The 53,974-nt window shown below is 64.1% G+C and carries 60 protein-coding genes and 2 pseudogenes (1 of these 62 cut by a window edge); 35 read left to right on the forward strand and 27 right to left on the reverse strand.

Going from position 1 to position 53,974, the window contains the following annotated elements:
• Positions 1-503: the beginning of an argininosuccinate synthase gene (locus RFM68_RS22680; protein WP_320235246.1), read on the reverse strand. 718 nt of this gene lie to the left of the window's left edge; 503 of the gene's 1,221 nt are visible here — the first part of the coding sequence; the start codon lies at positions 501-503; the stop codon falls past the left edge of the window.
• 179 nt (positions 504-682) lie between these two features.
• Between RFM68_RS22680 and RFM68_RS22685 the strand changes: the two are divergent.
• Positions 683-1,325, forward strand: a pseudogene (locus RFM68_RS22685) (LysE family translocator).
• 3 nt (positions 1,326-1,328) lie between these two features.
• Here the strand turns inward: RFM68_RS22685 and RFM68_RS22690 are convergent.
• The 3 genes from RFM68_RS22690 to RFM68_RS22700 form a co-directional block, all read right to left on the reverse strand.
• Positions 1,329-1,796, reverse strand: coding sequence for a hypothetical protein (locus RFM68_RS22690; protein ID WP_320235247.1), 468 nt, complete (start codon positions 1,794-1,796; stop codon positions 1,329-1,331).
• Complete coding sequence (gene rlmN / locus RFM68_RS22695; protein ID WP_320235248.1) at positions 1,793-3,025, reverse strand: dual-specificity RNA methyltransferase RlmN; 1,233 nt, start codon at positions 3,023-3,025, stop codon at positions 1,793-1,795. The genes RFM68_RS22690 and rlmN overlap by 4 nt, the downstream gene beginning before the upstream one ends.
• Positions 3,026-3,298: 273 nt before the next feature.
• Positions 3,299-4,729 carry a DHA2 family efflux MFS transporter permease subunit gene (locus RFM68_RS22700; protein ID WP_320235249.1) on the reverse strand — a complete coding sequence of 477 codons (1,431 nt, stop codon included), beginning with the start codon at positions 4,727-4,729 and terminating at the stop codon, positions 3,299-3,301.
• Between the two features lie 363 nt (positions 4,730-5,092).
• On the opposite strand from RFM68_RS22700, the gene RFM68_RS22705 reads away from it, so the two are divergent.
• On the forward strand, positions 5,093-5,242 hold the full coding sequence (locus tag RFM68_RS22705; RefSeq protein ID WP_320235250.1) for a hypothetical protein: 150 nt from the start codon (positions 5,093-5,095) through the stop codon (positions 5,240-5,242).
• 232 nt (positions 5,243-5,474) lie between these two features.
• Complete coding sequence (locus RFM68_RS22710; protein WP_320235251.1) at positions 5,475-6,827, forward strand: chloride channel protein; 1,353 nt, start codon at positions 5,475-5,477, stop codon at positions 6,825-6,827.
• Here RFM68_RS22710 and RFM68_RS22715 read toward each other — a convergent pair.
• The 8 genes from RFM68_RS22715 to RFM68_RS22750 all read right to left on the reverse strand — a co-directional run bounded on the left by RFM68_RS22715 (position 6,817) and on the right by RFM68_RS22750 (position 11,699).
• Positions 6,817-7,602, reverse strand: coding sequence for a DUF4336 domain-containing protein (locus RFM68_RS22715; protein ID WP_320235252.1), 786 nt, complete (start codon positions 7,600-7,602; stop codon positions 6,817-6,819). The genes RFM68_RS22710 and RFM68_RS22715 overlap by 11 nt on opposite strands.
• 33 nt (positions 7,603-7,635) lie before the next feature.
• Positions 7,636-8,184 carry a hypothetical protein gene (locus tag RFM68_RS22720; RefSeq protein WP_320235253.1) on the reverse strand — a complete coding sequence of 183 codons (549 nt, stop codon included), beginning with the start codon at positions 8,182-8,184 and terminating at the stop codon, positions 7,636-7,638.
• A gap of 140 nt (positions 8,185-8,324) precedes the next feature.
• Positions 8,325-8,534: a hypothetical protein gene (locus RFM68_RS22725; protein ID WP_320235254.1), complete on the reverse strand. Its 210-nt coding sequence runs from the start codon at positions 8,532-8,534 to the stop codon at positions 8,325-8,327.
• Between the two features lie 162 nt (positions 8,535-8,696).
• Complete coding sequence (locus RFM68_RS22730) at positions 8,697-9,482, reverse strand: anti-sigma factor family protein (RefSeq protein WP_320235318.1); 786 nt, start codon at positions 9,480-9,482, stop codon at positions 8,697-8,699.
• Positions 9,469-10,002 (reverse strand): sigma-70 family RNA polymerase sigma factor, encoded by a 534-nt coding sequence (locus RFM68_RS22735; protein ID WP_320235255.1) that lies wholly within the window; start codon positions 10,000-10,002, stop codon positions 9,469-9,471. The genes RFM68_RS22730 and RFM68_RS22735 overlap by 14 nt, the downstream gene beginning before the upstream one ends.
• A 487-nt stretch (positions 10,003-10,489) precedes the next feature.
• Complete coding sequence (locus RFM68_RS22740) at positions 10,490-10,996, reverse strand: invasion associated locus B family protein (protein ID WP_112100983.1); 507 nt, start codon at positions 10,994-10,996, stop codon at positions 10,490-10,492.
• A 68-nt stretch (positions 10,997-11,064) separates the two neighbouring features.
• Positions 11,065-11,289 (reverse strand): hypothetical protein, encoded by a 225-nt coding sequence (locus RFM68_RS22745; protein WP_320235256.1) that lies wholly within the window; start codon positions 11,287-11,289, stop codon positions 11,065-11,067.
• A gap of 47 nt (positions 11,290-11,336) precedes the next feature.
• On the reverse strand, positions 11,337-11,699 hold the full coding sequence (locus RFM68_RS22750; protein ID WP_320235257.1) for a YkvA family protein: 363 nt from the start codon (positions 11,697-11,699) through the stop codon (positions 11,337-11,339).
• A 136-nt stretch (positions 11,700-11,835) separates the two neighbouring features.
• On the opposite strand from RFM68_RS22750, the gene RFM68_RS22755 reads away from it, so the two are divergent.
• Entirely contained in the window at positions 11,836-12,108 is a 273-nt protein-coding gene (locus RFM68_RS22755; RefSeq protein ID WP_320235258.1) for a hypothetical protein, read from the forward strand.
• Positions 12,109-12,126: 18 nt separating this feature from the next.
• Here the strand turns inward: RFM68_RS22755 and RFM68_RS22760 are convergent, their stop codons facing one another.
• Entirely contained in the window at positions 12,127-12,420 is a 294-nt protein-coding gene (locus RFM68_RS22760) for a 4a-hydroxytetrahydrobiopterin dehydratase (RefSeq protein ID WP_320235259.1), read from the reverse strand.
• 50 nt (positions 12,421-12,470) lie between these two features.
• On the opposite strand from RFM68_RS22760, the gene RFM68_RS22765 reads away from it, so the two are divergent.
• Positions 12,471-12,986, forward strand: coding sequence for a low molecular weight protein-tyrosine-phosphatase (locus RFM68_RS22765; protein WP_320235260.1), 516 nt, complete (start codon positions 12,471-12,473; stop codon positions 12,984-12,986).
• Here RFM68_RS22765 and thpR read toward each other — a convergent pair.
• Both thpR and RFM68_RS22775 read right to left on the reverse strand, forming a co-directional pair.
• A complete protein-coding gene (thpR, locus tag RFM68_RS22770) occupies positions 12,890-13,486 on the reverse strand; it encodes an RNA 2',3'-cyclic phosphodiesterase (RefSeq protein WP_320235261.1) in 597 nt (198 codons plus the stop codon). The two genes, RFM68_RS22765 and thpR, sit on opposite strands and share 97 nt — an antisense overlap.
• 119 nt (positions 13,487-13,605) lie before the next feature.
• Positions 13,606-14,268, reverse strand: a complete 663-nt coding sequence (locus tag RFM68_RS22775) for an arylesterase (protein WP_320235262.1) — start codon at positions 14,266-14,268, stop codon at positions 13,606-13,608.
• A gap of 81 nt (positions 14,269-14,349) precedes the next feature.
• On the opposite strand from RFM68_RS22775, the gene RFM68_RS22780 reads away from it, so the two are divergent.
• The 4 genes from RFM68_RS22780 to RFM68_RS22795 all read left to right on the forward strand — a co-directional run bounded on the left by RFM68_RS22780 (position 14,350) and on the right by RFM68_RS22795 (position 19,250).
• Positions 14,350-15,048, forward strand: coding sequence for an ABC transporter ATP-binding protein (locus RFM68_RS22780; protein WP_320235263.1), 699 nt, complete (start codon positions 14,350-14,352; stop codon positions 15,046-15,048).
• Entirely contained in the window at positions 15,048-17,588 is a 2,541-nt protein-coding gene (locus RFM68_RS22785; protein ID WP_320235264.1) for an ABC transporter permease, read from the forward strand. The genes RFM68_RS22780 and RFM68_RS22785 overlap by 1 nt, the downstream gene beginning before the upstream one ends.
• Before the next feature lie 229 nt (positions 17,589-17,817).
• Positions 17,818-18,558: a Bax inhibitor-1/YccA family protein gene (locus tag RFM68_RS22790; protein WP_320235265.1), complete on the forward strand. Its 741-nt coding sequence runs from the start codon at positions 17,818-17,820 to the stop codon at positions 18,556-18,558.
• A 116-nt stretch (positions 18,559-18,674) separates the two neighbouring features.
• Entirely contained in the window at positions 18,675-19,250 is a 576-nt protein-coding gene (locus RFM68_RS22795; RefSeq protein WP_320235266.1) for a GNAT family N-acetyltransferase, read from the forward strand.
• A gap of 122 nt (positions 19,251-19,372) precedes the next feature.
• Here RFM68_RS22795 and RFM68_RS22800 read toward each other — a convergent pair whose 3' ends face one another.
• Positions 19,373-19,759 (reverse strand): DUF2794 domain-containing protein, encoded by a 387-nt coding sequence (locus tag RFM68_RS22800; protein ID WP_320235267.1) that lies wholly within the window; start codon positions 19,757-19,759, stop codon positions 19,373-19,375.
• A gap of 409 nt (positions 19,760-20,168) precedes the next feature.
• Positions 20,169-20,972, reverse strand: coding sequence for a DUF1223 domain-containing protein (locus tag RFM68_RS22805; protein ID WP_320235268.1), 804 nt, complete (start codon positions 20,970-20,972; stop codon positions 20,169-20,171).
• Between the two features lie 184 nt (positions 20,973-21,156).
• Here RFM68_RS22805 and RFM68_RS22810 point away from each other — a divergent pair.
• Positions 21,157-21,833 (forward strand): annotated as a pseudogene (locus tag RFM68_RS22810) (ceramidase domain-containing protein).
• Between the two features lie 155 nt (positions 21,834-21,988).
• On the opposite strand, the gene acnA reads toward RFM68_RS22810, so the two are convergent.
• A complete protein-coding gene (gene acnA / locus RFM68_RS22815) occupies positions 21,989-24,679 on the reverse strand; it encodes an aconitate hydratase AcnA (RefSeq protein ID WP_320235269.1) in 2,691 nt (896 codons plus the stop codon).
• 285 nt (positions 24,680-24,964) lie between these two features.
• Between acnA and ccmA the strand changes: the two genes are divergently transcribed.
• The 5 genes from ccmA to RFM68_RS22840 all read left to right on the forward strand — a co-directional run bounded on the left by ccmA (position 24,965) and on the right by RFM68_RS22840 (position 27,649).
• Positions 24,965-25,567: a heme ABC exporter ATP-binding protein CcmA gene (ccmA, locus tag RFM68_RS22820; protein WP_320235270.1), complete on the forward strand. Its 603-nt coding sequence runs from the start codon at positions 24,965-24,967 to the stop codon at positions 25,565-25,567.
• Between the two features lie 208 nt (positions 25,568-25,775).
• Positions 25,776-26,441, forward strand: a complete 666-nt coding sequence (gene ccmB, locus RFM68_RS22825) for a heme exporter protein CcmB (protein WP_320235271.1) — start codon at positions 25,776-25,778, stop codon at positions 26,439-26,441.
• Positions 26,441-26,824 carry an Imm50 family immunity protein gene (locus RFM68_RS22830; protein WP_320235272.1) on the forward strand — a complete coding sequence of 128 codons (384 nt, stop codon included), beginning with the start codon at positions 26,441-26,443 and terminating at the stop codon, positions 26,822-26,824. The genes ccmB and RFM68_RS22830 overlap by 1 nt, the downstream gene beginning before the upstream one ends.
• Before the next feature lie 82 nt (positions 26,825-26,906).
• Positions 26,907-27,074: a heme exporter protein CcmD gene (gene ccmD, locus RFM68_RS22835; protein ID WP_320235273.1), complete on the forward strand. Its 168-nt coding sequence runs from the start codon at positions 26,907-26,909 to the stop codon at positions 27,072-27,074.
• Positions 27,071-27,649, forward strand: coding sequence for a DsbE family thiol:disulfide interchange protein (locus RFM68_RS22840; protein WP_320235274.1), 579 nt, complete (start codon positions 27,071-27,073; stop codon positions 27,647-27,649). The genes ccmD and RFM68_RS22840 overlap by 4 nt, the downstream gene beginning before the upstream one ends.
• Positions 27,650-27,737: 88 nt before the next feature.
• On the opposite strand, the gene RFM68_RS22845 is transcribed toward RFM68_RS22840, so the two are convergent.
• A complete protein-coding gene (locus RFM68_RS22845) occupies positions 27,738-27,902 on the reverse strand; it encodes a hypothetical protein (RefSeq protein WP_320235275.1) in 165 nt (54 codons plus the stop codon).
• Positions 27,903-28,194: 292 nt separating this feature from the next.
• On the opposite strand from RFM68_RS22845, the gene RFM68_RS22850 reads away from it, so the two are divergent.
• Both RFM68_RS22850 and RFM68_RS22855 read left to right on the forward strand, forming a co-directional pair.
• Positions 28,195-29,115, forward strand: coding sequence for an SMP-30/gluconolactonase/LRE family protein (locus tag RFM68_RS22850; RefSeq protein ID WP_320235276.1), 921 nt, complete (start codon positions 28,195-28,197; stop codon positions 29,113-29,115).
• A gap of 241 nt (positions 29,116-29,356) precedes the next feature.
• Entirely contained in the window at positions 29,357-29,563 is a 207-nt protein-coding gene (locus RFM68_RS22855; protein WP_149791579.1) for a tautomerase family protein, read from the forward strand.
• A 198-nt stretch (positions 29,564-29,761) separates the two neighbouring features.
• Here the strand turns inward: RFM68_RS22855 and RFM68_RS22860 are convergent, their stop codons facing one another.
• The 8 genes from RFM68_RS22860 to RFM68_RS22895 all read right to left on the reverse strand — a co-directional run bounded on the left by RFM68_RS22860 (position 29,762) and on the right by RFM68_RS22895 (position 37,349).
• A complete protein-coding gene (locus tag RFM68_RS22860; RefSeq protein WP_320235277.1) occupies positions 29,762-30,295 on the reverse strand; it encodes an NADPH-dependent FMN reductase in 534 nt (177 codons plus the stop codon).
• A gap of 55 nt (positions 30,296-30,350) precedes the next feature.
• Positions 30,351-30,971 carry a pyridoxamine 5'-phosphate oxidase family protein gene (locus RFM68_RS22865; protein WP_320235278.1) on the reverse strand — a complete coding sequence of 207 codons (621 nt, stop codon included), beginning with the start codon at positions 30,969-30,971 and terminating at the stop codon, positions 30,351-30,353.
• A 117-nt stretch (positions 30,972-31,088) separates the two neighbouring features.
• A complete protein-coding gene (locus RFM68_RS22870) occupies positions 31,089-31,745 on the reverse strand; it encodes a septation protein A (RefSeq protein ID WP_320235279.1) in 657 nt (218 codons plus the stop codon).
• Between the two features lie 62 nt (positions 31,746-31,807).
• Entirely contained in the window at positions 31,808-33,637 is a 1,830-nt protein-coding gene (ftsY, locus tag RFM68_RS22875; RefSeq protein ID WP_320235280.1) for a signal recognition particle-docking protein FtsY, read from the reverse strand.
• Positions 33,638-33,650: 13 nt separating this feature from the next.
• Positions 33,651-34,964 (reverse strand): tRNA (N(6)-L-threonylcarbamoyladenosine(37)-C(2))-methylthiotransferase MtaB, encoded by a 1,314-nt coding sequence (gene mtaB, locus RFM68_RS22880; RefSeq protein ID WP_320235281.1) that lies wholly within the window; start codon positions 34,962-34,964, stop codon positions 33,651-33,653.
• Entirely contained in the window at positions 34,964-35,848 is an 885-nt protein-coding gene (dapF, locus tag RFM68_RS22885; RefSeq protein ID WP_320235282.1) for a diaminopimelate epimerase, read from the reverse strand. Before dapF ends, mtaB begins: the two co-directional genes overlap by 1 nt.
• Positions 35,849-36,117: 269 nt before the next feature.
• A complete protein-coding gene (locus tag RFM68_RS22890; protein WP_320235283.1) occupies positions 36,118-36,279 on the reverse strand; it encodes a DUF1328 domain-containing protein in 162 nt (53 codons plus the stop codon).
• Between the two features lie 62 nt (positions 36,280-36,341).
• Entirely contained in the window at positions 36,342-37,349 is a 1,008-nt protein-coding gene (locus RFM68_RS22895; protein WP_320235284.1) for an MBL fold metallo-hydrolase, read from the reverse strand.
• Between the two features lie 126 nt (positions 37,350-37,475).
• Between RFM68_RS22895 and RFM68_RS22900 the strand changes: the two genes are divergently transcribed.
• The 18 genes from RFM68_RS22900 (at position 37,476) to lpdA (ending at position 53,752) form a co-directional block, all read left to right on the forward strand.
• Positions 37,476-37,913 (forward strand): VOC family protein, encoded by a 438-nt coding sequence (locus RFM68_RS22900; protein ID WP_320235285.1) that lies wholly within the window; start codon positions 37,476-37,478, stop codon positions 37,911-37,913.
• Between the two features lie 210 nt (positions 37,914-38,123).
• On the forward strand, positions 38,124-38,669 hold the full coding sequence (locus tag RFM68_RS22905) for a protease inhibitor Inh/omp19 family protein (protein ID WP_320235319.1): 546 nt from the start codon (positions 38,124-38,126) through the stop codon (positions 38,667-38,669).
• A gap of 72 nt (positions 38,670-38,741) precedes the next feature.
• Positions 38,742-39,944, forward strand: coding sequence for a cell division protein ZapE (gene zapE / locus RFM68_RS22910; protein ID WP_320235286.1), 1,203 nt, complete (start codon positions 38,742-38,744; stop codon positions 39,942-39,944).
• Positions 39,945-40,275: 331 nt separating this feature from the next.
• Positions 40,276-41,244, forward strand: a complete 969-nt coding sequence (gene mdh, locus RFM68_RS22915; protein WP_320235287.1) for a malate dehydrogenase — start codon at positions 40,276-40,278, stop codon at positions 41,242-41,244.
• A gap of 41 nt (positions 41,245-41,285) precedes the next feature.
• Positions 41,286-42,479 carry an ADP-forming succinate--CoA ligase subunit beta gene (gene sucC, locus RFM68_RS22920; RefSeq protein ID WP_320235288.1) on the forward strand — a complete coding sequence of 398 codons (1,194 nt, stop codon included), beginning with the start codon at positions 41,286-41,288 and terminating at the stop codon, positions 42,477-42,479.
• Positions 42,480-42,483: 4 nt separating this feature from the next.
• Positions 42,484-42,855: a cupin domain-containing protein gene (locus tag RFM68_RS22925; protein ID WP_320235289.1), complete on the forward strand. Its 372-nt coding sequence runs from the start codon at positions 42,484-42,486 to the stop codon at positions 42,853-42,855.
• 55 nt (positions 42,856-42,910) lie between these two features.
• Entirely contained in the window at positions 42,911-43,141 is a 231-nt protein-coding gene (locus tag RFM68_RS22930) for a hypothetical protein (RefSeq protein ID WP_320235290.1), read from the forward strand.
• Positions 43,131-43,550: a PIN domain-containing protein gene (locus RFM68_RS22935; protein WP_320235291.1), complete on the forward strand. Its 420-nt coding sequence runs from the start codon at positions 43,131-43,133 to the stop codon at positions 43,548-43,550. The genes RFM68_RS22930 and RFM68_RS22935 overlap by 11 nt, the downstream gene beginning before the upstream one ends.
• 3 nt (positions 43,551-43,553) lie before the next feature.
• Positions 43,554-44,051: a DUF1579 family protein gene (locus RFM68_RS22940; protein WP_320235292.1), complete on the forward strand. Its 498-nt coding sequence runs from the start codon at positions 43,554-43,556 to the stop codon at positions 44,049-44,051.
• 77 nt (positions 44,052-44,128) lie between these two features.
• Positions 44,129-44,434, forward strand: coding sequence for a hypothetical protein (locus RFM68_RS22945; protein WP_320235293.1), 306 nt, complete (start codon positions 44,129-44,131; stop codon positions 44,432-44,434).
• Entirely contained in the window at positions 44,361-44,777 is a 417-nt protein-coding gene (locus RFM68_RS22950; RefSeq protein ID WP_320235294.1) for a PIN domain-containing protein, read from the forward strand. Before RFM68_RS22945 ends, RFM68_RS22950 begins: the two co-directional genes overlap by 74 nt.
• Before the next feature lie 27 nt (positions 44,778-44,804).
• A complete protein-coding gene (gene sucD, locus RFM68_RS22955) occupies positions 44,805-45,707 on the forward strand; it encodes a succinate--CoA ligase subunit alpha (RefSeq protein ID WP_320235295.1) in 903 nt (300 codons plus the stop codon).
• A 134-nt stretch (positions 45,708-45,841) separates the two neighbouring features.
• Positions 45,842-48,829 (forward strand): 2-oxoglutarate dehydrogenase E1 component, encoded by a 2,988-nt coding sequence (locus RFM68_RS22960; RefSeq protein ID WP_320235296.1) that lies wholly within the window; start codon positions 45,842-45,844, stop codon positions 48,827-48,829.
• 67 nt (positions 48,830-48,896) lie between these two features.
• Positions 48,897-50,180 carry a 2-oxoglutarate dehydrogenase complex dihydrolipoyllysine-residue succinyltransferase gene (odhB, locus tag RFM68_RS22965; RefSeq protein WP_320235297.1) on the forward strand — a complete coding sequence of 428 codons (1,284 nt, stop codon included), beginning with the start codon at positions 48,897-48,899 and terminating at the stop codon, positions 50,178-50,180.
• A gap of 16 nt (positions 50,181-50,196) precedes the next feature.
• Entirely contained in the window at positions 50,197-50,970 is a 774-nt protein-coding gene (locus RFM68_RS22970) for a DUF4241 domain-containing protein (RefSeq protein WP_320235298.1), read from the forward strand.
• The gene (locus tag RFM68_RS22975) at positions 50,970-51,482 is read left to right on the forward strand and encodes a hypothetical protein (protein WP_320235299.1); all 513 of its coding nucleotides are present in this window, start codon (positions 50,970-50,972) and stop codon (positions 51,480-51,482) included. The genes RFM68_RS22970 and RFM68_RS22975 overlap by 1 nt, the downstream gene beginning before the upstream one ends.
• Positions 51,479-52,234, forward strand: a complete 756-nt coding sequence (locus tag RFM68_RS22980) for an SDR family oxidoreductase (protein ID WP_320235300.1) — start codon at positions 51,479-51,481, stop codon at positions 52,232-52,234. The genes RFM68_RS22975 and RFM68_RS22980 overlap by 4 nt, the downstream gene beginning before the upstream one ends.
• Before the next feature lie 111 nt (positions 52,235-52,345).
• On the forward strand, positions 52,346-53,752 hold the full coding sequence (gene lpdA, locus RFM68_RS22985; RefSeq protein ID WP_320235301.1) for a dihydrolipoyl dehydrogenase: 1,407 nt from the start codon (positions 52,346-52,348) through the stop codon (positions 53,750-53,752).
• Positions 53,753-53,974: the final 222 nt, after the last annotated feature.

Here is a 53,974-nt window from a genome sequence, read left to right on the forward strand (position 1 = left end):
TGGTGCTGTTCGGCGAAGTTGATCAGATCGGTGCGCGACTTGAACGACCAGTCGCGCCAGGGCGCGATGACCTTGATGTCGGGGTTGAGCGCGTAAGCCGAAAGCTCGAAACGCACCTGGTCGTTGCCCTTGCCGGTGGCGCCATGCGCGATGGCGTCGGCGCCCGTCTCCCTGGCGATCTCGACCAGATGCTTGGAGATCAGCGGCCGGGCGATCGAGGTGCCGAGCAGATAGGTGCCTTCATAGACGGTGTTGGCACGGAACATCGGGAAGACGAAGTCGGCGACGAATTCCTCGCGCACGTCGACGATGCGGATGTCCTTGATGCCCATCATCTCGGCCTTCTTGCGCGCCGGCTCCAATTCGCCGCCCTGGCCGAGGTCAGCCGTGAAGGTGACGACTTCGGCACCGAGCTCGGTCTGCAACCATTTCAGGATGATGGAGGTGTCGAGGCCGCCGGAATAGGCGAGCACGACTTTCTTGACGTTTTTGATCTTGGACATGTTTGGCGGTTCCGCAGGTAAAAGGTTCGGGGGGCGAGTATCACGCGGTTTCCGGGCGGCGCAAGAGATGAACAGGCGCGTGCTCGCGGTACAGGCTGGGCCAGATGTTTGCCCGGGCAGAGGCTGGCGAAGGAAAAAACGCCGCGCTACAGGAAGCGCGATCCATTCCGAGGCGGCCAATGTCCTTCGTTCCCGACACCACCACCCTTATCCAGTTCGCCCTTGCCACCGTCATCCTGGCGATCACGCCGGGAACCGGACATGACGCTGTTTGTCTCGCGCACGCTGAGCCAAGGCCGCGCCACCGGTTTCGCCTCGATGGCGGGGGCGCTGTGCGGCACGCTGATCCATACCACGCTGGTGGTGGTCGGCATCTCGGCGCTGATCGTCGCTTCGCCGATGGCCTTCTTCGTGTTGAAGATTTTTGGCGCCGGTTATCTGGTGTTCCTGGCCTTTCAGGCCGTGACGAAAGGCTCGGCCTTCTCGCCGGAGAAGAGGACGGGACCGCAGGTCTCTTTGTTCCGCAGCTGGGCGGCCGGGCTCGGCGTCAACCTGCTCAACCCCAAGATCATCCTGTTCTTCATGACATTCCTGCCGCAATTCGTCTCCGCGCACGATCCCAACGCATCGGGCAAGCTGTTCTTCCTCGGCATGATGTTCGTGGTGCTGGCGATCCCGGTGACGGTGCCGATGGTGCTGGCGGCGGAAAAGTTTTCGGCGGCGATGAAGGCAAGCCCGCGCGTGACGCGCGTGGTCGACTATCTGTTTGCCGGCGTGTTCTCGGCCTTCGCGCTCAAGATCCTGACGGCGCAGGCTAAATAGCGCTCAGGCTTCCAGGTCGGGCAGCGCCTCGCGGCGCCAGCTTCCGGCCCAGCGCCCGGAAAAGAGCCAATAGGAGATGCCGCCGACCATGCCGGAGCCGATCACGGCCAGCCTGGCGTTGGTCTCGGTGACGTCGAAATTGATATCGGCGTTTTGGTGGACGAGGCCGAGGAAGATGCCGGCCACGACGGCGCCGGCCAGCGCGTAGAACAGCCAGTCGCGGCGGCCGAGCACTTCGGCAATCAAGATCGCGACAGCCGCCGGCATGAAGGCGAAATAGGCGACGAACAGCGCCACGAAAGGCACCGAGAAATAGAGTGAGGCGGTCGCCGTCGGCTCCGGATCGGCGGGCGTGTAACCCAAATGCGCCAGGAACAGGATGTTGAGGAAGGCGCTCGCCGCCAGCGAGGCGACGACATAACCGACCATGATGACGGCGAAGCGGATGAGATAGGCGATAAGGCGTCTCACGCCTCGCCGTGCCCCGCGATCATCATGGCCTCGAGCGCCAGCCGGTCGACCTTGCGCATGCGTTCCGATTCCGACTTGAGCTGGCCGCAGGCGGCGAGGATGTCGCGGCCGCGCGGCGTGCGGATCGGCGAGGCGTAGCCGGCATTGTTGATGTAGTCGGCGAACTTCTCGATCGTCTCCCAGTCCGAGCACTGGTAGTTGGTGCCGGGCCAGGGATTGAACGGGATCAGGTTGATCTTGGCGGGAATGCCCTTCAAGAGCTTGACCAGCGCCTTGGCGTCCTCGAGAGAATCGTTGACGTCCTTCAGCATCACATATTCGAAGGTGATGCGTTTGGCATTGGAGAGACCCGGATAAGCCTTGCAGGCGGCGATCAGGTCCTTCAGCGGGAACTTCTTGTTGATCGGCACAAGCAGGTCGCGCAGATCGTCATTGGTGGCGTGCAGCGAGATGGCCAGCATGACGCCGATCTCCTCGCCAGTGCGGAAGATCTCGGGCACGACGCCCGAGGTCGACAGCGTGATGCGACGCTTCGACAGGGACAGGCCGTCGCCGTCGGATGCGATCAGCAGCGCCTTCTTCACCGCCTCGAAATTGTAGAGCGGCTCGCCCATGCCCATCATGACAATGTTGGAGATTTTTCTGCCCTCGGCCGGCACGATGGCGCCGTCCGGCGTGTCGCGGTCGGGGAAATCGCCGAGCCGGTCGCGCGCGGTCAGCAGCTGCGCCAGGATTTCTTCGGCCGTCAGGTTGCGCACCAGCTTCTGCGTGCCGGTGTGGCAGAAGGAGCAGGTCAGCGTGCAGCCGACCTGCGAGGAGATGCATAGCGTGCCGCGGCCTTCCTCGGGGATGTAGACGGTCTCGATCTCGACCGGGCGGCCGGCGCCGCGCGGCGGGAAGCGGAACAGCCATTTGCGCGTGCCGTCGGCGGAGATCTGCTCCTCGACGATTTCGGGCCGCGCGACGGTGAAGTGCTTGTCGAGCTCGGCCCGCAAATCCTTGGAGATGTTGAACATATGCGCGAAGTCGGAAACGCCGCGTACATACATCCAATGCCAGAGCTGCTGGACGCGCATCCTGGCCTGGCGCTCCGGCACGATGCCGGCCTCGACGAGGGCGGTGCCGAGCTCGGCGCGGGTCAGGCCGATCAGCGAGGGCTTCTCGGCTTGCATTGTGCGGCGCAAGGCGTCACGGGCGCCTTCGGCGGTAAGATCAAGCGAAACGGTCATGGTGGCGCCAATATAAGCGATTTGCGGCCGATTTCAGCATCTGCCGGAGAAGAAGCGCGGCGCATAGCACAGCTTGCCGGCGGAGTCATGCGGCTGGGCTTTCCTTCTCCCCTTGTGGGAGAAGGTGGCCGAGCGAAGCTCGGTCGGATGAGGGGTGTTCCAGCGGAGTGAGACGCCGGCGTTCCCTGGAACACCCCTCAACCGTCTCGGCGCTACGCGCCGAACCACCTTCTCCCACAAGGGGAGAAGGGGAAGACGCGGACCGGCACAGCCTTACTCCTGAGTATCCGTCCGCCGGCGATGGCCGCTGACCTGCGCGCCGTCTTCCGGGTGCAGGAACAAGAATCCCGGAATGGGAAGCAGCGGGATCATCGCCGTCAGCAGGAAGGCCCAATGGAACTGGTCCGCCGTCGGCGCATGCACCTGGCCTGAGACGAGGCCGAGCACCATGGCGGCGATCGAGACGCCGAGCGACACGCTGAGCTGCTGCAGGACGCCGCCGAGGCTGGTGGCGCGGCTGAGCTTTTCCGCCGGCAGGTCGGCATAGGACAGCGTGTTGGAGGACATGAACTGCGCCGAGCGGACGATGCCGAAGCAAAAGACGTAAAGGCCGATCACCCAATGCGGGGTGTCGGCATCGAGCAGGGCAAAGCCCGCCACGGCAACAGAGCCGACCACAGCGCTGCCGGTCAGCACGACCTTGAAGCCGAAGCGCTGCAACAGCGACGCCAGCAGCGGCCGCATCAGCAAGGCGCCGAAGCTGCCGACGAAAGTCAGCGAGCCGGAGGTGACCGGGCTCATGCCGAAGCCGACCTGCAGCATCAGCGGCAGCAGGAACGGCGCGCCGTTGAGGCCGATGCGGCACAGGCCGCCAGCCAGCGTGCCGACCCAGAAGGAGCGAAACCGGAACAGCGTCAGATCCACTGCGGGCGCCGCGACGCGGTGCGCATAACGGCCAAAGGCAAGCAGCAGCAGGATCGAGGCGGCCAGCACCAGCAGGGTCGCCAGCGATGAAATGATCGGCCTGCCGATATTCTCCAGGCCGAACTGCAACAATGCGGCGCCCGCTCCCACCATCAGGAAGCCGGCGAAGTCGAAAGGCCGCACTTCGTCGCCATGGAAATCGTCGACGAAGCGCAAGGCGGCGAAAATGCCGAGCAGGCCAAACGGCACATTGACGTAAAAAATCCAGCGCCAGGATGCGTAAGTGGTCAGGAGGCCGCCGAGCAGCGGCCCGATGACAGGGCCGACGATCGCCGGCAAGGTCATGTAGGTCATGGCGGTGATCAGGCCGCTGCGCGGAAAGGAGCGCAGCAGAATCAACCGACCGACCGGCGTCATCATGGCGCCGCCCAGTCCCTGCAAGGCGCGCATGGCCAGAAGCATGCCGACGCTGTCCGCAACGCCGCACAGGACCGAGCCCAGGGTGAAGGTGAAGAGCGCCAGCGCGAAGATCTTTCGCGCGCCGAACCTGTCGGCGAACCAGCCGCTGACCGGAATGAACACCGCCAGGGTCAGGATGTAGGTCGTTATCGCCAGATTGAGCCGGACCGGCGTCGTGTCGAGGCTCTGCGCGATGGAGGGAATAGCGGTGGTGAGGATGGTGGAGTCGAGCTGCTCCATCAGAAAGGCGATGGCGACGATTGACGGGATGATCAGCCGCAGGCGCGGGTCACGCTCGGTCGCAAAGAGAGGCTGTTCCAATTGTCCTGCGATTCTGTGCATGCTGGCGGTTGTGATGACCCGCGTGAACGGCACGTCAGACGTGCTGCCGACGCCGTCTTATGCCGATTAGAGCGTTTCACCGTTTCGCGGAAACGGCGAACCGCTCCATCTCTTTGTTTTGACGCAATTCCGAACGGAAAACCGCTCACGCTTTTCCTGGAATTGCTTTAGGAGGAAGCGGCCGCCAATTCTACTGGACCGGAGGTCAACAAATTTTGACCCCTGCCTGCCTTCAGGGGGTCGAACTCGACCGGCCGCCGCTGCTGCCGCGGGAAAATCGATCACATATTCGTGTTGGCGTAACCAATCGAAGCTCATCGGCGAACCTGAAAGGGGGTGACCATGCCCCGCAAGATGAGCGCCGACATGATGAAGATGGCCAAGCCGATCAAGCATTGCATGATGATGATCACCGACGCCAAGGGTAAGGCCTATATGGTCGATACGTCGACCAAGAAGGCCCAGGCCGAATGTGAAAAAATGGCGATGTAGGCTCGAACCTCGCTCGCTTGACATCCCGCCGGCACCAGAGCCGGCGGGCAATCCGAGTTAATCCGCGCGCTCTCGCGGTCTTGATCGACCCTCAGCCTGTGCTAGAGCGTTTCACCATTTCACGGAAACGGCGAACCGCTCTATCGCTTTGTTCTGACGCAATTCCGGACGGAAAACCGCTCACACTTTTCCTGGAATTGCTCTAGGGCTGGGTTCCATCACGAGGGCGGACATGGCCGGCATATCCCGAAAAAACCGTATGCTGCGGCGCTCGCAGGCGATGTGGGTGTCGCGGCGCGTCTGGCAGCCGCGTCTCGTCTTCTGGGCCGGCGCCATCTCGATCGGCCTGATCAGCGTCCTGTTCGCATTGCTCGCCGACCAGGCGCAGGCCTTGTTCCACATCATCACCGGCAATGACGGCGGCTGGCGCTTTTATCTGCCGCTGGTCATGACGCCGCTCGGTTTCGTGCTTTGCGCCTGGCTGGCGCATTCCTTCTTCCCGGGATCGCAAGGCAGCGGCATTCCGCAGGCGATCGCGGCGCGGCATCTGCGCGACGAGGACGACCGCAGCCACATCCTGTCGCTGCGGCTGGTGGTGGGCAAGATCGCGCTCACCATCATCGGCCTCGCCTGCGGCGCCTCGATCGGCCGGGAGGGCCCGACGGTGCAGGTCGGCGCTTCCGTGATGCTGCAGGCGGCGCGCTGGGGCGGCATGGCGCAGGCGCGCGGCCTGATCCTGGCTGGCTCGGCCGCCGGCATCGCCGCCGCCTTCAACACGCCGCTTGCCGGCATCGTCTTTGCCATCGAGGAAATGGGCCGCGCCTACGAATCGCGCACCAACGGGCTGGTGCTGACGGCGGTGATCCTGGCCGGCCTCGCCTCGCTGGGTCTGCTTGGCAACTACACCTATTTCGGCGTCGCCAAGGACACGGTCGCCTTTGCCAGCGACTGGCCGCTGGTGCTGGCCTGCGGCGTCATCGGCGGCGGTGTCGGCGCGCTGTTTTCGCTGCTTGCGCTGAAAGCCATGCGGCGCATCCGGCGCTGGAACGCGCTGCAGCCGCTGCCGCGCACGCTGGTCGTGGCGGCTGTCTGCGGGCTGGCCGTGGCCGCGATCGGCATCGCGTCGGGAGGATCGACCTTCGGCACCGGCTACACGCAGGCGCGCGGCGCGATCGAAGGCGCGCCGCTGCCGGCCTTCTTCTTCGTGGAGAAATTCGCGGCCGGCCTGCTGTCGATGGTGTCCGGCATTCCAGGCGGTATCTTCGCGCCGTCGCTGGCGGTGGGCGCCGGCGTCGGCAGCACGCTCGGCCTGGTCTTCGGCACAGCCGCCGGAACGGCGGCGCTGCTCGGCATGGCCGGCTATTTCGCCGGCGTCGTGCAGGCGCCGATGACGGCCTTCGTCATCATCCTCGAAATGACCGGCAACCACGACAATGTGATCGCGTTGATGTGCGCGTCGATGCTGGGCTACGGCACGGCGCGGCTGATCTCCCATGAGCCGCTCTACCATGCGCTGTCGCGCGTCTTCATCGCCGAGGCGATCCGCCGGCGGCGGGCCGAGACGGGCGAAGCCGTCAAGGCGTAGCGGCTTGGACAATGATCGTCACAACACACCGAAACGCCCGCCTGAGTTCGGCGGTGCCGTCTTTCTCGTACCATCGGCCATGCGCAATTATGATGCGTTCCGGCTGCCAGGCGAGCATCTGTTGAACCGCCAGCCGCAAAGCTCCGCGGCGGCGAAAGAAGCTCAATCGCATGTCGATCGGCGCCTTGCCATCCGGATCGGCAGCGCCGGCAAGTCTGACGAGGAGCCTCAGAAACCAGCTGTGGATGCGTTTCGGCTCGAAGTTCTCGATCAAATCCGTGAGGATCAGCGTTTGCGAGGCGCGGTGAAACAGAACGGCCTCGGTAAGGGCATCGCCGCGCACGACCAGCAGGTCGACCTCGGCGGGCCACGGCGAGCCGCGCCCTACCAGCAGCCGGTCCACCGCAATCGAACGCTTGGCCCGTTTTTGCAAACCGCGCACGGCTAGAACTTCGGCGTTGGGCATGACGGCCTTCCAGTCGGGAAGCCACCAATAGTGAAGGGAGTTAGGAGCAACCAGGAAGCGGACCGGCCCCAACAGTTCGATCGCCGACCGCAGCGCGGGCGTAAGCGCCACGGGTGAGTGGAGGATCAAGTCGCCGTTGCCGAGCCGCAGGACCGTCATGCGGGTGCTGAAAGGAAACTCCAGCGGTCCGACGCCGAAGCCTATCCGTGGCCCATCCACGATCCAGAGATCGCGAGCGACGGGCTTAAGGACATTGATCGGCTCGTATAGATCCAGACTGGTCCTGTCTGCAGGATGTTCGTGGGGCATGGCTACTCGGCAACAACTCGAAGCGCGATCCGGTCAGCCGAAACGATCCGGCGCCTCCGAGCCATATGGCGCGCTTTCGCTGGTAGGGAAGCGCGCGGCTGCACGCATCGCCAGCCAATCGCGAAGCGCGATGCGGATCACGTCCGCGCGTCCGAGCTTCATCTGCGTCGCGATCGTCGACAGGGCCATTTCGGTGGCCGGGTCAAAAAACATGGACGCAGAATCGCGTAGCATCGCCGCGGCGCGAAAATCGGCGAGCCGCGCGTCCTCGGCCGGGCCGGCTTCCGCTTCGGCCGGCTCGCTGTTCGCAGCCGCTGGTTTTTCCGGGCCGCCGGCGGTGTCGTAGTCCCGGATCGCGACGAGGCTGTCGCCTTTGATCGTAGCCAGGACGAGGCGCGCGCCCTGCGGATAGTATCTGGGCAAGGCAGCGGCCTGATCGGCGAGGATGGCGCCGTTCCATCCACAGAGTTCGCCGCCGAGCAGCCAGTTCTGCTGCTCGCCATTCGTCATCACGGCGATGTATTCTCCATCGCAGGGATAGCCGATAAGTGCGATTTCCTCATAATCTTCCAATCTACGCATAGCAATCGCCCAAGTCCCTGGCTGGATACCGGCTCCGAGGTCGGAGTCGAGCTTCATCTCCTTCGCGCGAAAACGGCCCGGCATTGCCCAAGCCGAGATGCCGGGCCGTTGGGAAGCGCCCGCGCGAAGCGCTTCCCAAGTCACCTGGGGCCGGTGACCTGCGACAGCGCCTCGTTCGCGCAGGCGATCAGCGGGACGGTCGAATTCCGCAGCCGTGCTTGCGACAGCCACAATTGGCGGTGCTCCTGTGACAGCCCCTTGATTGCGGTGCGGGCCGCGGAGGTGATCTCGAATGCCCCGCAGGAAGCGCACTGGAATTCCACCCTGCGCAGCGCGACCTCGGCTTCCAAGGCCGCTCCGGCGCAAACGGGGCAGGTGGACGGATAGTATCTCCTCTCGAACGACAGGAGGTTCATCGCGCGGATTTATCCGACGGGATGCGGCATCGGCGGGTCGTGAACTCCAGCGTCAAGTGCATTCTGTCTCTCTTCTTCAGTCACCGGCGGCTGTGATCAGCCCCTTGTCTTGGGCGCAACGCTCCGGCGCGTGGCGACCTCGATCTGCTTTGCTTCCACTTCGAGCCGATCCGGCGCGGCGGATCCCATCAGGGCGTAGGCCGTGCCTCCCGATTGCCAGTAGACCGTCGGCACACGGCCGTCTGTGGCTGGTGTCGGGGGAACGGCGTCCTCGCCATTCATTGGAGCGGCCACAAGCGTGATGCGCCCGACGCTCGGCGTGTCGGCCGTCACAACCAGGCTCTGCTGTCCGTTCCAGGGCTGCACCTGGACATCCTTGACCACCCATGTCGACGGCAGCGTCGGCATGCTGACGTTAACGGCGCCAACCAGTCGCTGAATCTTGTCTTGTTTGAGCTCGATGCCCTTTTCCGGACCTGCGTTCAGCTGTGCAACGCGCAGCGCATCCCGCGCGGCCAGGATGAAGGTTTCATCAGCCGTCTTGCCGCCTTGGCGAAGCGGCACGGTAAGCGAATTTGCCGACCACCCGATCGCGACCAGCGCGACGGCGGCGACCTGAAGCCTGAGCACCGAAAATGCCATCCTGCGGCGAAACGCCCCTTCCAGCCGTCTCGCCTTGTCGATGGTCGCGCCGGGCGGAAACAATCGCCGGGGCTGGGACTCGCGCAGCGTCTCCATGCGCTGTGCGTGGGCAAAGACCTCCGCCGCCAGTTCCGGCTCCCGGGCAAGCCGGGCTTGCAGTTCGGACCGCTGCGATGGCGACAGCTCACCATCCAGCAGACGGCCGATATCCTGTTCGGAAACGCGATTATCGGGCCACATCACGCCCTCCAATGACCTTCAAATGACCGGAAGCCCCGCCATCCATATTTTCCATGTTGTGCTTCAAGGCGGCGCGAGCCCGGCTGAGGCGGGACATCACGGTCCCCGCCGGCACGCCCAGCAGTTCGGCTGCTTCGGCATAGGTAAAGCCCAGCACTCCGACCAGATGGAGTATTTCGGCCTGGTCCGTCGGCATCCGGGCGAGCGCCCTGCTTACGTTGGAAAGTTCGGCGCTATGCTCCTGCGGCGGCGGCGAGGCCGAATCCGACATGTCGGCGATGGACGCAAGGCGCTGCCCGTCGGCATCGGCCCGACTGGCGCCGGTGAAGAAGGTGTTTCGGACAATCCTGACCAGCCAAGGCAGCAGCGGTCGGGACGGATCATAGCTGCCGGCCATCGACAGCGCGCGGGCGAGAGCTTCCTGCAGCAGGTCATCGGCGTCGGAATCATTGCCGGTGAGCACCCTGCCGTAACGCCACAAGTCCTCCAAATGCGGTATGACGTCGAATTTTGCTTTCATTCCATCTCATACCGTCCGTCCCGTGCCGCGTCGAAGCAAGCCGCTCCGGGCTTATCTTGCCCGCCTTCCGGCCAAAGCCGGGGTGAAAGCGGCCCAGCGGTCAGGGACAGGCAACCGCAGGGCCGGATGGGAGCGCGCTCCTCCCGACTGCAAGCCCTGAAGACACTCACCCCAGACACTCACCCCCCAGTGCTTGCCGCCGCTCCCTGTTTGCGACGCGGCCTGGAAATGACGGGCCACGTCAAAATGTCTTCTCCCTCGTTGTGTCATCTACCGGGCTCGGCCGGAAACTATTCCGTCCGCCACAAAATTTTTCTGGACGTATGGCTTCAGGTGAATTCCAGGAGCCGGCACCTCGTGCAAGATCGCCGATGCAGCCCGCCGAGAGAATCGGCGCGGACACAAGGCAAGCTGAATGGCAAAGGCCGGACCAATGGCCCGGCCTCGTGTCAAATCAGTCGTCGTTTTTGCCTATTTGCGCCTCAGCCTATTTGCACTTGGCGATCGAGGACAGCGCGGCCGAAATGCCCTTCAGCGAGAAGACATAGGAGGTGGGATTGCCACGGCCGGACTTGGCCTGCACCTTCATGTCGGTGCCGGTCTTCATGGCGGCGATCAGCACCGGCTCTTCCGCGGCGTTCTCGACCCAGGCCGATTTGCCGCGGGTGAACATCGAGAAGGACTTCTTGTCGATGGTGACGGTGGCCTTCGAACCTTCCTGGAAGTTGTAGCCGGCGATGAACTGCGGCTCGTAGGAGACCTGCTGCCCGGGCCGCTGGCTGACGAAGAAGAACATGTCGCCATGGTCGAGCGTCTTCGGCTGCTTGTCGGTGGGCACGGTCAGCACGTAGCAGACCTTGCCGCCCGCCGACTGATAGCTGTAGGTGCCCCAGGCGTTGTGCTGGCCGATCTTGGTCGCCTGCTGCGCCAGTGCCGGCGCGGCGAAGGCGGCCACCAGGACCAGGCTGGAAACTGTAGCAATCAATCCGCGCATCGTTCTTCCCGTATTCCAAATGGTGCGGAGGCGGGCCGCATGGCGTCCTGCCGTCGCTTCATTTTGATTTAATCAGGGTTACCAAACGGTGAATTGTCCTCGAAGAAAAGGAACTCACCCCAGGAAACCGCCACCATTCGCGCCGCCACCGCTGAAAGCGGCTGGCGCGACGTCCCGGCGCGGAGTTGGAGGCCACGAAAACGGCAAGAGTTTGTCTTTTCGCACGTGCTGATTTGCGGGCGTGAAGCGAAGCCTAAAAGCGCGTCGCGCTTTAAGTCCTTGTCTTGATGCATGTCGGCGTCCCAGAACCGCTGCGCACTTCTGGGCGACATGCATTAGCTCAGTTCTTGTCGGCCAGCGCGTCCCTGGCGGCTTGCCTGTGGGCAGGCGTGATATGGGCGCTGACGGCGGTGATCGCGGCGGTCAGCACGGCAAGGTCGTCGGTGAAGCCGAGGCCGAAGATGAAGTCGGGGATGAAATCCACCGGCAGGACGAAATAGCCGAGCGCGCCGAGCAGGATGCCTTTGGCGCGCAGCGGCGTGTCCTTGTCCATGGCGCAGTAATAGGCGGCGACCACTTCGTCCATGAACGGAATCTGCCGCGCCGCCTTCTTGGCGGTGCGCCAGAATTTCTCGCGGACCTCGCCCTCGCCGGCAAGCTTGTCGCCGAAGCCGAAGAAATCGAAACCGGTACCTTGCGCCATCAATCACTCCTTGGCCGCGCGTGACCTTGCGCGGCGGTCCACAGCGAGAAAATGTGGTGAAAGCGGGGGGCTACTGCAAGAGTTCGGAGGATTGCCTGGCCGGGAAAATCGGAATCACCTGGCGTTTGGCTGCGATATGGTGCTGCAGCACTCCGAATGCCGGTTGGTGGATGCGATTGGCAATCGCCTCAGTCTGGTGATTGCCCGAGGCATCCCTCCGATCGTCATCCTCGGGTCTGCGCTCCGCTTCGCGTCGCTCCGCCCGTGGATGACGAAGTTCGCAAGCTTCGGCCAATCGCGAACGTTCGCCACGATCTACACCGCCGCGACGCTCATACGTCACGGCATGGATTCCAGGCGCCGCGTCGCTTCGCTCCTTGCTCCGCCCTGGAATGACGAAGTCACTTGAAAGCGAGGCTCCTAGCCCTCAGCCGAAATAGCGGTTCATCCGCTTGGCGAGCTCGATGTCGAGCGCCGTCACGCCGCCGGCGTCGTGTGTGTTCAGCGTCACGTCGACGGTCTTGTAGACATTCGACCAATCAGGGTGATGGTCCATCTTCTCGGCCGCCAGCGCCACGCGCGTCATGAAGGCGAAGGCCTCGGAGAAGTTCTTGAAGACGAAGCTGCGCTTGATCGATGCGCCGTCGGCGGCAAGCGACCAGCCTTCGAGTTCGGCAAGCGCGGCAGCGATCGCTTCCTGGCTGAGTTTCTCTCTGGTCATGTCGGGTTCCTGTGCTATTCGAAAATTGAAACAACCATAGCGCCGGATCGATGAGCGCAAAGCCCATAAAATCCATTCTGTTCGTCTGCCTCGGCAACATCTGCCGTTCGCCGCTGGCTGAAGGCGTGCTTCGAGCGGTCTTGACCGAGGGTGGGGAGGACCGGGATTTCGTGATCGATTCGGCCGGGACCGGCGGCTGGCATGCCGGCGAGCAACCCGACCGGCGCTCGATCGCGGTGGCCGCCAAACATGGCGTCGACATTTCAGGACAGAGGGCGCGCAAGGTGCTGCCGGAGGATTTTCCGCGCTTCGACCTGATCCTCGGCATGGATGAGGCGAATGTGCGCGACCTCAAGGCGCTGGCGCCAGCCGCGCGCGACCGAATTCATCTCTATCTGGACTTCGCGACGGGAAACGTCACGGACGTGCCGGATCCCTACTACGACGGTACCGAGGCCTTCGCTTCGGTCTACCGCATGATCCGCGACGCGTCGGAGGCGCTGGCGAAGCGGCTCGACGCGAGCCCATCAACGCTCGACAGCGACCAGGCTTCCTCGACAATATAAGGTCCGCCGCCGACCGAATCGCGCGACGACATCAGGACGAAGCGGCCGACACGGAAGGGCTGCACGGAGAAATTGCCGCGCGCCGACAGATATTGCGCGACGTCGAGCGGGCTCCCGTTGCGCAGCCGCGCCAGCGTCACATGCGGCGAGAATTTGCGCGGGTCCGCGGGCAGGCCGAGCCGCTGGCAGATGCGGTCGATCTCGCCCTGCAGCGCCGTCAGGTCGGGCGAGGCCGACACGCCAGCCCATACCGCATGCGGCTTCTTGCCGCCGAAGGCGCCGACGCCGGCGAGCGTCATCTGGAAAGAGGGGCGATGAACCCTGTCGAGGGCGTTGGCGATCTCGTCGGCGACATGGCCCTCGACATCGCCGATGAAGCGCAGCGTCAGATGGTAGTTTTCGACATCGATCCAGCGCGCTCCGGGCAGCCCGCCCCGGAGCAGGGAGAGCGAGAGAGCGGCATCACGCGGAATTTCGAGGGCGGTGAAAAGACGTGGCATTAGCAGCCTCCTGTCCTCGAATCGAAACTCTCGGCCCCTAGCGAATCATCGATATCCACATAGGGCAAGCGGTTTGTTGTCCACAAAGTTTCCCCAGCGGAAACCGTTGCTTTCCTGCCTCACGAAGGACCGCCGTTCGCGGCGATGGCCTTTTCGACAACCGGCAGCATGCGTTCGACCATGACGTCGACGCCCTTCGGACTGGGATGCAGCCCGTCCTCGAGTTGCATATCGGAGTGGCCGGCGACGCCGTCGAGAAAGAACGGATAGAGCGGAACGCCGTATTTCGCGGCGAGCCGTGGATAGATGGCGTCGAAAGCCTTCTGGTAGTCGGCGCCGAGGTTTGGCGCGGCGCGCATGCCGGCGAGAAGCACTGGAATCTTGCGCTGCTTGAGCTTGCCCAGCATCGCGTCGAGATTCTTTTCGGGGATCTCGGGCGAAAGGCCGCGCAGCATGTCGTTGGCGCCGAGCTCGAGGATCACCAGACCGGTGCCGTCCGGCACCGACCAGTCGAGCCGCGCCAGCCCGCCGCTCGTCGTGTCGCCCGACACGCCGGCATTGGCGACGGTGACGTCGAGGCCCTTCGCCTTCAGCGCCGCCTGCAGCCTGTCGGTGAAACCCTGGCCCGGTCCAAGGCTGTAGCCCGCCATCAGGCTGTCGCCGAAACCGACGATGGTGAAGGTGGCGGCGCGCGCCGACGAAATGGCGCCGCAAAGGGCGAGAAAAAGGATGAGGGCTGCGAAAAGGCCAGGAGCTGCGGCAAAACGGTGTTTGAATGCCATGCGGCGAGCCCCATATGACCGAAACAATGCCAAGGAGGAGACACGGATCGTCTCCTTTTTCACATATAGGGCGCTTTCATCGTGACAGAAGCCGTCATCGTGCTGAGGGACGTATCGCTGACGCTCGGCGAAGGGGCGTCCTCCGTCCATGTGCTGAAGGGCGTGAGCCTGGATGTGGCCGCCGGCGAAGCCACCGGCATCGTCGGTCCGTCGGGTTCGGGCAAGTCCACCTTGCTGATGGTTCTTGCGGGCCTGGAAAGGGTCGATTCGGGTACGGTACGAATCGCCGGCGAGCTGCTCAATGGCAAAAGCGAGGACCGGATTGCATCGTTTCGTGGGCGAAACATTGGCATCGTCTTCCAGTCCTTCCACCTCATTCCCAATATGACGGCGCTCGAGAATGTCGCGGTGCCGCTCGAGTTGGCCGGTCATGCCGATCCGTTCGGCGTGGCCGCGCGCGAGCTTGCCGCGGTCGGCCTGAGCGACCGTGTGACGCACTATCCGGGCGAGCTTTCCGGCGGCGAGCAGCAGCGCGTGGCGATCGCCCGGGCGCTGGCGCCGTCGCCGCGCATCCTCATTGCCGACGAACCGACCGGCAATCTCGACCAGGCGACGGGAAAGCAGATCGCCGATCTTCTGTTCGCCAAGGCGGCGGAACGCGGCATGACGCTGGTGCTGGTCACGCATGATCCGGCGCTTGCGGCGCGTTGCGCGCGCCAGGTGTCGATGCGCTCGGGGCGGATCGAGGATGCGCCGAGGGCAGTGAAGGTGCCGGCCTGATGCGGACATTGAAGCTCGCCATCCGCTTCTCGCTGCGCGAGATGCGCGGCGGCCTGTCCGGCTTCTTGATCTTCCTTGCCTGCATCGCGCTGGGCGTCGCGGCGATCGGCGGCGTCAATTCGGTGGCGCAGGCGATCTCCACCGGCGTTGCCGAACAGGGCCAGACGCTGCTAGGCGGCGATCTGCGCTTCCAGATCAACCAGCGCAGCGCTTCTGATGCCGAGCTTGGCTTCATCAAGGGCCTCGGCACGGTTTCGCTGAATTCCGGCATGCGCTCGATGGCGCGGCTGGAGGACGGCTCCGACCAGGCGCTGGTCGAAGCAAAGGCCGTCGACGACGCCTATCCGCTCTACGGCGCGCTCGAGACCGATCCGGCGTTGCCGAAGGAAGAACTGTTCGGCGAAAGGTCCGGCGTGTTCGGCGCCGCGGCGCCCGACCTCTTGTTCGACCGGCTCAATCTTCATATCGGCGACAGGCTGAAGCTCGGCAGCGCGACGTTCGAGCTGAGAGCCAGGCTGGTCGGCGAGCCGGATGCGGTGTCGGACGGTTTCGGCTTCGCGCCGCGGCTGATGATCTCCGGCGCGGGGCTTGCCGCATCCGGGCTGGTGCAGCCTGGCAGCCTGGTCGAGAACGCCTATAAGGTGAGGCTGCCCGACGGCACTTCCGAGGCGCGGATCAAGGACATCCAGGCTCAAGCCGCGAAGGATTTTCCGCAGGCCGGCTGGTCGATCCGTACGCGCAGCAACGCGGCACCGGCGCTCTCCGCCAACATCGAGCGCTTCTCGCAGTTCCTGACCCTGGTCGGGCTGACGGCGCTGGTGGTCGGCGGCGTCGGCGTGGCGAACGCCGTGCGCGCCTATCTCGACGGCAAGCGCGGCGTCATCGCCACCTTCAAGAGCCTCGGCGCCTCGGGCGGCTTCGTCTTCACCGTCTATCTCGTCCAGATCCTTTTGATCGCGGGCCTTGGCATCGTGCTTGGCTTGATTCTGGGCGCCGCGATGCCGTTCGTGGCGAGCGCGCTTCTGCGATCGGTCATCCCCGTGCCGGCACAAGGCGGCTTCTATCCGGGCGCGCTCGCCATGGCCGCGCTGTTCGGCCTGCTGGTGACGCTGGCCTTCGCACTGCTGCCGCTCGGCCGCGCCCGCGACGTGCCGGCAACCGCGCTGTTCCGCGAAATGGGCTTCGAGAGCCGCGGCCTGCCGCGCCTGCCCTATGCCGGCGCGGCGCTGGCGATCGTCGTCGCGCTGGCGGGGCTGGCGATCCTCTCGGCCAACGACTACCGCATCGCCTCGATCTTCGTCGGCGCCACCGTCCTTGCCTTCCTGGTGCTGCGGCTGGTGGCGGTGCTGGTGCAATGGGTGGCAAAAAAGAGCCCGCGCGTGCGCTCGGTGTCGCTGAGACTGGCGCTCGGCAATATCCATCGGCCCGGCGCGCTGACGCCGTCGGTGGTGCTGTCGCTCGGGCTCGGGCTGACGCTGCTGGTGACGCTGGCGCTGATCGACGGGAATCTCAGACGGCAGATCTCCGGCAGCCTACCGGAGCGGGCGCCGAACTTCTTCTTCGTCGACATCCAGAGCGGCGATGTCGACGCCTTCGCCAGCCTGGTGGGCAGGCAGGCGCCGCATGGCGCGCTGGTCAAGGTGCCGATGCTGCGCGGCCGCATCATGGCGCTCAATGGCGTCGATGTCGCCAAGGTGAAGGTCCCGGCCGACGGCGCCTGGGTGCTGCGCGGCGACCGTGGCCTGACCTATGACGCGAAGCAGCCGGAAAATGCGACGTTGACCGAAGGCACGTGGTGGCCGCAGGACTATTCCGGCGCGCCGCTGGTGTCGTTCTCGGCCGAGGAGGGCAAGGCGATCGGGTTGAAGCTCGGCGACAGCGTGACCGTCAATGTGCTCGGCCGCAACGTCACGGCCAAGATCGCCAATTTCCGCCAGGTGCAATGGGAGACGATGGGCATCAACTTCGTCATGGTGTTCTCGCCCAATAGCTTTGCCGGCGCGCCGCATGGCTGGCTGGCGACGCTGACCGACAGACAAGCCACCGCGGCCGACGACGCAAGGCTGCTCAATGCCGTCACGCGGGCCTTTCCGGCGGTGACGACGGTGCGCGTCAAGGATGCGCTCGACATCGTCAACCACCTGGTCGCGCAATTGGGCGCGGCGATCCGCGCCGCCGCCGGCGTCGCCTTGATCGCCTCGGTGCTGGTGCTTTCCGGCGCCTTGGCCGCTGGCAACCGCGCGCGCATCCACGATGCGGTCGTATTGAAGACACTCGGCGCGACAAGGCGGACGCTGATCACCGCCTTCTCGCTGGAATATGTGCTGATCGGGCTGGCGACCGCGCTGTTCGCGCTTGCCGCCGGCGGCATCGCCGCCTGGTTCGTCGTCGCGCATATCATGACGCTGCCATCGCATTTCATGCCGGAAGTCGCGGTGGCAACGATCCTGGTTTCGCTGACGGTGACGGTCGGCATCGGCCTTGCCGGCACCTGGCGGGTGCTCGGCCACAAGGCCGCGCCGGTGCTTCGCAACCTCTGACCGGCAGGCCCGGAGCCGCCGGTCCGGTTAAATCTTTGTAAGAATGCCGGCCGCAACGGCCAGAAACCCGCCTTTTTGCCTTCTCACGAAGGGTGACGCCTCGTTACCGTCTTGTTCTTGACGTCAAGAACCATCATATTTCGCGGCAGGCATGCTGGAGCCCTGCCAGCGGCGCCTGGTCCAAAAAAGACCTGTCACCGGACGGGGCAGAAGCAACAGAGGATTTCCAATGGCTGATCCCATTCGCAACTACCAGACGTCCGCCGCACCTGGCGCGCGCGTCGACATCGATCAGGGCCTGCGGGCCTATATGATCAAAGTTTATAACCTCATGGGGCTTGGCCTTTTAATCACCGGCCTTGCCGCCTGGGGCGCGTTCCAGCTCGCCATCACCGGCGACGGCCAGCTGACCGCCTTCGGCCAGCTCATCTATGCCAGCGCGTTCCGCTGGGTCGTCATCCTGGCGCCGCTCGCTGCCGTGATGTTCCTGTCGTTCCGCATCCAGGCGATGAGCGTAGGGGCGGCGCAGGCCACCTTCTGGGTCTATGCCGGCCTTGTCGGCCTGTCGCTGTCGACGATTTTCCTCGTCTACACCGGCACCAGCATCACCCAGACCTTCTTCGCCACGGCCGCGGCCTTCGGCGGCCTGTCGCTCTACGGCTACACGACCAGGCGCGACCTGTCGGCGTTCGGCTCGTTCCTGATCATGGGCGTGATCGGCCTGCTGATCGCGATGCTGATCAACATCTTCCTGCAGTCGTCGGCGCTTGGCTTCGCCATCTCGGCGATCGGCGTGCTGGTCTTCGCCGGCCTCACCGCCTATGACACCCAGGCCATCAAGGAGATGTACTACGAGGGCGACCAGTCCGATGTCGCCGGCCGCAAGGCGATCATGGGCGCGCTGAGGCTCTATCTCGACTTCATCAACCTGTTCATGTTCCTGCTGCAGTTCATGGGTCAGCGCCGCTAAAGCCGGCACCCGGCCTCACTGGACCATAGACTTCGCGAAGGGCGGCCCAACGGCCGCCCTTTCCTTTCGGCGGCTCCTCTGCTCTCATTTAGGCAGGAAAACGAACTGCATAAACTATGAGCAATATTGCGATCAGAGCCGCCACGCCTGCCGACCTCGACCGAATCACGGAAATCTATGCCGACGCGGTCGCGCATGGCACGGCGAGCTACGAACTGGAGCCGCCCAGCCGCGCCGAAATGGGCAACCGATTCGACAATTTGACGGCGGGTGGCTTTCCCTATCTGGTCGCGGAGAAGAGCGGCGTCGTGCTCGGCTATGCCTATGCCGGACCGTTCCGGCCGCGCCCCGCCTACCGATTCGTCATCGAGGATTCGGTCTATGTCGCACCCGAGGCCAAGGGCCAAGGCGTGGGCTCGCTGCTGATGCAGGCGCTGATCGAGACGGCACGCGCGGCGGGCTTCCGCCAGATCATCGCGGTGATCGGCGACGGCCACGCGGACAGCGCTTCGGTGCGGCTGCACGAGAAGCTCGGGTTCCGCCATTCCGGGCGGCTGGAAGGGTCGGGCTACAAGCTCGGGCGGTGGCTGGACACGGTGTTCATGCAGCTGCCGCTAAATGGCGGCGCGGAACTGCCGCCGGATCCCGAATCGCTGCCGGAACGGAGGTTTCGGGGACTCAAGGGGAACTGAAGAATTGAGGAATTGAAGAACTGAAGAACTGAAGAACAAGGAGGGCGGCCACTGTGTCGTCAGGCGCCAAGCGCCCTTTTCCTCAGTTTTTCAATTCTTCAGTTCCTCAATTCCCCTTCCCTTCACGCCTCGACAACCTTCAGCTTGGGATCGAAGACGCCAAGCACGCGGCCGAGTTCCTGGCCGCGCTTCAGGATGCGGCCGCCGGCGGCGATGACGGCGAAAGCGCCTTGCCGGCGCGCCAGCTTCGGGTCCTTGACGATCTGGAACAGAGGCACTTCGCTGGCCCGGCGGAAGACGGAAAAGACAGCGCGATCAGTAAGATGATCGATGGCATAGTCGCGCCATTCGTTGGCCGCCACCATGCGTCCGTAAAGTCTCAGGATCTGGTCGAGTTCGCGCCGGTCGAATCGCACCGGCTGGTCGAGGCGTGCGTTGCGCGCCTCGTGCAACGGGATCAATATTCCGGATGCTTCCCCATCCTCCGTCCCGCCGCTGTGATCGGTCATGCCTCGATCCTTCGATTGAATCATGCGCCGGGCAAGGTTCGCGCTTTCGCGGGTGAATTGCAAGGGCCGGCTAAGCACGTGTGCGGTCGCGGGGTTTTCCAAACGTCCAGTCACGTTTGCGAAACACATGTTGGAATTGGTGATACTCTGCCACATTCTTGCCACAAATAATCCGCGCTCATGCCCCAATGTCCGACGAATTTACCGGCGTTGCCTGAGACGGTTCGGTCCGGCACCGGCTCGTAAACCCCAAGCCCCCCGCCCACGGGTCAGCGTCGGATCGAACCAACCTCGGTTTTTCCTTGGAAAAATCAGGTGCGACGATCCCAAAACCTGAATGACCGGCGTCAGAAGCAAGCTGACGCCGGTTTTTTATTTTCCTTCTCCCCTTGAGAAGGGAAGGGAGCCGTTAAAGACGATCGGGCTTGCGGATGAAGGCGGCGCCGAGGATCGGCCCGGGCAAGCCGTCCTTGCCGACCGACTGCAACAGCACCGCGCAGCCGCCCTTCTTGGCAATCTCGGTCATCGGCAATTCGTAGCGCTGCGCCTTGCCGTGCCACATGCCGGCGGTCTGGATGTCGGAGACGGCGTTCCAATAGGTCAGGCTACGGCCGCTGTTCTCGCCCTGGCCGATCTTCACCATCTGCGGCGGATCGAAATAGACGATCACCACATGGGCATCGGCCGGACCGTTGCCGGCGTCGCCCGCGTCGATCACGACCCGGTCGCTGGTGCGGCTCACCTTGATGCCGACGCGCATGCCCTCGCCGGTCCTGTCCATCCGGGCCAGCGCGCCATCGACCTCCTTGCGGCTGGCGCCGTTGACGTGGCTGCGGCCATTGATGACGGCCTGCGGCGTGTAGACCGAGCGGCTGCCGAAGGCGCGCATATAATCATATTGCCGCTCGGTGTTCTCCTTGTTGCTCAGCGTATCCTGCCAGCCGAGATAGTCCCAGTAATTGACATGGTAGGCGAGCGCGATGATGTCGTCGTTGCCGGCAAGCTCGGCGAAGAATTCGTCGGCCGGCGGACAGGAACTGCAGCCCTGGCTGGTGAACAATTCGACCACGCCCAAAGGCTTTTCGCCCTGCGTCCTGTCAGCCTGCGGCTTGCCCGTCGCGGCCTTCTCAGGCTCGGCTGCCAGGGCCACGCCGCCCAACGCCGTCAGGGCCAGCGCTACTGCCGCAAGCCGCAATCGTCCTCGAAATGCCATGACTTTTCCAATTCCCGCCGGTGACGCCGGCCTTGTTCTGATTGCTAAAATATGTGGCAGAAGCGACAGTCAACGGGAAGTCACGTTGCGGTGAAATTTTGCTGTTGCAACCTCAGGTAAGGTCGCAATAGGAGAGGCCTTTGCATTTCACGGCGTGGTTCGATTCGGGAGCAGCATCCTCACCATGTGGCAAACTCTCCTGACCCCCGTCGATCTCTATTGCGAACGGACCGGACCTGGACTTTGGGCGGAGCCGGCTAATGCTTTGACCAACCTGGCCTTCATTGCCGCGGGACTGTGGGGTGTCTGGCAGGTGCGGCGCTACAAGACCGGCACCTTCGCCGAAGTGCTGGCCTGGTGGGTGGTGGCGATCGGCATCGGCTCGACACTGTCCACACCTTCGCCACTAAAGGCACGGTCTGGGCCGACATCCTTCCGATCGCGGGCTTCACGCTCGCCTACACGCTGTTCAACCTGCGCCGTTTCCTCGATATGCCAAGGGGCAAGGCGATCCTCGTCTTTGTCACCTTCTATGTCGTTGCCGGGTTGATCGCCTTTGCGGTGCCGGACTGGCTGCGCCAGGCTTCGAACGGCACCACCGGCTACCTGCCGCCTTTCCTGGCGCTCGCCTTCTTCGGCGCCTGGGCTGCGGCCAGCGGCAACCGGGCCGGCTGGTACAATCTGACCGGGTCGGCGATCTTCATCGTCTCGGTCATCTGCCGCATGATCGATCCGCTGGTCTGCGCCAGCTTCCCGCTCGGCACGCATTTCCTCTGGCACGTCTTCAACGGGCTGATGCTCGCCGTGCTGCTGGCGGCGACGGCAAAGTTTGGAGCGCCGAAGGTAGGCAGTAGGCAGTAGGCAGTAGGCAGTAGGCAGTAGGCAGTAGGCAGTAGGCAGTAGGCAGTAGGCAGTAGGCAGTAGGCAGTAGGCAGTAGGCAGTAGGCAGTAGGTGTTCCTTTCCCTACTGCCTACTGCCTACTGCCTATTGCCTAAGCCCTATTTCCTGGCTGCTGCTAAGCAGCCAAATCCCGCAGCACGTACTGCAAAATGCCGCCGTTCTTGAAGTAGTCGAGCTCGTCCAGCGTATCGATGCGGCAGATTATCGGGACGTTCTTGACCGTGCCGTCGCCGTAAGTGACCTTGGCGGTCATCTTCTGGCGCGGCTTGATGGTGCTGAGGCCGTCGATCTCGACCAGCTCGTCGCCCTTCAGATTGAGGGAGGCCCATGAGGTGCCGTCCTCGAAGACGAAGGGGATGACGCCCATGCCGACCAGGTTCGAGCGATGGATACGCTCGAAGGACTGGGCGATGACGGCGCGCACACCAAGCAGGTTCGTGCCCTTGGCCGCCCAGTCGCGCGAGGAGCCGTTGCCGTATTCGACGCCGGCGAAGACGACCAGCGGCACGCCTTCCTGCTTGTATTCCATGGCGGCGTCGTAGATCGACATCTCCTCCTTCGAGGGATAGTGGATCGTGTAGCCGCCCTCGCGGCCGTTCTCGCCCAGCATGTGGTTGCGGATGCGGATGTTGGCGAATGTGCCGCGCATCATCACCTCATGGTTGCCGCGGCGCGTGCCGTACTGGTTGAAGTCGGCGACGCCGACACCATTCTCGGTCAGATACTTGCCGGCCGGCGAGGCCGCCTTGATCGAACCCGCCGGCGAGATGTGGTCGGTGGTGATCTTGTCGCCGAACAAGCCAAGCACGCGCGCGCCCTTGATGTCGCCGACCTTGCCGAAGGAGCGGCCCATGCCGGCGAAATAGGGCGGGTTCTGCACATAGGTCGAGTGATCGTCCCAGGCATAGGTCTGGCCTTCCGGCGCCTTGACCTTCTGCCAATATACGTCGCCCTTGAAGACGTCGGCATATTTGCGCGCGAACAGCTCGCGGGTGACGTTCTTCTCGATGAACTGCTGGATCTCGGCCGCGCTCGGCCAGATATCCTTGAGATAGACCGGCCTGCCGTCGCTGCCTTCGCCGAGCGGCTCGGTCGTCAGGTCCCTGGTCACCGTGCCGGCCAGCGCATGCGCCACCACCAGCGGCGGCGAGGCGAGGTAGTTCGCCTGCACGTCGGGCGAGACGCGGCCTTCGAAATTGCGGTTGCCGGAGAGCACCGCGGCAGCGATCAGGCCCTTGTCATTGATGGTCTTGGAGATCGGCGCCGGCAGCGGGCCGGAATTGCCGATGCAGGTGGTGCAGCCGAAGCCGACCAGGTTGAAGCCGATCTGGTCGAGTTCCTTCTGCAAGCCGGATTTTTCCAGATATTCGGCGACCACCTGGCTGCCGGGCGCCAGCGAGGTTTTCACCCAGGGCTTCTGCTTCAACCCGACGCGGTTGGCGTTGCGGGCGAGCAGGCCGGCACCGATCAGCACGCTCGGGTTCGAGGTGTTGGTGCACGACGTGATGGCGGCGATGACGACATCGCCATGGCCGAGATCGTAGCCGGCGCCTTCGACCGCATAGCGCTTCGAAATCTCGGCGGCCTTCTTGTATTCGGTCTCCATCGCCTTGGCGAAGCCGGCGGGAATGCCTTCCAGCGCGACGCGGCCTTCGGGGCGCTTGGGGCCGGCCATCGACGGCACGACGTCGCCGAGGTCGAGCTCAAGCAGGTCGGTGAAGACCGGGTCGGCCGAGCCGGCGTCGCGCCACATGCCCTGGGCCTTCGAATAGGCCTCGACCAGCGCGATGCGATTTTCCTCGCGGCCGGACATCGTCAGATAGCGGATGGTCTCGCCGTCGACCGGGAAGAAGCCGCAGGTCGCGCCATATTCGGGCGCCATGTTGCCGATGGTGGCGCGGTCGGCCAGCGTCATGTTGGAGAGGCCGGGACCGAAGAACTCGACGAACTTGCCGACGACGCCCTTCTTGCGCAGCATCTGGGTGACGGTGAGCACGAGGTCGGTGGCCGTGACGCCTTCCTTCAGCCTGCCGGTCAGGCGGAAGCCGATGACCTCGGGCAAAAGCATGGACACCGGCTGGCCAAGCATCGCGGCCTCGGCCTCGATGCCGCCGACGCCCCAGCCGAGCACGCCGAGGCCGTTGATCATGGTGGTGTGCGAATCGGTGCCGACGCAGGTGTCGGGGTAGGCGGTCGTTTCGCCTTCCTCTGCGTTCGTCCACACTACCTGTCCCAGATATTCGAGGTTGACCTGGTGGCAGATGCCGGTGCCGGGCGGCACGACGCGGAAATTGCGGAAGGCCTGCTGGCCCCATTTCAGGAACTTGTAGCGCTCTTCGTTGCGCTCATATTCGAGCTCGACATTGCGGGCGAAGGCCATCGGCGTGCCGAACTCGTCGACGATCACGGAGTGGTCGATGACGAGGTCTACCGGCACCAGCGGATTGATCTTTTCCGGGTCACCGCCGAGCGCCTTGATGCCGTCGCGCATGGCGGCAAGGTCGACGACCGCCGGAACGCCGGTGAAATCCTGCATCAGCACGCGGGCGGGGCGATAGGCGATCTCGACGCCGGCGGTGCCCTTGTCGGTCAGCCAGGCGGCGACCGCCTGGATCGATTGCCTGGTGACCGAGCGGCCATCCTCGTTGCGCAGCAAGTTCTCCAGCAGCACTTTCATCGAATAGGGCAGCTGGGCGATGCCGGTGAGGCCATTCTTCTCAGCCTCAACGAGATCGAAATAAACATAATCGGCGCCACCCGCGGTCAGGGTGCGGCGGCAATTGAAACTGTCGAGGGATTTGGTCACGGCGATCCGTCCTTGTCTGTTCAGCCTGAAAGGGAACGGACGCCGTTGGCATGCAATCACGCGCAAAGGTGTGCGGGTACGGCCATTTCCGCTGTCCGCTCCCAAGCAACCCGAGCCGTTCAAGGCGGCGCGTGCGCTGGTTCGGCGCTAATCCTGTTCCCGCGCCGACCGCTGGCACGGATGAACCGCATATAGAGAATTTCCTGGAATAGTTCTAGACAGTCGAAAGACGAATTTGCGTGAGCGGGCGACAGCCGCGAAACGGTGCTTCGGGACGGGCAAAGAATGCGGCTGATCGCCGAAAATCTGGGCGGCGAGCGCGGCGGCGAGACGGTTTTTTCCAACATCGGCTTCGCGCTCGACAAGGGCGGGGCGCTCATCGTCACCGGGCCGAACGGCGCGGGTAAGTCGACGCTGCTGAGAGTCGTCGCCGGGCTGCTGCCGGCCGCCGGGGGCAAGGTGCTCGTCGAAGGCGGCGGCGAGGCGTTTCCCACGGTCGCTTCGGCCGCGCACTATCTCGGCCATCTCAACGCGATGAAGCCGGCGCTGAGCGTGGAGGAGAATCTGGGATTCTGGCGGGCTTTCCAGGGCGATCCCGCGCTTGGAGTCGAGGATGCGCTGGAGACCGTCGGGCTGGGCGGGATCGGGCACCTGCCCTTCGGCTATCTCTCGACAGGGCAAAGACGACGTGCCTCGATCGCGAAGCTGCTGGTCAGCCGGCGGCCGATCTGGCTGCTCGACGAGCCGACAGCGGGGCTGGACAAGGCATCGGAGGAACGGTTCGCGGGACTGATGCGCGGGCATCTGCGCGATGGCGGGATTGTGGTGGCGGCAACGCACCTGCCGCTGGGGTTGGACGGGGCGAAGGCATTGAGGATGGGTGACTGATGTTGGCGCGAGGCACCCCCCTCTGTCCTGCCGGACATCTCCCCCGCAAGGGGGGAGATTGGCAGCTTGGCCGCCGGCGATCTGCTTTCAGCGTTGAAAATTGGCGAAGGGCGACGCGACATCCGATCTCCCCCCTTGCGGGGGAGATGGCCGGCAGGCCAGAGGGGGGTGTGAAGGAACGCGCACTTCAACAAGGGGCCGCCTCATAATGTGGTCCCTCTTCCTGCGCGATATCCGCCTCTCCATCCGTGCCGGCGGCGGGGCGTTGATCGGCGTGATCTTCTTCCTCGCCGTCATCGTCACCATTCCGTTCGGCGTCGGACCCGATCTCAAGCTTCTATCGCGCATCGGCCCGGCGATCCTGTGGATCGCCGCCCTGCTCGCCTGCCTGCTCGGTCTGGACCGGCTGTTCCAGGCCGACCGCGAGGACGGCTCGCTTGACCTGCTGGTGCTCAACGGCGACAGCCACATGCTGGCGCTGACGGTGCTGACCAAATGCCTGGCGCATTGGACGGGCAGCGTGCTGCCGCTGGTGATCGCCGCACCCTTGCTCGGCCTGTTCATGAACATGGAGCCGCTGGGGATCGGCGCCACGGCGCTGACGCTGCTGGTCGGCACGCCGGCCATCACCTTCATCGGCGCCGCCGGCGCCGCGGTCGCGGTGGCGCTGCCGCGCGGCGGGCTGCTGATCTCGGTGCTGGTGCTGCCGCTCACCATTCCGGTGCTGATCTTCGGTGTCTCGGCCAGCTACGGCGCGGTTGCCGATCCGGCGCCGTTCCTGCAGCCCTTCCTCATTCTTGCCGCGCTGACGCTGTTTCTTGCCGTGCTTGGCCCGTTGGCGGCGGCGCTGGCGCTGCGGCATGGAACGGATTGATGTGGCCGCTGCGGATCGAAAACCCGATCTTTCTCCAGACTATTTACGGTCATTATCCGGACTTGTCTTCCGTTGAGATCACTTCGGCCACGATGGACCGAGAGGGTCCAAGCATGCATTTGTCCTTTATTTCGACCGTGCTTCCCTATCGTCCCCCCGCCAAATGGCGCGAGTTCAACGCAGTGTCCTTTACTCTGGAATTCATAGCGGTCGAGACGATCAGCCTTCGCAAATTCCGGAGTCACGGCTTGAGCGCTATCAGGATGTGGGACGAGGACGGCAAGATACTGCTTACCTGCGAGGGAGCGGTCCGGCTGTCGCTGAATTGCCAGTGGATGCGCATCATCGGCATAACCGGCATCCTGCAGTCAGGCTCGCTATGACCGCAAATCCGCCGCAGATGTCGTTCATTGCGGCCAACGACCGGCACGACTATGAAATCCGTCGAAAGTCGTGGATCGAGAAATGAGCGCGCACGCCCTGTTCGTCACCGCCGCCTATGCCATCACGGCCATCGTGCTCGCCGGGCTGATCGGCTGGATCCTGCTCGATCAGCGGGCGCGCAAGCGCGAGCTCGCGGCGCTGGAAGCGGCCGGCGTGCGGCGGCGCTCTGACAAGGCGGTCAAATCATGAGCACCGGAAGCGAAGCGCCGGCGCCGCGCCGCCGCCTGTTCGTGCTTCTGCCGCTGCTGGTGTTCCTGGGACTGGCGGGGCTGTTCCTGTCGCAGCTGCTGTCAGGCCGGGATGTCTCGGAAATCCCCTCGGCGCTGATCGGCCTGCCGGCGCCGCGGACCAACCTGCCGCCGCTCGAGGGCGCGAACCTGCCGGGGCTGGATTCCAAAAGCTTTGCCGGCAAGGTGACGCTGGTCAATGTGTTCGCGTCGTGGTGCGCGCCGTGCCGGGAAGAGCATCCGGTGCTGCTCGGCCTGTCGCAGGACAAGCGCTTCACGCTCGCGGCGCTGAACTACAAGGACCAGCCGGAAAACGCCCGCCGCTTCCTCGGCGATCTCGGCAATCCGTATCAGGCGATCGGCGTCGACCCGGCCGGCCGCGCGGCGATCGACTGGGGCGTCTATGGCGTGCCGGAGACCTTCGTCATCGGCAAGGACGGCAAGATTGCCTACAAGCATGTCGGGCCGCTGACCGCGGGGTCGGCGCGGGACCTGTTGTTGCCGCAGATTGAGAAAGCGCTGGCGGCGCCTGGTTGAGGCAACACGTTTGGGGCTTCGCTCCGCTTCGCGTCGCTACGCCCAAGGATGACGAACGTGACAGGCCGCGCCCGGCCGCCAGCCTGCCTCAGCCGTAGATCTGCTTGTGGACCTGGTAGAGCATCTCGGAACGGTCGGCGCGCAGATCGGCGAGATCGCGGCTGGACAGGTTCTCGATTTCGGCGACGAGGCGGTTGTAGTGGCGGCGCTTGGCCATGCTGGCGCGGGCGCGGGTAACGAGGTTGTCGAACATGGTGACAGGGCTCCTTCTGTGCCGCATTCACGCGGCCGGTTGTTCCTCCCTGACGATTGCAAAGATGACATAGGAATGGTGCGTTGCAAAATAAAGATGTTGCAATGCACCATTGCAACCAGCGCATAGCCGGTTAATTCCGGGCTAACGCGCCATGCGTCCGATGGGCGGCAGAATTGGCTGCTTCACGCATTTCTCATCTGTCTTGTCATACAAATTGCTGGCTCGCCGTCTTGCCAGAACGATTGCGGACTGGCTTGATCCACCGTCACGTGATGCCGGGAGGATATGCATGGCGGCCGAAGACTATTACGAAATTCTCGATCCGCGCTTCGCGCGCCTGTTCAACGGCAATGCGCAGGTGGAAAAGCTGTTCACCGGATGCCGGTGGGCGGAAGGGCCGGCCTGGTTCGCCGCCGGCCGCTATGTCGTCTGGTCCGATATCCCCAACAACCGCATGATGCGCTTTGACGAGACCGACGGCAACGTCAGCGTGTTCCGCCAGCCATCCGGCAATTCCAACGGCAACACGGTCGACCGGCAGGGCCGGCTGGTGACCTGCGAGCATTCCGGCCGCCGCGTCAGCCGCACCGAGCATGACGGCTCGGTCATCACCATCGCCGACAAATGGAAAGGCAAGCGGCTGAACTCGCCCAACGATGCGGTGGTGCGCTCCGACGGCTCGATCTGGTTTACCGATCCCAGCTACGGCATCGATACCGACTATGAGGGCGACAAGGCCGAAAGCGAGATCGGCGCCTGCAATGTCTATCGCGTCGATCCGGATACAGGCGATATCGAGGCCGTCATCACCGACATGGTGCGGCCGAACGGGCTGGCCTTCTCGCTCGACGAAAGCCTGATTTATGTCGTCGACACCGGCCGCACGCATGGCGAAAGGAATCCGGCGCATATGCGGGTCTTCAACGTCGGCAAGCACGGCAAGAAGATTTCGGGCGGCAAGGTGTTCGCCGACTGCACCGCCGGGCTGTTCGACGGATTCCGGCTCGATTCGGACGGGCGCATCTGGAGCAGCGCCGCCGACGGCATCCATTGCTACGATCCGGACGGCACGCTGATCGGCAAGGTGAAAGTGCCGGAAGTGACGGCAAACTGCGTGTTCGGCGGCAACAAGCTGAATTGTCTCTACATAGCCGGCACTACCTCGCTCTACATGGTGCGGCTGATGGTGAACGGAGCCAAGACCTATTGAGGCTGAGACCGTTTGGAAATTCTACTCTGGCGGCCATCTGCCGCGTTTTCTGCGCTTCCGGCCTTCGCCGGCCGAAGCACTCATGCGTGGTCGCGCGGTTGCGGCTACGGTCGGCGTAGGCCGGTGCTCACGGACCTAATGTCCGCTCCGCTCCAGTTCTCGAAACCACCACCATATGGCTCGCCAGAGTAGAATTTCGAAACAATCTCTCGACCGGTCGCGCAATTGAAGGGAGGACATCATGCCATTCGTCAACATCCGCATCGTCAAGGAAGTGATCGCCGCCGATCCGGCCGGCAAGAAGGCTGACATCGCCAGGAAGGTGACCTCGGCCATCATGGAGGCCACCGGGCTCGGCAATGACGATGTCTGGGTGGTGTTCGAAGAGGTCAACGCCCGCGACTGGTATGTCGGCAAGACCGATGTCGAGACGCGGCGGAAGGGGTAGCTCCTCCCTTCTCCCTTTGTGGGAGAAGGTGGATCGGCGCGATAGCGCCGAGACGGATGAGGGGTGTTGGCCGGAGTGCTACGTTGGCCATCGTTGGTATTGCCTCACCATTGGACAGGCGCTCTCGCCAAGCTGGAACACCCCTCATCCGGCCGCTTCGCGGCCACCTTCTCCCACAGGGGGAGAAGGCAAAGCCGCTCATCTCCTGCGCATAAAATCCGCGAAACCCTGCACCGCTTCGCGCATCGCCTGCCGGTTCGTCGGCTCGGCCAGGATCATCTCCACCTCGGCCGGCTTCTTGCCGAGAAGCGCAATCTCCAGCGTTGCCTCTTCGTACATCGCGAACGACATCGTGCGCATGATCTCGGCAAGCGCGGCGCGGGCATAGAGCGAGCGCGGCGAGGCGTGGACCAGCATCGCAGGCTTGCCGACTGCGGCGTCGCGCGACACCAGCCAGTCGAGCGCGTTCTTCATGCCGCCCGGCACGCCGTGGGCATATTCCGGGCATGAGACGATGACACCGTCCGCGAGGGTGACGGCGTCTATCAGCTTTACGGCTTCGGGCGGCGTGCGCTCGCCCTCGTCATCCGGGTTGAAGATCGGCAGCCGGCCAAGACCGTCGTAAACCTCGACGCGGCAGTCCGCGGGCGCGTTGGCGCGCAATGCCGCAAGCAGGGCCGAGTTGGTCGATGCGGCGCGCAGGCTGCCCGATATGGCGATGATGTCGAGCACGGTGAGGAAAGGCCGTTTCGGACGAATCGTGTCCGGCCAAGCCTACCACATGGGCCTACCACATGGTCTGCCGGTAATCGTCGTCCAGCTCGCGGTCGATCTCGCCGGCGCTTTCAGCCAGCGCCAACTGGTCGCGGATGATCTGGCCGAGCGTCGGCAGCGTCGCGCGGTCGTACCAGGTTTCCGGCTTCCAGAGGTCGGAGCGCATGAAGGCCTTGGCGCAGTGTATGTAGGCGGCCTTCACCGTCACCACGATCACGCTTTGCGGCTCCTTGCCGTCGACGGCCAGCCGCTCGCGCAGGGCCACATCGACGGTGATGCGGGCGTCGCCATTGACGCGCAGCGTCTCGTTCATGCCGGGGATGAGGAAGAGCAGCCCGACCGATGGATTGCGGATGATGTTTTCCAGCGTGTCCAGCCGGTTGTTGCCTGGACGGTCGGGGATGGCGACGGTGTTGTTGTCGAGGAGGGCGGTGAAGCCGGGCTTGTCGCCCTTGGGCGTGACGTCGGCATTGCCGGCGCCATCGGAGGAGCCGATCAGCACGAAGGGGCTCTTGCCGATGAAGGAACGGCAATGGCCGTCGAGTGTTTTGAGTTCCTTGCGGATCGAGCCATCCGTCGGCCGGGGCGTCTTGTAGACTTTTCGCAGCGCCTCGTGCGTCGTCAGGAATTCCATGCCGTCCCCCTGTTAGAGCGTTTCACCGTTTTTCCCGGAAACGGCGAACCACTCTATCTCTTTGTTTTTACGCAATTCCGGACGGAAAAACCGGCGGCCACTTTTCCTGGAATTGCTTTAATTCCCCGCTTTCTCTTCCTTGGGCTTTTCCTCGAGCGAGTGGCGCATGATCAGCGGCATCTGGCTGAAGGTGAACAGCAAGGTGATCGGGATCGTGCCCCAGACCTTGAAATAAAGCCAGGTCGCCTCGGAAAAGTTGCGCCACACGACCTCATTGAGCACGGCCAGGAAGAGGAAGAACAGCCCCCAGCGGAACGTCAGCTTGCGCCAGCCCTCGGCATCGAGCTGGAAGGCGGAATCGAAGACGTAGCCGAGCAGCGACCGGCCGAAGGCGAGCCCGCCGAGCAGCGTGACGCCGAACAGCGCGTTGATGATCGTCGGCTTCATGAAGGCGAAGGTCTTATCCTGCAAATAGAGGGCGAGCGCGCCGAAGACGAAGACGACGATCGCCGAGACCAGCGGCATCAGCGGCAGGCTGCGCGTCAGCAGCCAGGAGGCGCTCAGCGAAAGCGCCGTCGCAACCATGAAGAAGGCGGTGGCGATCAGGATCGGTTCGCCGAGATGGCTGAGCACCGGGAATTTTTCGGCCAGCCACTCGCCGCGAATCGTGGTGAAGAAAAACACCAGGCCCGGTCCGAGCTCGAGCAGGAACTTCAAGCCGGGATTCATCGGCTTGCGGCGTGGATCGGACGGGTCGCGTTCGAGGATATTCATAAAAGTCCTTATTGCGCATGATCTGGCCAAAAAGCAGGCCATTTCAAAAGATCGCGCTTTATTCAAGCCACGCCGGCGATCGCCCGGGCGAATTCGCTGGCGGAAAACGGTTCGAGGTCGTCGACCTGCTCGCCGACGCCGATGAAATAGACCGGCAGCCGGTGCTTGGCGGCGATCGCCACCAGAATACCGCCGCGCGCGGTGCCGTCCAGCTTGGTCATCACCAGGCCGTTGACGCCGGCGACGTTGCGGAAGATCTCGACCTGGTTCAGCGCATTCTGGCCGGTGGTGGCGTCGACCGTCTGCAGCACGGTGTGCGGCGCTTCCGGATCGAGCTTGCCCAGCACGCGCACGATCTTTTCCAGCTCCGCCATCAGCTCGGTCTTGTTCTGCAGCCGCCCGGCGGTGTCGATGATCAAGACGTCGGAGCCTGCTTCTTTTGCCCGTTCGAAGGCATCGTAGGCCAACCCGGCGGCGTCGGCGCCGAGTTTCGAGGCGACGACGGGCGATTTGGTGCGCTCGCCCCATATCTTGAGCTGTTCGATGGCGGCGGCGCGAAACGTGTCGCCAGCGGCCAGCATCACCTTGAGGCCGCCATCGGTGAGCTTTGCGGCGAGCTTGCCGATAGTTGTGGTCTTGCCCGTGCCGTTGACGCCGACGACCAGGATGACATGCGGCTTGTGGCTGAGATCGAGCTCGAGCGGTTTGGCGACCGGGCTCAGCACTTTCTCCACCTCCGCCGCCATGACGGCGCGGACCTCGGAGTCGGAGACGTCGCGGCCGTAGCGGCTGGAGGCAAGCGAATCGGTAACGCGCAGCGCCGTCTCCACGCCGAGATCGGCGCGGATCAGCACGTCCTCCAGGTCCTGCAACGTGTCGTCGTCCAATTTGCGCTTGGTGAAGACGCCGGCAATGTTGCCGGTGAGCTCGCGCGATGAGCGGGCGAGCCCGTCGCGCATGCGCTGGAACCAGGAAAGCCGGGGCGCCGGCTCCGGCGCCTTTACCGGCTCGGCCTTCTGCTCGACCTTTTTGGCGACCGTCACCTTGCCGGTGGAGGGTGCGGGCTTTGGCGGTGACGGCACAGCCTCCGGTTCCGGTGCGATCTCGGCATGGATCGGCTGCGGCTCGACGGGCGCGGGCTGCCGAATAGGAGGCGCGATTTCCGCGCCAGCTTCGGCGGATGGTTCTTGATCTTCCGGAAGCTGGCGCTGCCCCTCACCCTTACCCTCTCCCCGTGAAGGACGGGGAGAGGGGGGCGCGGGCGTAGGAGCTTCATCCTTCTCCCCGTCTCTATACGGGGAGAAGGTGCCGGCAGGCGGATGAGGGGCAGCGCTGACTTCGGAGGCTGGCTCTGAGGCTGGCTCTATAGAAGGCACCTCGGCTGGCGGCACTTCGACCGGTGCCGGCTCAGGCCGCGGTTCCGGGCGCGAAGGCTCAATGTCCGGTTGCGCCGGCGCGGGTGCGGGCACTTCCTGCGGAGCAGGTTCGGGTGCCGGTGTCGGCGCGGGCGCAGGCTCGGGTTGCGGCGGCACTTCCTCGGGCGCCGGCGGCTCCGGCTTCTCAGGCGCCGGCTGCGGGTCTTCTTCCGGCTCGGATGGAACGACCGGCTCAGGTGCGGGCGGGACGACGGGTTCCGGCGCCGGCGGAATATCCGGGGCAGGTTCGGGCTTCGGCTCTTCGGGGGCAGGCTGAGTTCCGGGCTCGGCCTCTGCAGGCGGAGGAACCGGCGTGGCTTCCACAGTAGGCGGCGACTCCGCAGCCTGATCGGCTTCCGACTTCAGCGCGTCCAGCGCATCCCATTTGATAGGCGGCAGCGGGGCGGTCTCGTCGACGCGCTCCTCGACGACCTCCTTCTTGCCGAACGAAAATATCTTCTTGAAGAAACCAGCCATGCGTCTCGCAGTCTCAGGCGGCTTGCGCGGCAAGCGGGGCCGCAATCAGTCGGGCGCCGTCATGGCCGGTGATTATGGCGTCGACGATCTCCCCGGGCGCGCCGGTGTCGATCGCGGCCAGCGTGAAACCTTCGGTACGGCCGAGCCCGTCGCGCTCGATCAGGATCGACTGCCGCGTGCCGGGGAGCGACGACAAATGACGACGATAGGCGGCCTCGCCGACGGCGCGCAGCCCCGCGGCGCGCGCCTTCACCACCTCGCGGCGGACCTGCGGCATGCGCGCGGCGGGCGTGCCTTCGCGTGGCGAAAACGGAAAGACGTGGAGATGCGTCAGGCCGCATTCGGCGACAATTTTCTGCGAATTCTCGAACATCGCCCCGGTCTCCGTCGGGAAGCCGGCGATGATGTCGGCGCCGAAGACGATTCCGGGGCGCAGCTTGCGCACATCCTCGCAGAAGCGGATCGACTGGTCTCTGCTGTGCCTTCGCTTCATACGCTTCAGGATCATGTCGTCGCCCGATTGCAGCGACAGATGCAGATGCGGCATCAGCCTTGGCTCGGTGGCGATCGTGTCGAGCAAATCATCGTCGGCCTCGATCGAATCGATCGAGGACAGTCGCAGCCGCTTCACGTCGGGCACCTGGCGCAGGATCGTCTTCACCAGCTTGCCGAGTTTTGGCGCGCCCGGCAGGTCGGCGCCGAAGCTGGTCATGTCGACGCCGGTCAGCACGATCTCGGCGTAGCCATTGCCGGCCAGACGCTTGACCTGCTCGACCACCGCGCCCATCGGCACCGAGCGGGAATTGCCACGGCCATAGGGAATGATGCAGAAGGTGCAGCGGTGATCGCAGCCATTCTGCACCTGGACGAAGGCGCGCGCCCGGCCTTCGATGGCGTCGACCATGTGGCTTGCCGTCTCGCGCACCGAGAAAATGTCGTTGACGCGCGCCTTCTCGGTGTCGTTGACGCCAAAATCGGGTAGCGCGCGGTAGGAGTTGGCCTTGAGCTTCTCCTCATTGCCGAGCACGAGATCGACCTCGTCCATGGCGGCGAAATTCCGCGGCTCGGTCTGCGCCGCGCAGCCGGTGACGATGATGCGCGCCTCAGGGTTCTCGCGGCGTGCCTTGCGGATCGCCTGCCTGGCCTGGCGCACCGCTTCGGCGGTGACGGCGCAGGTGTTGAAGATGACGGCGCCGCCCGCGAGCCCACCGAGGCCGGCGCTTTCGGCCTCGCGGCGCATCACTTCCGATTCATAGGTGTTGAGGCGGCAGCCGAAGGTGATGACGTCGATACCCTTTGGGACCGCGCCTTTTTCAACGGCGGACATCAGGCGGCGCTTTCGGTGTCGCGGGCCCACGCACCGGTCGAGGGATCGAAGCTGCCGGAAAACTCCCATTCGGCCGCCCCGGTCAGGATGACGTGGTCGTCGTCGCGCCACTCGACATGCAGCTTGCCGCCGCCCGGCGTCATCAGCGAAACGCTGCGGCCGGTGCGCCTGGTGCGGGCAGCCGCAACCACCGCGGCGCAGGCAGCCGAGCCGCAGGCCTTGGTGAGACCCGCACCGCGCTCCCAGGTGCGGATCACCATGGTCTCAGGCGACGTCACCTGCACGATGGTGATGTTGGCGCGCTCGGGGAAGATCGGATGGTTCTCGAGCAGCGGCCCGAAACGGTCGAGCTCATAGGACCAGACGTCTTTGTCGACCCAGAAGATCGCATGCGGGTTGCCCATCGACACCGCCGACGGCGAATGCAGCACCGGCGCGTCGATCGGGCCGATCTGCAGCTCGATCATGCGGGTATCGCGGAACTCCTCCGCCAGCGGGATGTCCTGCCAGCCGAAGCGCGGCTTGCCCATGTCGACCGAAATCGAGCCGTCGGCATGTTCCTCAGCGTTGAGGATGCCGGCGCGGGTCTCGAAGGTGAAGGTCTTCTGGCCGGTCTCGGCGGCCAAAGCCTGCACGACACAGCGCATGCCGTTGCCGCAAGCCTGCGCACCGGAGCCATCGGAATTCAGGATGTCGATGTAATAGGCGGTGCCGGGCGTCCGCGCATCATGGATCGCCATGATCTGGTCGAACCTGGTCGCGGCATCGCCGTTGAGCGCGATCGCGGCGGCCGCCGTCACCTTGTCGGCACGGCCACGCATATCGGCAACGATGATCTCGTTGCCGATGCCGTTCATCTTGGCGAAGGGGGCGGTGCCTGCCATCTAACCGGTCATTCCAATTCCGTTGGCCAATTCCGTTTGGCGCTATATGGCGGAAACGGGTAGGAATTACCAGTCCGGCGGACGCTTGGCGACGACCAAGAGGTCGCGCCTGCGATGGCGAAGACGCCGCGGCCGCGACGACCAGAGATCGCGCTCGCGACGACCAAGAGGTCGCGCTCGCGACGACCAAGAGGTCGCGCTCGCGACGACCAAGAGGTCGCGCTCGCGACGACCAAGAGGTCGCGCTCGCGACGACCAAGAGGTCGCGCTTAAGTTACCGCGAAGACGCCGAGCAAGAGCAACAGGAAGAGGATCAGCACGATGCCGATCAGGACGCGCGCGCCCAACGCGGCTGCACCGGCCAGGGCCGGCATGCCGAGCAGGCTCGCAGCGGCGGCAATGATGAGAAGGATGATGATCCACCTGATCATGGAAAACTCCGAGCGAAATTGCGTCGGGAAACCAACGCGTTTCAACGGTTTGGGTTCCTTTGTCAGATGGCCGGCACGTCCCAGACCTCGCCGGGACGCATGGCGCGGAATCGCTCATGTGCAACCCCTTCCGCCAATAACGCCTCGGCCAGCTTTTGCGCCGGCTCGTCGACCGGCTCGTCGGTGAGATGGAAGGTGCCCCAGTGGCAGCCGGCGGCGAACGTGGCGTTGCACAGCTTCATGCCCTGCACGGCTTCTTCCGGGTTCTGGTGCTGGGGCGCCATGAACCAGCGCGGCTCGTAGGCGCCGATCGGCAGGATGGCGAGGCGAAAGCCGCCATACTTCTCGGCCATCAGCCGGTAGTTGATACCGCCGTGAAAGCCGGTATCGCCGGCGAAATAGATTTTGCCGCCCGCAGTCTCGATGACGAAGCCCGCCCACAGCGCCATGCGGCGGTCACGCCCGCCACGCGCCGACCAGTGATGCGCCGGCTCGACATGGATGGCGGCCGCGCCGAAATCGACCCTGTCGCCCCAATCATGCGCGCTGAGCCGCATGCCGGGCACCGCGCGGCCGATGATGGCATCGTTGCCGAGCGTCGTGATGATCCGAGCGTCGTGCTTCTCCTTCAACCGCTTCAGCGTGGCAAGGTCGAGATGGTCGTAGTGATTGTGGCTGATGAGGACGAGATCGATCGGCGGCAAGTCGGCAAAGGCAATCCCCGGCGCATTGACCCTTCTCGGACCGGCGAGGGCAAAGGGCGAGGCGCGTTCCGACCAGACCGGATCGGTCAAGATGTTCAGGCCTGCGGTCTGGATGAGCAGCGAGGCATGGCCGACCATGGTAAGCCTGAGCGCGCCGCCGTCCACCCGATCGTCCGGCTTCGCTGGCGGGTGAGGGCTCGGAAAGGCGGCCGGCCATTTCGCCCGTCCGCCGCTGAATTGCCATCTGAGGAGATCGATGAAGCGCCCGGGCGGCTTGCCGCCGGGATTGAAGAACAAGGTGCCGTCGAAATGATCGCTGGGCGGGCCGCTGTAGTAGCGATTGGCGGTTCTTGTTCTCGCGGCCATTCTTCTCCCGCCCGTTTGTCTCGCTTCCTGAGATAAGGGCGCGCCTGCCTGGCGCAAGCATTTTATTTGCGAATGCCAATGGGCGGAATCCGGTTCGTTTAGGATCGGGTAAGGGAGACGATCGCCATGGCGATGAAGCGAACCAGGACACCGTGGATGAAGGCCGAGGATTTCGGCCGCTCGCTGCCGCGCGGGCTGGGTGTCAACCTGCTGGTCACCGACATGGCGGCGATGGAGGCTTTTTGCCGCGACGTGCTTGGCGCCCGGATCATCTATGCCGACGAGGATTTCGCGGCGATCGAGCTTTTGGGTTCGGTTTTCATGCTGCATGCCGACCATTCCTATCTCGACAACCCGATGACCGGCGTCACAGCAGGCGCTGAGACCCGCGGGGCCGGCATCGAACTGCGCCTTTACGGCGCCGATCCCGATGCGATCGAGAAAAAGGCGGGAGCGCTCGGTCACATCGTGCTGGCAGGCTCGATCGACAAGCCGCATGGCTTGCGCGAATGCTACATCGTTGGCCCGGACGGCTATGTATTCGTGCCGAGCGCCCGGATATAATATCGATCTTTCAACGGTTTAGGCGGTTGCCGTCGCGACTCTCCGGCGCTGGTCCCTGGCTGCGATAAATTTGCAACAGCAACGCCGAAAACCCTATTTTAACCATATCAGGTTGAAATTCTGCCACCTTCGCCATCTTGGTGGAGTGGAGATTACGCGGATGGGCTCCCCCCCCGGCCGGATCCGACGGAGGTTTGGATGAATTTTTCGATGACCCGCCCCTTTTCAAGGAGTGGCCTTGTGGCCGTATCGCTGGCCGCGCTGGTTGCGAGCGGCTGCTCGACCTCGCGCTTCTCGTCGATGGACGACCAGCAGCCGGCGCCGCTGACGCCGGCGCCTACCGGCAAGGTGACGCAGAATCAGCTGCCGCCGCCGGCATCGCCCGGCACCACCGATCCGTCGCAATTCCCGACCGCGCCGAAGAACACCCAGGTCGCTTCGCTGCCGCCGGACGGCGCGGCGCCCGCCGGCGCCACCGATCTCACCGCGGCCAGCGTCGCCGGCGTGTGGAACGTCAATGTCTCCGGGCAGAGCTGCAAGGTGGCGACGCCGCAGACCAAGTTCGGCGCCGGCTATCGCGCCGGACCGCTGCACTGCCCGCAGCCGATAGACGGCATCAAGTCGTGGAACGTCGCCGGCAAGCAGTTGACGCTTTACGACGAGAACGGCGGCACGCTGGCCAGGCTCTATTCCTCGGGCGGCGAAAAGTTCGACGGCCAGACTTCCAGCGGGCAGCCGATCTCGCTTACAAGATAAGGTGAAACCGCCTTATTGTTTTCCCTGCAATTCCGGGCGGAAAACCGGAATTGCTTCAGCCTGACGTGACCCATGCACCTGCGCGACGGCCTCCAGACCCATGCGACCGTCAGGCAGCGCTACGATCATCTCGTCCAGAGCGGCGCGGTCGAGCGCGACCCGGCGCAGGAGCGTATCGTCGCGGCGCTCGACCGGTTGATCGACGAAATCTCGGCCAAAAGGCTGGCGCATAAATCGAGCGCGCTCGGCTGGCTGTTCGCGGCCAAGCGGCAGCCGCGCGAGTCGGTCAAAGGCCTTTACATCCATGGCGGCGTCGGTCGCGGCAAGACCATGCTGATGGACATGTTCTTCGAGCTGTTGCCGGTTCGGCGCAAACGCCGCGTGCATTTCAACGACTTCATGGCCGATGTGCAGGACCGCATCCAGAAGCACCGGCAGGCGCGCAAGAACGGCGATGTCAAGGAAGACGACCCGATCCCGCCGGTGGCCCGTGCGCTGGCTGACGAAGCCTGGGTGCTGTGCTTCGACGAGTTCTCGGTCACCGACATCGCCGACGCGATGATCCTGTCGCGCCTGTTCTCGGCGCTGTTTGCCGGCGGCGTGGTGCTGGTTGCCACCTCCAACGTGGCGCCGGAAAACCTCTATCGCGACGGGTTGAACCGCCAGCTTTTCCTGCCGTTCATCGCGCTGCTCGAGCGCAATGCCGGGGTGATGACGCTGGATGCCGAGAAGGACTACCGGCAGGACAAGCTCAACCGGCAGCCGATCTATGTCACGCCGGACAATGCTGCGGCCGATCACGCGCTGGACGAAGCCTGGACGGCGATGACGCGTGGCCAGCCGGCCGGCGAGGTGACGTTGACGCTGAAAGGCCGCCAGCTCGTCGTGCCGCGCGCCGCCGGCGATGCGGCGCGCTTTTCCTTTGCCGACCTCTGCGAAAAGCCGCTCGGCGCGCGAGACTATCTGGCGATCGCCGCTCGCTTCTCGACCGTCTTCATCGACCATGTGCCGGTGCTGGGCGAAGGCAAGCGCAACGAGGCCAAGCGCTTCATCCTTTTGATCGACACGCTCTATGACCACCGCATGCGGCTGGTGATAAGCGCCGCGGCGCCGCCCGAAGGGCTCTACACCGCCAAGCGCGGCACGGAAGTGTTCGAATTCGAGCGCACCGCCTCGCGCCTGGTCGAGATGCAGAGCCGAGACTGGCTGGACGACTGGGCGGAACGCCGGCAGGTCGAGACATCAGCCTCGGGGGCGAGGCAGGCCCAGGCGTAGCTACAGCCAGCCATCGCACTCAAAATCGTAAGCAGCGTCCCGCCAGCGTCGGACAGCGCCCCGTCTAAATCACAAGGGCGTCATCGCCGGGATGAAGCCTTCTGATTTCGACGTTCATTGTGTAAATTCTCCCCAGTCGGCTCACGAACTTTGACGTTTACGTAACTCAAAAACCATCTAACCGATTGAAAACACTAGCTCCAAAATAATCGTTTGAATTTCAGTACGGCCAGCGCTATTGGGGATGGCGAAATCTCGCGGTTTCTCGCATCCTTTCGGCCTCCCCGGCCCCGTCACGACCTCGTCACAGACAAAGGGAAAACATCCTCACATGGCACGCAACAAGATAGCGCTCATCGGCTCGGGCATGATCGGCGGCACGCTCGCCCATATGATCGGCCTCAAGGATCTCGGCGACGTGGTGCTGTTCGATATCGCCGAGGGCATTCCGCAGGGTAAGGGCCTCGACATCGCGCAGTCATCGCCGGTCGACGGCTTCGATTCCCGGCTGACCGGCGTCAACGACTATGCCGGCATCGAGGGCGCGGATGTGTGCATCGTGACCGCAGGCGTGCCGCGCAAGCCGGGCATGAGCCGCGACGATCTTCTCGGCATCAACCTCAAGGTCATGGAACAGGTCGGCGCCGGCTTGAAGAAATATGCGCCGAAGGCTTTCGTGATCTGCATCACCAACCCGCTCGATGCGATGGTGTGGGCGCTGCAGAAGTTCTCGGGCCTGCCGAGCAGCCATGTCGTCGGCATGGCCGGCGTTCTGGACTCCTCGCGTTTCCGCTACTTCCTGGCCGAGGAGTTCAAGGTCTCGGTCGAGGACGTCACTGCCTTCGTGCTCGGCGGCCATGGCGATTCCATGGTGCCGATGATCCGCTATTCGACGGTGGCCGGCATCCCGCTGCCCGACCTCGTCAAGATGGGCTGGACCTCGAAGGAGAAGCTCGACCAGATCGTGCAGCGCACCCGCGACGGCGGCGCCGAGATCGTCGGCCTCTTGAAGACCGGCTCGGCCTATTACGCGCCGGCGGCGTCGGCGATCGCCATGGCCGAATCCTACCTCAAGGACAAGAAGCGCGTGCTGCCCTGCGCCGCGCACCTCTCCGGCCAATATGGCGTGAAGAACACCTATGTTGGCGTTCCGGTGGTGATCGGCGCCGGCGGCGTCGAGCGCGTCATCGAGATCGACCTCTCCAAGGCCGAGCAGAAGATGTTCGACTCCTCCGTCGCGGCCGTTCAGGGCCTGACCGAGGCCTGCACCAAGATCGCCCCGCACCTCGCCGGCAAGTAATCTCGCCGGCAAGTAATCGTCCCTCCCCGGAGACCTAGCGCATGAACATCCATGAGTATCAGGCCAAGGCGCTGCTGAAGACTTTCGGCGCGCCGGTCGCGGACGGCGTTCCGGTGTTCAAGGCAAGCGAGGCGGAAGCCGCCGCCAAGGCGTTGCCCGGCCCGCTCTATGTCGTGAAGAGCCAGATCCATGCCGGCGGCCGCGGCAAGGGCAAGTTCAAGGAGCTCGGCCCCGACGCCAAGGGCGGCGTGCGGCTGGCGAAGTCGGCGGCCGAAGTGGTCGCCAACACCAACGAAATGCTCGGCCACACGCTGGTCACCAAGCAGACCGGGCCTGCCGGCAAACAGGTCAACCGCCTCTATATCGAGGATGGCGCCGACATCGAGCGCGAGCTCTATCTGTCGATCCTCGTCGACCGCTCGGTCGGCCGTATCGCTTTCGTCGTCTCGACCGAGGGCGGCATGGACATCGAGACGGTCGCGCATGACACGCCGGAAAAGATCGTCACCGTCGCCATCGATCCGGAAAAGGGCGTGACGGCCGATGACGTGAAGAAGCTCAACGCCGCGCTGAAGCTCGACGGCGACGCGGCGAAGGACGGCGGCACGTTGTTCCCGGTCCTCTACAAGGCCTTTGCCGAGAAGGACATGAGCCTGCTCGAGGTCAACCCGCTGATCGTCATGAAGGACGGCCATCTGCGTGTGCTCGACGCGAAAGTGTCGTTCGACAACAACGCGCTGTTCCGCCACCCGGACGTGATGGAATTGCGCGATACCAGCGAAGAGGACGAGAAGGAGATCGAGGCGTCGAAATACGACCTCGCCTATGTCGCGCTCGACGGCAATATCGGCTGCATGGTCAACGGCGCCGGCCTTGCCATGGCGACGATGGATATCATCAAGCTCTATGGCGCCGAGCCGGCTAATTTCCTCGACGTCGGCGGCGGCGCCTCCAAGGAAAAGGTCACGGCGGCGTTCAAGATCATCACCAAGGACCCGGCCGTCAAAGGCATCCTGATCAATATCTTCGGCGGCATCATGAAGTGCGACATCATCGCCGAGGGCGTGATCGCCGCGGTCAAGGAGGTCGGCCTGGAGGTGCCGCTGGTGGTGCGTCTTGAAGGCACCAACGCCGAGCTCGGCAAGAAGATCATCAACGACAGCGGCCTGAATGTCGTCTCGGCCGACGATCTCGACGACGCGGCCAAGAAGATCGTGGCGGCGGTGAAGGGCTGAGCGGATGCCTCCGCGCAAGATAAACCTGGTCGAGGCAGCAGATGCCAGGATTTCCAAGGTCTTCGATCCGCATGTCGCCGGCGACGTCAATGACAGCCAGGCCAAGGTCGCCAAGTTCGGCGAGGTCTTCGACTGGCACGCGCATGACAATGAGGACGAGGCGTTCCTGGTGTTGCGCGGCAGGATCGCCATCGATTTCCGCGACGGTCCGGTCGAGCTCGGTGAGGGCGATTTCATCGTCGTGCCGCGCGGCGTCGAGCACCGGCCGCGTTCGCTGACTGTCGAGCCGGTGGTGCTGATGTTCGAGCCGGCAACGACCTTGAACACCGGCAATGCCACGAGCGACCTCACTGTCACCGATCTGAAGCGGCTATAACTTGCGATACTAACACAGTTACACATATACTGTGTGAAATTGCAGGAGAATGTACATGAAGAATATCACGCTGGCAGTTGAGGAAGAGATTCTGGAGCAGGTCAAACTGACGGCCGCCGAACAGCGGACGACGGTCAACGGTATGGTGCGGGAGTTTTTTGCGGAGGTGGCGGCGAAACGCCAGGCCAAGGACGAGGCGCGGCAAGCGTTGCTGCGGCTGGCCCGCGAAGCGGCAGGAGACATGGGCGGCAAGAAATGGAACCGGGAAGCTCTCTATGATCGCTGAGTGCTTCCTTGACACGAACGTCCTCGTCTATGCCGCCATCGGATACAAATCCGAGCGCGCGAAATATAAGCGTGCCGTGGAGTTGATAGAGAAGGAAGACTACTCCACCTCCGCGCAGGTGCTGCAGGAGTTTTATGTGAACGTGACCAAACGGGCGGACGTCGTGCTGGCGCCGGCGAAAGCGGCCGAGTGGGTCGCGGCGATCTCCATGAAGCCTTGCCAGGATTTGGACAGCGCGGTCGTCATGCGCGGCATCGAGAATGCGCAACGGTATCAGATTTCGTATTGGGATGGCGCAATCATTGCCGCCGCCGAGCGCCTCGGCGTCAAAAAACTGTACACTGAAGATCTCAACCACGGGCAGACCTACGGCTCGGTGACCGCCGTCAACCCTTTCCGGACGCACTGATCCATGAACGCGGCTTTCTTCTCTTCGCTCTCGGCCGCCCACCAGCGCCTGCAGGCGCTGGTGGGTGCGTGGCGTGGCGAGGAAGAGGTGGCGGACACACAATGGGCCGATGGCGGCACAGCGACCAGCGAAGTGCTGGCGGAAGCGGAGTTCGGCGGGCTGTTCGTGGTGCAGCGCTATCGCCAGCGCCGCGACGGTACGATTTCGTTCGGTTCGCACAACGTATTCGGCGTCGACCACCAGAAAGGCGTGGTGACCATGCACCAGTTCGATTCGATGGGGTTCGTGCCGGCGTCACCCGCCACCGGCATCTGGAACGGCAGCGAGCTGGTTCTCGAGCGGTCGTCACCGCGCGGCGCCGCGCGCGTGGCATATGGTTTTGACGGCACTGACGCCTACCGCATGAAACTTCACTTCAAGCCCGCCGGCAGCGATGTCTGGCAAGACATGGTGAGCGGCCTTTACCGGCGCGTCGCGCCTTCAGAGATGAAGGCGGGCTGACCGATGGAGATCGAGGCGGTTGAAGAATTACACATAATCACACATATTATCCCTGTGTATTTATGTGGAGACGAACGATGAAGAACGTCACTCTGGCCATTGACGAAGCTCTGCTCGAAAAGGCGCGAGGCCTTGCCGGGCGTCGGCAGACGACTCTCAACGCCCTTGTTCGTTCATTGCTCGCGCATGAGGTCGAGCAGGACGACCGGATTGCCTGGGCCAAGGCAGGAATGAAGCGGCTCATGGATGAGGCGGCGAAACGAAGCGACAGCGCCGACACTCCCTACAAGTGGGATCGAAGGGACGCCTATGCCGACCGGGAAGATCGATTGCTTTCTCGACACGAACGTCCTGATCTACGCGGCTTCGGAGAAGAATCGTGATCCGCGTCGCGCGCCAATCGCCGAAGACCTTGTCTCGGGGACCGTCTTTGGCGTGTCGGGGCAGACTTTGGCGGAATTCGTCGCTGTGGCGCGAGGGAAATCCCTTGTCAGCGATGATTTGCTCGACCAATGGCTGGTCTTCCTCGGAGCCTGCCCGTTGGCGCCTGTCGACGAAGGCTATGTCCGCACAGGGCTGGACCTCGCGCGGCGCTACGGAATTCATTACTACGACGCCGCGCTCCTCGCGGCGGCATCGTATCTCGGCGCGCCGATTTTCTATACCGAGGATCTCAACCACAACCAGCTCTATGGCTCGGTCAGAGCCGTCAATCCTTTCCTGTAATCGCTGAATTCAGAGGCGTTCCCACCCATGTCCATTCTCGTCGACAAGAATACCAAGGTGCTGGTGCAGGGCCTGACCGGCAAGACCGGCACGTTCCACACCGAGCAGGCGCTGGCCTATCACGGCACCAGGATGGTAGGCGGCATCCATCCGAAGAAGGGCGGCGAGACCTGGACCGGTTCGAGGGGTGAGGCCCTGCCGATCTTCGCTACCGTCGCTGAGGGCAAAGAAAAGACCGGCGCCAATGCTTCCGTCGTCTACGTGCCGCCGGCAGGTGCCGCCGAAGCCATCATAGAAGCGATCGAGGCCGAGATTCCGCTGATCGTCTGCATCACCGAAGGCATCCCGGTGATGGACATGGTCAAGGTCAAGGCGCGGCTCGACCGCTCGACCTCGCGGCTGATCGGCCCGAACTGTCCGGGCGTGCTCACCCCCGACGAATGCAAGATCGGCATCATGCCCGGCAACATCTTCCGCAAGGGCTCGGTCGGCGTTGTATCGCGCTCGGGAACGCTTACCTATGAGGCAGTCTTCCAGACCACCAATGTCGGCCTCGGCCAGACCACCGCCGTCGGCATCGGCGGCGACCCGGTCAAGGGCACCGAGTTCATCGACGTGCTCGAGATGTTCCTCGCCGACGACGAGACCAAGTCGATCATCATGATCGGCGAAATCGGCGGCTCGGCCGAGGAAGACGCCGCGCAGTTCCTCAAGGACGAAGCCAGGCGCGGCCGCAGCAAGCCGATGGCCGGCTTCATCGCCGGGCGCACGGCGCCGGCCGGCCGCACCATGGGCCATGCGGGCGCGGTGATCTCCGGCGGCAAGGGCGGCGCGGAAGACAAGATCGCGGCGATGGAATCGGCCGGCATCAAGGTTTCGCCGTCGCCGGCGCGGCTGGGCACGACGCTGGTCGAGGCGATCAAGGGTTAAGGCAGTAGCGAATAGTGAGTAGCGAATAGGGAATAGGGAAAACGGTGACGGCGCGATCCGGGAAAATCCCTACTCGCTATTCGCTACTCACTACTCGCTCCAAAAAGGAGACGGAGCCGGGCTCCGCTAACGACATGGCAAGACAAGATCAGGCCAACGACCAATTCTCGCTCACCTCGTTCCTCTATGGCGGCAACGCCGATTACATCGACGCGCTCTACGCGGCCTATGAAGACAATCCGGCCTCGGTCGATCCGGAGTGGCAGGATTTCTTTGCGGCGCTGAAGGACGACGCGGGCGACGTCCGCAAGAACGCCAAGGGCGCCTCCTGGGCAAAGCCCTCCTGGCCGCTCACTGCCAATGGCGAATTGGTCTCGGCGCTCGACGGCAATTGGGGCATCGTCGAAAAGACGATCGAAAAGAAGGTCAAGGACAAGGCGGTCACCAACGGTGTCGTGCTGTCCGACGCCGACGTGCACCAGGCGACGCGCGATTCCGTGCGCGCCATCATGATGATCCGCGCCTACCGCATGCGTGGCCATCTGCACGCCAATCTCGATCCGCTCGGCATCGCCAAGCCGCTGGAGGATTATAACGAGCTGTCGCCGGAGAATTACGGTTTCACCGAAGCCGATTACGACCGGCCGATCTTTCTCGACAACGTGCTCGGCCTCGAGTTCGGCACCGTCCGGCAGATGCTCGACATCCTGACCCGCACCTACTGCTCGACGCTCGGCGTCGAGTTCATGCACATTTCCGACCCGGAAGAGAAGGCCTGGATCCAGGCGCGCATCGAAGGCGCCGACAAGGAGATCACCTTCACCGCCACCGGCAAGAAGGCGATCCTGTCGAAGCTGATCGAGGCCGAGGGCTTCGAGCAGTTTATCGACGTCAAATACAAGGGCACCAAGCGCTTCGGCCTCGACGGCAGCGAATCGCTGATCCCGGCGCTGGAGCAGATCGTCAAGCGCGGCGGCCAGCTCGGCCTGAAGGAAATCGTGCTCGGCATGGCGCATCGCGGCCGCCTCAACGTGCTTTCCCAGGTGATGGCCAAGCCGCACCGCGCCATCTTCCATGAGTTCAAGGGTGGTTCGGCCGCGCCCGACGAGGTCGAGGGCTCGGGCGACGTGAAGTACCATCTCGGCGCCTCGTCGGACCGCGAGTTCGACGGCAACAAAGTGCATCTGTCGCTGACCGCCAACCCCTCGCATCTTGAGATCGTCGATCCGGTGGTGATGGGCAAGGCGCGCGCCAAGCAGGATCAGTTCGCCGGCCGCGAGCGCGGCGAGGTCGTGCCGCTGTCGGAGCGCGCCAAGGTGATGCCGTTGCTGCTGCATGGCGACGCCGCCTTCGCCGGCCAGGGCGTGATCGCCGAGATTCTCGGCCTGTCGGGCCTGCGCGGCCACCGCGTCGCCGGCACGCTGCACGTCATCATCAACAACCAGATCGGCTTCACCACCAATCCGCGCTTCTCGCGCTCCTCGCCCTATCCGTCGGATGTGGCCAAGATGATCGAGGCGCCGATCTTCCACGTCAACGGCGACGATCCGGAAGCGGTGGTGCATGCCGCCAAGGTCGCGACCGAGTTCCGCATGAAGTTCCACAAGCCGGTGGTGGTGGACATGTTCTGCTACCGCCGCTTCGGCCACAACGAAGGCGACGAACCGTCCTTCACCCAGCCGATCATGTACCGCAACATCCGCAACCATAAGACGGTGGTGCAGGTCTATGCCGACAGGCTGATCGCCGAAGGCCACTTCGCCCAGGCCGAGGTCGACAAGATGCGGGCCGACTGGCGCGCGCATCTGGAAGCCGAATGGGAAGTCGGCCAGAGCTACAAGCCGAACAAGGCGGACTGGCTGGACGGCGCATGGTCCGGCCTGCGCACTGCCGACAATCAGGACGAACAGCGCCGCGGCAAGACCGCCGTGCCGGTGCGCACGCTGAAGGAGATCGGCAAGAAGCTGACCGAAGTGCCGAAGGATTTCGAGGCGCACAAGACCATCCTGCGCTTCCTCGAAAATCGTCGTCAGGCAATCGAATCGGGCGAAGGCATCGACTGGTCGACGGCCGAGGCGCTGGCTTTCGGCGCGATCCTGCTCGATGGCAACCCGATCCGGCTCTCGGGCCAGGATTCGGAACGCGGCACTTTCTCACAACGGCATTCGGTGCTTTACGATCAGCGCGACGAGACCCGCTACATCCCGCTCAACAATCTGTCGGCGGCGCAGGCCGGCTACGAAGTCATCAACTCGATGCTGTCGGAAGAGGCGGTGCTGGGCTTCGAATATGGCTATAGCCTAGCCGAGCCCAAGGCGCTGACGCTGTGGGAGGCGCAGTTCGGCGACTTCGCCAACGGCGCCCAGGTGGTGTTCGACCAGTTCATCTCGTCGGGCGAGCGCAAGTGGCTGAGAATGTCGGGCCTCGTCTGCCTGCTGCCGCATGGCTATGAAGGCCAGGGACCAGAGCATTCGTCGGCGCGTCTGGAGCGCTTCCTGCAGCTCTGCGCCGAAGACAACATGCAGGTCGCCAATGTCACCACGCCGGCTAATTATTTCCACATCCTGCGCCGGCAGTTGAAGCGCGACTTCCGCAAGCCGCTGATCCTGATGACGCCGAAGTCGCTGCTGCGCCACAAGCGGGCGGTTTCGACGCTGCCGGAAATGTCGGGCGAAAGCTCGTTCCACCGCCTGTTGTGGGACGATGCGCAGCTGCTGCCGAACCAGCCGATCAAGCTGGTGAAGGACTCCAAGATCCGCCGCGTCGTGCTGTGCTCGGGCAAGGTTTATTACGACCTCTACGAGGAACGCGAGAAGCGCGGCATCAACGACATCTACCTCTTGCGCGTCGAACAGCTTTATCCGTTCCCGGCCAAGGCGCTGATCACCGAGTTGTCGCGTTTCCGCAATGGGGAGATGGTGTGGTGCCAGGAGGAGCCCAAGAACATGGGCGCCTGGTCGTTCATCGATCCCTATCTCGAATGGGTTCTGGCGCATATCGACGCCAAGCATCAGCGGGTGCGCTACACCGGCCGGCCGGCCTCGGCCTCGCCGGCGACCGGGCTGATGTCGAAGCATCTCAGCCAACTCGCCGCGTTGCTCGACGACGCGCTGGGCGAATAAGGGGACCGGCGGAAAAGCTGGCCCGGACGAAACAGACCTCAAGAAGAGAAGAGAACGGACAGGCACAATGGCTACCGAAATCCGCGTCCCCACTCTCGGTGAATCCGTCACCGAGGCAACCGTCGGCAAATGGTTCAAGAAGGTCGGCGATGCGATCGCCGCCGACGAGCCCGTGGTCGAGCTCGAAACCGACAAGGTGACGGTGGAAGTGCCCGCCGCGGGCGCCGGGACGCTCTCCGAGATCGCCGTCAAGGAAGGCGAGACGGTCAATGTCGGCGCGCTGCTCGGCTCGATTTCGGCGGGCGGCGCGGCCGCTCCGACCACGAAGCCGCAGGCGGTGGCCCAGGCCTCCAGCCCGGATGCCGCGTCGACGGTCAAGCAGGCGGTGGCCGAGACCGCCAAGGTCGCCGGCGACGGCGGCGCGATCGAACCGCGCACCATGCCGCCGGCGCCCGCCGCGGCGAAGCTGATTGCCGAACACAATCTCGCCGTCGATCAGCTGTCGGGTTCGGGCAAGCGCGGCCAGGTGCTGAAGGGCGACGTGCTCGACGCCATCGCCAAGGGCGCGCCCTCGCAGCCGGCCGAGACGCCGAAGGCGGCGCCGGCACCGGCACCAGTTGCGGCCCGCACGCCGTCCACGGCCGACGATGCGCCGCGCGAGGAGCGCGTGCGCATGACCAAGCTGCGCCAGACGATCGCGCGTCGGCTGAAGGAAGCGCAGTCGACCGCCGCCATGCTCACCACCTTCAACGAGGTGGACATGAGCGCGGTGATGGCGCTGCGGTCCAAGTACAAGGACGTGTTCGAGAAGAAGCATGGCGTGAAGCTCGGCTTCATGGGCTTCTTCACCAAGGCGGTGACGCATGCGCTGAAGGAGATCCCGGCGGTCAACGCCGAAATCGACGGCACCGACATCATCTACAAGAATTTCGCCCATGTCGGCGTAGCCGTCGGCACCGACAAGGGCCTGGTGGTGCCGGTGGTGCGCGACGCCGACCAGATGTCCATCGCCGAGATCGAGAAGGAGATCGGCCGGCTCGGCATTGCCGCGCGTGACGGCAAGCTTTCGGTGGCGGATATGCAAGGAGGGACGTTTACGATTTCCAACGGTGGCGTTTACGGGTCGCTGATGTCGACGCCGATCCTCAACGCGCCGCAGTCCGGCATCCTCGGCATGCACAAGATCCAGGAGCGGCCGATGGTGGTCGGCGGCCAGATCGTCATCCGCCCGATGATGTATCTGGCGCTCAGCTATGACCACCGCATCGTCGACGGCAAGGAAGCGGTGACCTTCCTGGTGCGCGTCAAGGAGAGCCTGGAGGATCCCGAGCGGCTGGTGCTCGATCTGTGATCGGGGCTGACCCGCGATGAGCGGCTGGCCGGAACGGTTCGGGTTCAAGCTCGGCCGGACGGCGCGCGGGTTGCGGCGCAGCATCCTCCTGCTTGGCTTCTCCGCCGCCGTTCCGTCGCTGGCAGCCGCCGCGGACTGGGATCCGGCGACGGCCAGCAGCAATTTCGGCCTCTTTGCGCTCAACGATGCGCAATTGGCGGAGCGCAAGATCACCGTCACGCCGATCGGCGATCTCGAACTTCCGACGGGTGAGATCGTTGCCTGCGACCCTCTGATCACGACCGACGACTGGCCGGCGTTGAGCCGCAAGGTGAAGCCCGGGCGCTACCCGGTCACACAGTTCGAGGCGCAGGGTCGCGTGGCCGCCGCATTCCTCCGCTTCCGTTCCGGCGTGCCGGTGCGCTGGGAGCTTGCAACCTTGCCCGGACAGGATGTTTCGACGCTGAATGGCGACGAAATCTTCGGCTATCCCGTTGATGCCGGCCTCGGCTCGTTCATGGACAAGGCCGCGATGGCCTTGATGTCGGCCGCACAGGACAAGCTCAAAGCCGATCAGAACTACTATGACGATGTGCTGGCGGCCGAGTTCGCGCCCAATCAGGACCGGTTCGCCATGCATCATCCGGCCGCCGGCAACCCGGTCAATATCGCCATGTTCTGGAGCGGCTGGGGCGATGGCTTGTATCCGTCCTTTTGGGGACTGGATGCAGCCGGCGAACCGGTGGTCTTGATGACCGATTTCGAAGTGCTCGAAAACGCCGATGGCCGCAAGGGCGAGCAGGGCAACTGATGACGAACGCCGCCTCGCCCATGATCGGATTTATGGCCGGGTCGCTGGCTCTCATGGCGGCGAATTCCGGTGCCCAGGCCGCCTGCCCGATCCAGCTTGCCGTCTATGGCGAGGCACAAAGCGGCGCCGAGATCGACTTCACCCCGGCCGGCACCTCGGCGACGGTCACCAACACTTTCCGCATGATCCTCGACAACAATGTCGTGCTCGACGGCATCGCGATGTGGACCGAAGGCTCTGCCGCGCGGCCGCATGGCTCGCTGATGTATAAATGCCCGACCGGCGACGTCACCGGCGAGGAACTCGCCGCCTGCACGGTCTGGGAAGGCGTCATCTACAGCGCCGACGACAAGGGCAGCATCGGCCTGTTGCCGGCCGAAGGCGCCGATGCGCCGCAAAGCCTGATCTTGCCCGATCTCGGGCCGTCGCTCGAAATGTCGGCCGCTTATGGCCCCGCCGGCTTCTCCAAAGTGCCATGGGACATCTTCGTGCTGAAAGGCTGCCAGGAATGAGCGCCGAGGAAAAAACGCTGCTGGTCACCGGCGGCGGCCGTGGCATCGGCGCCGCCATCTGCCGGCAGGCGAGCCGGGCAGGCTACCGCTTGGCGGTCAACTATGTCTCCAACCAGTCGGCCGCGGATGCGCTGGTCGCCGAGCTAAACGCCGGCGGCGGCGATGCTTTCGCAGTCAAGGGCGACGTCGGCAACGAGGCCGACGTCCTTGCGATGTTCGAGGCGGTGGACCGGGCCTTCGGCCGGCTGGACGCTTTCGTCAACAATGCCGGTATCGTCGACGTCAAGGCGCGGGTCGATGAGATGAGCGTGGTGCGGCTGGAGCGCATGATGCGCGTCAACGTCGTCGGCTCGTTCCTGTGCGCACGCGAGGCGGTGAAGCGCATGTCGACGCGGCATGACGGCAAGGGCGGCGCCATCGTCAACCTGTCTTCGGCGGCGGCCAGGCTCGGCTCGCCCGGTGAATATGTCGATTACGCCGCCTCCAAGGGCGCGATCGACACCATGACCATCGGGCTCGCGCGTGAAGTCGCGATGGAGGGTGTGCGCGTCAATGCGGTCAGCCCCGGCATCACCGAGACCGAAATCCACGCCTCGGGCGGCCAGCCTGATCGCGTGGCGCGGATGCAGGACATGCTGCCGATGAAACGCGCGGGCACATCGGATGAAGTCGCGAGCGCGGTTCTCTATCTTCTGTCGGACGCGGCCTCCTATATAACGGGCGCGATCCTCAATGTGAGCGGCGGCCGCTAAAGCAATTCCAGGAAAAGTGCCAGCGGTTTTCCGTCCGGAATTGCGTACGAAGAAACAACCTGGAGCGGTCGATCTCGAACCGCTCCAAAGCCGGATAAGAAGGACACCATCATGGCATATGACGTCGTTATCATCGGATCTGGACCGGGCGGCTATGTCTGCGCCATCAAGGCGGCGCAGCTCGGGCTGAAAACGGCCGTGGTCGAGAAGGACGCCACCTTCGGCGGGACCTGCGTCAACATCGGCTGCATCCCGTCGAAGGCGCTCCTTCACGCCTCCGAGATGTTCGCCGAGGCCGGCCATGCCTTCGATACGCTGGGCGTCGAGGTCGGCGCGCCGAAGCTCAATCTGAAAAAGATGATGGCGCACAAGGATGCGACCGTGGCCTCCAACGTCAACGGCGTCGCCTTCCTGTTCAAGAAGAACAAGATCGATTCCTTCCGCGGTACCGGCAAGGTGGTCGGCGCCGGCAAGGTGTCGGTGACCGGCGAGGACGGCAAGGTCGAGGAGATCGAGACGAAGAACATCGTCATTGCGACGGGCTCCGATGTCGCCGGCATTCCGGGCGTCAAGGTCGATTTCGACGAGAAGGTGATCGTGTCGTCCACCGGCGCCCTGTCGCTGGCCAAGGTGCCCGCCAACCTCGTGGTCGTCGGCGGCGGCGTCATCGGGCTGGAGCTCGGCTCGGTGTGGGCCAGGCTCGGCGCCAAGGTCACGGTGGTCGAGTTCCTCGACAATATCCTCGGTGGCATGGACGGCGAGGTGTCGAAGCAGTTCCAGCGGCTGTTGTCCAAGCAGGGCTTCGAATTCAAGCTCGGCGCCAAGGTCACCGGCGTCGCCAAGGCCAAGAAGGGCGCGACCGTCACCTTCGAGCCGGTCAAGGGCGGCGCGGCGGAAACCATCGAGACGGATGTGGTGCTGGTCGCCACCGGCCGGCGTCCCTACGCCGACAGTCTGGGGCTGAAGGAAGCCGGCGTCGAGATGGACGAGCGCGGCCGGGTCAAGACCGACGGGCATTTGAGGACCAATGTGTCCGGCATCTATGCCATCGGCGACGTCATCGCCGGACCGATGCTCGCGCACAAGGCCGAGGACGAGGGTGTCGCGGTGGCCGAGACGATCGCCGGCCAGGCCGGCCATGTAAACTATGACGTCATCCCGAGCGTCGTCTACACCAGCCCGGAGATCGCCTCGGTCGGCAAGACCGAGGAGGAGTTGAAGAAGGCCGGCATCGACTACAAGGCCGGCAAATTCCCGTTCAGCGCCAATGGCCGCGCGCGCGCCATGCTGCACACCGACGGCTTCGTGAAGATCCTGGCCGACAAGGCCAGCGACCGCGTGCTCGGCGTCCACATCGTCGGCTTCGGCGCCGGCGAGATGATCCACGAGGCGGCGGTGCTGATGGAGTTCGGCGGCTCCTCGGAAGACCTCGCCCGCACCTGCCATGCGCATCCGACGATGTCGGAAGCGGTGAAGGAAGCGGCGCTGGCGACGTTCTTCAAGCCCATTCACATTTAGAGGCGCTAAGGACCGATACCCGCGACTTCGCCATCCTATGGCGAAGCAAGGAGCGAAGCGACGCGCGCAGACCATAGGATCCATGCCGTGACGCTAAGGCGTTGCAAAGATTACAGAATTCTGCACCGCTGTGCTTCCCGTCGAAGGTCGCGGCATGGATCCTCGGGTCAAGCCCGAGGATGACGAAGGCATGGTTGCCACAAACAAGACGGCCCGCCTTTC

Source organism: Mesorhizobium montanum (assembly GCF_033977145.1).
GTDB lineage: Bacteria > Pseudomonadota > Alphaproteobacteria > Rhizobiales > Rhizobiaceae > Mesorhizobium > Mesorhizobium montanum.

What these genes read in the sequence shown, in the direction of transcription:
- RFM68_RS22795 (WP_320235266.1), top strand. Translation starts at nt 18,675, where the DNA reads ATGAGCAATATTGCGATCAGAGCCGCCACGCCTGCCGACCTCGACCGA.
- RFM68_RS22945 (WP_320235293.1), top strand. Translation starts at nt 44,129, where the DNA reads ATGAAGAACGTCACTCTGGCCATTGACGAAGCTCTGCTCGAAAAGGCG.
- RFM68_RS22855 (WP_149791579.1), top strand. Translation starts at nt 29,357, where the DNA reads ATGCCATTCGTCAACATCCGCATCGTCAAGGAAGTGATCGCCGCCGAT.
- RFM68_RS22975 (WP_320235299.1), top strand. Translation starts at nt 50,970, where the DNA reads ATGACGAACGCCGCCTCGCCCATGATCGGATTTATGGCCGGGTCGCTG.
- RFM68_RS22940 (WP_320235292.1), top strand. Translation starts at nt 43,554, where the DNA reads ATGAACGCGGCTTTCTTCTCTTCGCTCTCGGCCGCCCACCAGCGCCTG.
- RFM68_RS22935 (WP_320235291.1), top strand. Translation starts at nt 43,131, where the DNA reads ATGATCGCTGAGTGCTTCCTTGACACGAACGTCCTCGTCTATGCCGCC.
- ccmA (WP_320235270.1), top strand. Translation starts at nt 24,965, where the DNA reads ATGCGGCTGATCGCCGAAAATCTGGGCGGCGAGCGCGGCGGCGAGACG.
- RFM68_RS22775 (WP_320235262.1), bottom strand. Translation starts at nt 14,268, where the DNA reads ATGGCATTCAAACACCGTTTTGCCGCAGCTCCTGGCCTTTTCGCAGCC.
- RFM68_RS22785 (WP_320235264.1), top strand. Translation starts at nt 15,048, where the DNA reads ATGCGGACATTGAAGCTCGCCATCCGCTTCTCGCTGCGCGAGATGCGC.
- ccmB (WP_320235271.1), top strand. Translation starts at nt 25,776, where the DNA reads ATGTGGTCCCTCTTCCTGCGCGATATCCGCCTCTCCATCCGTGCCGGC.
- RFM68_RS22740 (WP_112100983.1), bottom strand. Translation starts at nt 10,996, where the DNA reads ATGCGCGGATTGATTGCTACAGTTTCCAGCCTGGTCCTGGTGGCCGCC.
- RFM68_RS22760 (WP_320235259.1), bottom strand. Translation starts at nt 12,420, where the DNA reads ATGACCAGAGAGAAACTCAGCCAGGAAGCGATCGCTGCCGCGCTTGCC.
- RFM68_RS22840 (WP_320235274.1), top strand. Translation starts at nt 27,071, where the DNA reads ATGAGCACCGGAAGCGAAGCGCCGGCGCCGCGCCGCCGCCTGTTCGTG.
- odhB (WP_320235297.1), top strand. Translation starts at nt 48,897, where the DNA reads ATGGCTACCGAAATCCGCGTCCCCACTCTCGGTGAATCCGTCACCGAG.
- RFM68_RS22800 (WP_320235267.1), bottom strand. Translation starts at nt 19,759, where the DNA reads ATGACCGATCACAGCGGCGGGACGGAGGATGGGGAAGCATCCGGAATA.
- RFM68_RS22900 (WP_320235285.1), top strand. Translation starts at nt 37,476, where the DNA reads ATGGCGATGAAGCGAACCAGGACACCGTGGATGAAGGCCGAGGATTTC.
- RFM68_RS22790 (WP_320235265.1), top strand. Translation starts at nt 17,818, where the DNA reads ATGGCTGATCCCATTCGCAACTACCAGACGTCCGCCGCACCTGGCGCG.
- RFM68_RS22870 (WP_320235279.1), bottom strand. Translation starts at nt 31,745, where the DNA reads ATGAATATCCTCGAACGCGACCCGTCCGATCCACGCCGCAAGCCGATG.
- RFM68_RS22730 (WP_320235318.1), bottom strand. Translation starts at nt 9,482, where the DNA reads ATGTGGCCCGATAATCGCGTTTCCGAACAGGATATCGGCCGTCTGCTG.
- dapF (WP_320235282.1), bottom strand. Translation starts at nt 35,848, where the DNA reads ATGGCAGGCACCGCCCCCTTCGCCAAGATGAACGGCATCGGCAACGAG.
- sucC (WP_320235288.1), top strand. Translation starts at nt 41,286, where the DNA reads ATGAACATCCATGAGTATCAGGCCAAGGCGCTGCTGAAGACTTTCGGC.
- RFM68_RS22735 (WP_320235255.1), bottom strand. Translation starts at nt 10,002, where the DNA reads ATGAAAGCAAAATTCGACGTCATACCGCATTTGGAGGACTTGTGGCGT.
- sucD (WP_320235295.1), top strand. Translation starts at nt 44,805, where the DNA reads ATGTCCATTCTCGTCGACAAGAATACCAAGGTGCTGGTGCAGGGCCTG.
- mtaB (WP_320235281.1), bottom strand. Translation starts at nt 34,964, where the DNA reads ATGTCCGCCGTTGAAAAAGGCGCGGTCCCAAAGGGTATCGACGTCATC.
- ccmD (WP_320235273.1), top strand. Translation starts at nt 26,907, where the DNA reads ATGAGCGCGCACGCCCTGTTCGTCACCGCCGCCTATGCCATCACGGCC.
- RFM68_RS22980 (WP_320235300.1), top strand. Translation starts at nt 51,479, where the DNA reads ATGAGCGCCGAGGAAAAAACGCTGCTGGTCACCGGCGGCGGCCGTGGC.
- RFM68_RS22905 (WP_320235319.1), top strand. Translation starts at nt 38,124, where the DNA reads ATGACCCGCCCCTTTTCAAGGAGTGGCCTTGTGGCCGTATCGCTGGCC.
- RFM68_RS22950 (WP_320235294.1), top strand. Translation starts at nt 44,361, where the DNA reads ATGCCGACCGGGAAGATCGATTGCTTTCTCGACACGAACGTCCTGATC.
- RFM68_RS22925 (WP_320235289.1), top strand. Translation starts at nt 42,484, where the DNA reads ATGCCTCCGCGCAAGATAAACCTGGTCGAGGCAGCAGATGCCAGGATT.
- RFM68_RS22960 (WP_320235296.1), top strand. Translation starts at nt 45,842, where the DNA reads ATGGCAAGACAAGATCAGGCCAACGACCAATTCTCGCTCACCTCGTTC.
- RFM68_RS22745 (WP_320235256.1), bottom strand. Translation starts at nt 11,289, where the DNA reads ATGCATCAAGACAAGGACTTAAAGCGCGACGCGCTTTTAGGCTTCGCT.
- RFM68_RS22750 (WP_320235257.1), bottom strand. Translation starts at nt 11,699, where the DNA reads ATGGCGCAAGGTACCGGTTTCGATTTCTTCGGCTTCGGCGACAAGCTT.
- RFM68_RS22970 (WP_320235298.1), top strand. Translation starts at nt 50,197, where the DNA reads ATGAGCGGCTGGCCGGAACGGTTCGGGTTCAAGCTCGGCCGGACGGCG.
- rlmN (WP_320235248.1), bottom strand. Translation starts at nt 3,025, where the DNA reads ATGACCGTTTCGCTTGATCTTACCGCCGAAGGCGCCCGTGACGCCTTG.
- thpR (WP_320235261.1), bottom strand. Translation starts at nt 13,486, where the DNA reads ATGCCACGTCTTTTCACCGCCCTCGAAATTCCGCGTGATGCCGCTCTC.
- RFM68_RS22930 (WP_320235290.1), top strand. Translation starts at nt 42,911, where the DNA reads ATGAAGAATATCACGCTGGCAGTTGAGGAAGAGATTCTGGAGCAGGTC.
- RFM68_RS22715 (WP_320235252.1), bottom strand. Translation starts at nt 7,602, where the DNA reads ATGCCCCACGAACATCCTGCAGACAGGACCAGTCTGGATCTATACGAG.
- RFM68_RS22720 (WP_320235253.1), bottom strand. Translation starts at nt 8,184, where the DNA reads ATGCGTAGATTGGAAGATTATGAGGAAATCGCACTTATCGGCTATCCC.
- RFM68_RS22830 (WP_320235272.1), top strand. Translation starts at nt 26,441, where the DNA reads ATGTGGCCGCTGCGGATCGAAAACCCGATCTTTCTCCAGACTATTTAC.
- RFM68_RS22805 (WP_320235268.1), bottom strand. Translation starts at nt 20,972, where the DNA reads ATGGCATTTCGAGGACGATTGCGGCTTGCGGCAGTAGCGCTGGCCCTG.
- RFM68_RS22890 (WP_320235283.1), bottom strand. Translation starts at nt 36,279, where the DNA reads ATGATCAGGTGGATCATCATCCTTCTCATCATTGCCGCCGCTGCGAGC.
- ftsY (WP_320235280.1), bottom strand. Translation starts at nt 33,637, where the DNA reads ATGGCTGGTTTCTTCAAGAAGATATTTTCGTTCGGCAAGAAGGAGGTC.
- mdh (WP_320235287.1), top strand. Translation starts at nt 40,276, where the DNA reads ATGGCACGCAACAAGATAGCGCTCATCGGCTCGGGCATGATCGGCGGC.
- RFM68_RS22710 (WP_320235251.1), top strand. Translation starts at nt 5,475, where the DNA reads ATGGCCGGCATATCCCGAAAAAACCGTATGCTGCGGCGCTCGCAGGCG.
- RFM68_RS22865 (WP_320235278.1), bottom strand. Translation starts at nt 30,971, where the DNA reads ATGGAATTCCTGACGACGCACGAGGCGCTGCGAAAAGTCTACAAGACG.
- RFM68_RS22850 (WP_320235276.1), top strand. Translation starts at nt 28,195, where the DNA reads ATGGCGGCCGAAGACTATTACGAAATTCTCGATCCGCGCTTCGCGCGC.
- lpdA (WP_320235301.1), top strand. Translation starts at nt 52,346, where the DNA reads ATGGCATATGACGTCGTTATCATCGGATCTGGACCGGGCGGCTATGTC.
- RFM68_RS22705 (WP_320235250.1), top strand. Translation starts at nt 5,093, where the DNA reads ATGCCCCGCAAGATGAGCGCCGACATGATGAAGATGGCCAAGCCGATC.
- zapE (WP_320235286.1), top strand. Translation starts at nt 38,742, where the DNA reads ATGCACCTGCGCGACGGCCTCCAGACCCATGCGACCGTCAGGCAGCGC.
- RFM68_RS22845 (WP_320235275.1), bottom strand. Translation starts at nt 27,902, where the DNA reads ATGTTCGACAACCTCGTTACCCGCGCCCGCGCCAGCATGGCCAAGCGC.
- RFM68_RS22895 (WP_320235284.1), bottom strand. Translation starts at nt 37,349, where the DNA reads ATGGCCGCGAGAACAAGAACCGCCAATCGCTACTACAGCGGCCCGCCC.
- RFM68_RS22765 (WP_320235260.1), top strand. Translation starts at nt 12,471, where the DNA reads ATGAGCGCAAAGCCCATAAAATCCATTCTGTTCGTCTGCCTCGGCAAC.
- RFM68_RS22755 (WP_320235258.1), top strand. Translation starts at nt 11,836, where the DNA reads ATGGTGCTGCAGCACTCCGAATGCCGGTTGGTGGATGCGATTGGCAAT.